The 57,671-nt window shown below is 66.6% G+C and carries 53 protein-coding genes and 1 pseudogene (2 of these 54 cut by a window edge); 25 read left to right on the forward strand and 29 right to left on the reverse strand.

What is annotated here, in order from left to right; all coding sequences use genetic code 11:
- Positions 1–504, forward strand: the 3' portion of a protein-coding gene (locus tag HNP02_RS09395) for a VTT domain-containing protein (protein ID WP_184437808.1). Its footprint begins 147 nt before the window's first position; 504 of the gene's 651 nt are visible here — the last part of the coding sequence; the start codon falls outside the window, past its left edge; the stop codon is at positions 502–504.
- A gap of 2 nt (positions 505–506) precedes the next feature.
- Here the strand turns inward: HNP02_RS09395 and nhaA are convergent, their stop codons facing one another.
- From nhaA to HNP02_RS09435, 8 genes are all read right to left on the reverse strand, one after another.
- Entirely contained in the window at positions 507–2,312 is a 1,806-nt protein-coding gene (nhaA, locus tag HNP02_RS09400) for a Na+/H+ antiporter NhaA (RefSeq protein WP_375373654.1), read from the reverse strand.
- Between the two features lie 50 nt (positions 2,313–2,362).
- Positions 2,363–4,303 (reverse strand): acetoacetate--CoA ligase, encoded by a 1,941-nt coding sequence (locus HNP02_RS09405; protein ID WP_184437407.1) that lies wholly within the window; start codon positions 4,301–4,303, stop codon positions 2,363–2,365.
- On the reverse strand, positions 4,300–5,445 hold the full coding sequence (locus HNP02_RS09410; protein WP_184437409.1) for a glycoside hydrolase family 76 protein: 1,146 nt from the start codon (positions 5,443–5,445) through the stop codon (positions 4,300–4,302). The genes HNP02_RS09405 and HNP02_RS09410 overlap by 4 nt, the downstream gene beginning before the upstream one ends.
- A 15-nt stretch (positions 5,446–5,460) precedes the next feature.
- Positions 5,461–6,105, reverse strand: coding sequence for an RNA methyltransferase (locus HNP02_RS09415; RefSeq protein WP_184437411.1), 645 nt, complete (start codon positions 6,103–6,105; stop codon positions 5,461–5,463).
- Positions 6,098–6,994: a hypothetical protein gene (locus HNP02_RS09420; RefSeq protein ID WP_184437413.1), complete on the reverse strand. Its 897-nt coding sequence runs from the start codon at positions 6,992–6,994 to the stop codon at positions 6,098–6,100. Before HNP02_RS09420 ends, HNP02_RS09415 begins: the two co-directional genes overlap by 8 nt.
- Positions 6,995–7,090: 96 nt before the next feature.
- Entirely contained in the window at positions 7,091–7,867 is a 777-nt protein-coding gene (locus HNP02_RS09425) for an SDR family oxidoreductase (protein ID WP_184437415.1), read from the reverse strand.
- 45 nt (positions 7,868–7,912) lie between these two features.
- Entirely contained in the window at positions 7,913–8,716 is an 804-nt protein-coding gene (gene ttfA, locus HNP02_RS09430; protein WP_184437416.1) for a trehalose monomycolate transport factor TtfA, read from the reverse strand.
- A 201-nt stretch (positions 8,717–8,917) separates the two neighbouring features.
- Positions 8,918–10,102, reverse strand: a complete 1,185-nt coding sequence (locus HNP02_RS09435; RefSeq protein WP_184437418.1) for an acyl-CoA dehydrogenase family protein — start codon at positions 10,100–10,102, stop codon at positions 8,918–8,920.
- A gap of 53 nt (positions 10,103–10,155) precedes the next feature.
- On the opposite strand from HNP02_RS09435, the gene HNP02_RS09440 reads away from it, so the two are divergent.
- The gene (locus tag HNP02_RS09440; RefSeq protein WP_184437420.1) at positions 10,156–10,812 is read left to right on the forward strand and encodes a TetR/AcrR family transcriptional regulator; all 657 of its coding nucleotides are present in this window, start codon (positions 10,156–10,158) and stop codon (positions 10,810–10,812) included.
- Here the strand turns inward: HNP02_RS09440 and clpB are convergent.
- The gene (gene clpB, locus HNP02_RS09445; RefSeq protein ID WP_184437422.1) at positions 10,809–13,361 is read right to left on the reverse strand and encodes an ATP-dependent chaperone ClpB; all 2,553 of its coding nucleotides are present in this window, start codon (positions 13,359–13,361) and stop codon (positions 10,809–10,811) included. The genes HNP02_RS09440 and clpB overlap by 4 nt on opposite strands.
- 167 nt (positions 13,362–13,528) lie before the next feature.
- Here clpB and HNP02_RS09450 point away from each other — a divergent pair, with 167 nt between their 5' ends.
- The 3 genes and pseudogenes from HNP02_RS09450 to HNP02_RS42585 all read left to right on the forward strand — a co-directional run.
- Complete coding sequence (locus HNP02_RS09450) at positions 13,529–14,200, forward strand: VC0807 family protein (RefSeq protein WP_184437424.1); 672 nt, start codon at positions 13,529–13,531, stop codon at positions 14,198–14,200.
- A 40-nt stretch (positions 14,201–14,240) separates the two neighbouring features.
- Positions 14,241–14,810 (forward strand): hypothetical protein, encoded by a 570-nt coding sequence (locus HNP02_RS09455; protein ID WP_184437838.1) that lies wholly within the window; start codon positions 14,241–14,243, stop codon positions 14,808–14,810.
- 540 nt (positions 14,811–15,350) lie between these two features.
- Positions 15,351–15,746, forward strand: a pseudogene (locus HNP02_RS42585) (nucleotide disphospho-sugar-binding domain-containing protein); the annotation flags it as partial.
- A gap of 117 nt (positions 15,747–15,863) precedes the next feature.
- On the opposite strand, the gene HNP02_RS09465 reads toward HNP02_RS42585, so the two are convergent.
- On the reverse strand, positions 15,864–16,805 hold the full coding sequence (locus HNP02_RS09465; RefSeq protein ID WP_184437425.1) for an antibiotic biosynthesis monooxygenase: 942 nt from the start codon (positions 16,803–16,805) through the stop codon (positions 15,864–15,866).
- A gap of 10 nt (positions 16,806–16,815) precedes the next feature.
- Entirely contained in the window at positions 16,816–18,222 is a 1,407-nt protein-coding gene (locus HNP02_RS09470) for an amidohydrolase family protein (RefSeq protein WP_184437427.1), read from the reverse strand.
- Between the two features lie 227 nt (positions 18,223–18,449).
- Here HNP02_RS09470 and HNP02_RS09475 point away from each other — a divergent pair, with 227 nt between their 5' ends.
- The 6 genes from HNP02_RS09475 (at position 18,450) to HNP02_RS09500 (ending at position 25,535) form a co-directional block, all read left to right on the forward strand.
- Positions 18,450–19,277, forward strand: coding sequence for an FAD binding domain-containing protein (locus HNP02_RS09475; protein WP_184437429.1), 828 nt, complete (start codon positions 18,450–18,452; stop codon positions 19,275–19,277).
- Complete coding sequence (locus HNP02_RS09480; RefSeq protein WP_184437431.1) at positions 19,274–21,991, forward strand: molybdopterin-dependent oxidoreductase; 2,718 nt, start codon at positions 19,274–19,276, stop codon at positions 21,989–21,991. The genes HNP02_RS09475 and HNP02_RS09480 overlap by 4 nt, the downstream gene beginning before the upstream one ends.
- Positions 21,992–21,999: 8 nt before the next feature.
- A complete protein-coding gene (locus tag HNP02_RS09485; protein ID WP_221317449.1) occupies positions 22,000–22,959 on the forward strand; it encodes an antibiotic biosynthesis monooxygenase in 960 nt (319 codons plus the stop codon).
- Positions 22,960–23,112: 153 nt separating this feature from the next.
- Entirely contained in the window at positions 23,113–23,970 is an 858-nt protein-coding gene (locus HNP02_RS09490; RefSeq protein ID WP_184437435.1) for an endonuclease domain-containing protein, read from the forward strand.
- Positions 23,971–24,159: 189 nt separating this feature from the next.
- Complete coding sequence (locus HNP02_RS09495) at positions 24,160–24,609, forward strand: cupredoxin family copper-binding protein (RefSeq protein ID WP_184437437.1); 450 nt, start codon at positions 24,160–24,162, stop codon at positions 24,607–24,609.
- Positions 24,606–25,535, forward strand: coding sequence for a metallophosphoesterase (locus HNP02_RS09500; RefSeq protein WP_184437439.1), 930 nt, complete (start codon positions 24,606–24,608; stop codon positions 25,533–25,535). The genes HNP02_RS09495 and HNP02_RS09500 overlap by 4 nt, the downstream gene beginning before the upstream one ends.
- Positions 25,536–25,555: 20 nt before the next feature.
- On the opposite strand, the gene HNP02_RS09505 is transcribed toward HNP02_RS09500, so the two are convergent.
- Together HNP02_RS09505 and HNP02_RS09510 are read right to left on the reverse strand one after the other, a co-directional pair.
- The gene (locus HNP02_RS09505; protein WP_184437441.1) at positions 25,556–28,735 is read right to left on the reverse strand and encodes a multicopper oxidase domain-containing protein; all 3,180 of its coding nucleotides are present in this window, start codon (positions 28,733–28,735) and stop codon (positions 25,556–25,558) included.
- Positions 28,736–28,847: 112 nt separating this feature from the next.
- The gene (locus HNP02_RS09510; RefSeq protein WP_184437443.1) at positions 28,848–29,336 is read right to left on the reverse strand and encodes a nuclear transport factor 2 family protein; all 489 of its coding nucleotides are present in this window, start codon (positions 29,334–29,336) and stop codon (positions 28,848–28,850) included.
- 104 nt (positions 29,337–29,440) lie between these two features.
- Between HNP02_RS09510 and HNP02_RS09515 the strand changes: the two genes are divergently transcribed.
- Positions 29,441–30,097 carry a GAP family protein gene (locus HNP02_RS09515; RefSeq protein WP_184437445.1) on the forward strand — a complete coding sequence of 219 codons (657 nt, stop codon included), beginning with the start codon at positions 29,441–29,443 and terminating at the stop codon, positions 30,095–30,097.
- Here HNP02_RS09515 and HNP02_RS09520 read toward each other — a convergent pair.
- Positions 30,094–30,573: a TetR/AcrR family transcriptional regulator gene (locus tag HNP02_RS09520; RefSeq protein WP_184437447.1), complete on the reverse strand. Its 480-nt coding sequence runs from the start codon at positions 30,571–30,573 to the stop codon at positions 30,094–30,096. The genes HNP02_RS09515 and HNP02_RS09520 overlap by 4 nt on opposite strands.
- Positions 30,574–30,751: 178 nt before the next feature.
- Here HNP02_RS09520 and HNP02_RS09525 point away from each other — a divergent pair, with 178 nt between their 5' ends.
- Both HNP02_RS09525 and HNP02_RS09530 read left to right on the forward strand, forming a co-directional pair.
- The gene (locus tag HNP02_RS09525; RefSeq protein ID WP_184437449.1) at positions 30,752–31,918 is read left to right on the forward strand and encodes an FAD-binding oxidoreductase; all 1,167 of its coding nucleotides are present in this window, start codon (positions 30,752–30,754) and stop codon (positions 31,916–31,918) included.
- Positions 31,919–31,936: 18 nt separating this feature from the next.
- Positions 31,937–32,839, forward strand: coding sequence for an aldose 1-epimerase (locus HNP02_RS09530; RefSeq protein ID WP_184437451.1), 903 nt, complete (start codon positions 31,937–31,939; stop codon positions 32,837–32,839).
- 3 nt (positions 32,840–32,842) lie between these two features.
- Here HNP02_RS09530 and HNP02_RS09535 read toward each other — a convergent pair whose 3' ends face one another.
- The 9 genes from HNP02_RS09535 to HNP02_RS09575 all read right to left on the reverse strand — a co-directional run bounded on the left by HNP02_RS09535 (position 32,843) and on the right by HNP02_RS09575 (position 43,103).
- The gene (locus HNP02_RS09535) at positions 32,843–33,238 is read right to left on the reverse strand and encodes a heat shock protein transcriptional repressor HspR (protein WP_184437453.1); all 396 of its coding nucleotides are present in this window, start codon (positions 33,236–33,238) and stop codon (positions 32,843–32,845) included.
- Entirely contained in the window at positions 33,238–34,413 is a 1,176-nt protein-coding gene (gene dnaJ / locus HNP02_RS09540) for a molecular chaperone DnaJ (protein ID WP_184437454.1), read from the reverse strand. Before dnaJ ends, HNP02_RS09535 begins: the two co-directional genes overlap by 1 nt.
- 35 nt (positions 34,414–34,448) lie before the next feature.
- Positions 34,449–35,072, reverse strand: a complete 624-nt coding sequence (gene grpE, locus HNP02_RS09545; protein ID WP_184437456.1) for a nucleotide exchange factor GrpE — start codon at positions 35,070–35,072, stop codon at positions 34,449–34,451.
- Positions 35,069–36,922, reverse strand: coding sequence for a molecular chaperone DnaK (dnaK, locus tag HNP02_RS09550; protein WP_184437458.1), 1,854 nt, complete (start codon positions 36,920–36,922; stop codon positions 35,069–35,071). Before dnaK ends, grpE begins: the two co-directional genes overlap by 4 nt.
- Positions 36,923–37,182: 260 nt before the next feature.
- Positions 37,183–37,983 carry a GntR family transcriptional regulator gene (locus HNP02_RS09555; RefSeq protein WP_184437460.1) on the reverse strand — a complete coding sequence of 267 codons (801 nt, stop codon included), beginning with the start codon at positions 37,981–37,983 and terminating at the stop codon, positions 37,183–37,185.
- Positions 37,984–37,993: 10 nt separating this feature from the next.
- Complete coding sequence (locus HNP02_RS09560; protein WP_184437462.1) at positions 37,994–38,689, reverse strand: 1-(5-phosphoribosyl)-5-((5-phosphoribosylamino)methylideneamino)imidazole-4-carboxamide isomerase; 696 nt, start codon at positions 38,687–38,689, stop codon at positions 37,994–37,996.
- A gap of 10 nt (positions 38,690–38,699) precedes the next feature.
- On the reverse strand, positions 38,700–40,040 hold the full coding sequence (locus tag HNP02_RS09565) for an iron-containing alcohol dehydrogenase (protein WP_184437464.1): 1,341 nt from the start codon (positions 40,038–40,040) through the stop codon (positions 38,700–38,702).
- A gap of 5 nt (positions 40,041–40,045) precedes the next feature.
- Complete coding sequence (locus HNP02_RS09570; protein WP_184437466.1) at positions 40,046–41,515, reverse strand: FGGY-family carbohydrate kinase; 1,470 nt, start codon at positions 41,513–41,515, stop codon at positions 40,046–40,048.
- 13 nt (positions 41,516–41,528) lie between these two features.
- Positions 41,529–43,103, reverse strand: coding sequence for an amino acid permease (locus tag HNP02_RS09575; protein WP_184437468.1), 1,575 nt, complete (start codon positions 43,101–43,103; stop codon positions 41,529–41,531).
- A gap of 221 nt (positions 43,104–43,324) precedes the next feature.
- On the opposite strand from HNP02_RS09575, the gene HNP02_RS09580 reads away from it, so the two are divergent.
- Together HNP02_RS09580 and HNP02_RS09585 are read left to right on the forward strand one after the other, a co-directional pair.
- Entirely contained in the window at positions 43,325–43,810 is a 486-nt protein-coding gene (locus HNP02_RS09580; protein ID WP_184437470.1) for a hypothetical protein, read from the forward strand.
- 484 nt (positions 43,811–44,294) lie between these two features.
- Complete coding sequence (locus tag HNP02_RS09585) at positions 44,295–44,519, forward strand: hypothetical protein (protein WP_184437472.1); 225 nt, start codon at positions 44,295–44,297, stop codon at positions 44,517–44,519.
- Positions 44,520–44,573: 54 nt separating this feature from the next.
- On the opposite strand, the gene HNP02_RS42595 is transcribed toward HNP02_RS09585, so the two are convergent.
- The 4 genes from HNP02_RS42595 to HNP02_RS09600 are packed head-to-tail and all read right to left on the reverse strand — an operon-like array spanning position 44,574 to position 47,492.
- Positions 44,574–44,696 (reverse strand): hypothetical protein, encoded by a 123-nt coding sequence (locus HNP02_RS42595; protein WP_255506341.1) that lies wholly within the window; start codon positions 44,694–44,696, stop codon positions 44,574–44,576.
- Positions 44,697–44,751: 55 nt separating this feature from the next.
- Positions 44,752–45,171: a hypothetical protein gene (locus HNP02_RS09590; RefSeq protein WP_184437473.1), complete on the reverse strand. Its 420-nt coding sequence runs from the start codon at positions 45,169–45,171 to the stop codon at positions 44,752–44,754.
- 51 nt (positions 45,172–45,222) lie between these two features.
- Positions 45,223–46,584 (reverse strand): LLM class flavin-dependent oxidoreductase, encoded by a 1,362-nt coding sequence (locus tag HNP02_RS09595; protein ID WP_309241486.1) that lies wholly within the window; start codon positions 46,582–46,584, stop codon positions 45,223–45,225.
- A complete protein-coding gene (locus HNP02_RS09600; RefSeq protein WP_184437474.1) occupies positions 46,581–47,492 on the reverse strand; it encodes a MetQ/NlpA family ABC transporter substrate-binding protein in 912 nt (303 codons plus the stop codon). Before HNP02_RS09600 ends, HNP02_RS09595 begins: the two co-directional genes overlap by 4 nt.
- Before the next feature lie 155 nt (positions 47,493–47,647).
- On the opposite strand from HNP02_RS09600, the gene HNP02_RS09605 reads away from it, so the two are divergent.
- Genes HNP02_RS09605 through HNP02_RS09615 form a run of 3 tightly spaced genes read left to right on the forward strand, consistent with a single transcriptional unit; the run spans position 47,648 to position 50,367 of the window.
- Positions 47,648–48,676 carry a methionine ABC transporter ATP-binding protein gene (locus HNP02_RS09605; RefSeq protein ID WP_184437812.1) on the forward strand — a complete coding sequence of 343 codons (1,029 nt, stop codon included), beginning with the start codon at positions 47,648–47,650 and terminating at the stop codon, positions 48,674–48,676.
- A complete protein-coding gene (locus HNP02_RS09610; RefSeq protein WP_184437475.1) occupies positions 48,673–49,443 on the forward strand; it encodes a methionine ABC transporter permease in 771 nt (256 codons plus the stop codon). The genes HNP02_RS09605 and HNP02_RS09610 overlap by 4 nt, the downstream gene beginning before the upstream one ends.
- A gap of 15 nt (positions 49,444–49,458) precedes the next feature.
- Positions 49,459–50,367, forward strand: a complete 909-nt coding sequence (locus tag HNP02_RS09615) for a MetQ/NlpA family ABC transporter substrate-binding protein (protein WP_184437476.1) — start codon at positions 49,459–49,461, stop codon at positions 50,365–50,367.
- Between the two features lie 104 nt (positions 50,368–50,471).
- On the opposite strand, the gene HNP02_RS09620 is transcribed toward HNP02_RS09615, so the two are convergent.
- Positions 50,472–51,923 (reverse strand): LLM class flavin-dependent oxidoreductase, encoded by a 1,452-nt coding sequence (locus tag HNP02_RS09620; RefSeq protein ID WP_184437477.1) that lies wholly within the window; start codon positions 51,921–51,923, stop codon positions 50,472–50,474.
- Between the two features lie 124 nt (positions 51,924–52,047).
- Between HNP02_RS09620 and HNP02_RS09625 the strand changes: the two genes are divergently transcribed.
- From HNP02_RS09625 to HNP02_RS09650, 6 genes are read left to right on the forward strand one after another with little or no spacing between them, the layout of a single operon-like run.
- Entirely contained in the window at positions 52,048–52,848 is an 801-nt protein-coding gene (locus HNP02_RS09625; protein ID WP_184437478.1) for a class II aldolase/adducin family protein, read from the forward strand.
- A 2-nt stretch (positions 52,849–52,850) separates the two neighbouring features.
- The gene (locus HNP02_RS09630; RefSeq protein ID WP_184437480.1) at positions 52,851–53,594 is read left to right on the forward strand and encodes an MBL fold metallo-hydrolase; all 744 of its coding nucleotides are present in this window, start codon (positions 52,851–52,853) and stop codon (positions 53,592–53,594) included.
- Positions 53,595–53,625: 31 nt separating this feature from the next.
- Complete coding sequence (locus HNP02_RS09635) at positions 53,626–54,171, forward strand: hypothetical protein (protein ID WP_184437482.1); 546 nt, start codon at positions 53,626–53,628, stop codon at positions 54,169–54,171.
- A gap of 27 nt (positions 54,172–54,198) precedes the next feature.
- The gene (locus HNP02_RS09640) at positions 54,199–54,822 is read left to right on the forward strand and encodes a TIGR03085 family metal-binding protein (RefSeq protein WP_184437484.1); all 624 of its coding nucleotides are present in this window, start codon (positions 54,199–54,201) and stop codon (positions 54,820–54,822) included.
- A gap of 24 nt (positions 54,823–54,846) precedes the next feature.
- Entirely contained in the window at positions 54,847–55,776 is a 930-nt protein-coding gene (locus HNP02_RS09645) for an LLM class F420-dependent oxidoreductase (protein ID WP_184437486.1), read from the forward strand.
- A 40-nt stretch (positions 55,777–55,816) separates the two neighbouring features.
- The gene (locus HNP02_RS09650; protein ID WP_184437488.1) at positions 55,817–56,230 is read left to right on the forward strand and encodes a hypothetical protein; all 414 of its coding nucleotides are present in this window, start codon (positions 55,817–55,819) and stop codon (positions 56,228–56,230) included.
- Positions 56,231–56,252: 22 nt separating this feature from the next.
- Here HNP02_RS09650 and HNP02_RS09655 read toward each other — a convergent pair whose 3' ends face one another.
- Positions 56,253–57,671, reverse strand: partial view of an Hsp70 family protein gene (locus tag HNP02_RS09655; RefSeq protein WP_184437490.1) — the 3' portion only. 303 nt of this gene lie beyond the right edge of the window; only the last 1,419 of its 1,722 coding nucleotides appear in the window; its start codon lies off the right edge, out of view — the gene reads right to left on this strand; its stop codon occupies positions 56,253–56,255.

The raw sequence follows: 57,671 nt of genomic DNA on the forward strand, positions 1-57,671 counted from the left end.
GCCGCAGGCCACGAGACCATCGAGAACGTCAACCCCAGTGACTTCGCGCTGTGGAAGCTGCTGGTCTTCATCCCCGTGGCCGCGATCCTCGGCGGACAGGTCGGCTACTTCATCGGCCGAGTGCTCGGCACGTCGATGTTCAAACCGGACGCCCGCATCCTCAAGCAGCGCTACCTCGACGAGGCCCACGCATTCTTCGAGCAGCGCGGCCCGTTCGCGATCGTGCTTGGCCGTTTCGTTCCGATCGTGCGCACGCTGGTGCCGCTGACCGCGGGCGCGGCCAAGATGAGCTACGGCGTGTTCACGCTGTTCAACGTCATCGGCGCCGTGGTGTGGGGCGTCGGCCTGACGCTGCTCGGGTACGGCCTCGGCCAGTTCGCGATCATCCAGAAGCTCCTTGAGCCGATCTTCATCCTGATCGCCGTCGCGTCGATCATGCCGATGGTGTGGGAGTGGTACAAGCGCCGCAAGGCCAAGCGTGAAGCACCCGCAGCAGGCGAGTAGAGCTACCCGCTTTCCAGCGCCCGAATCAGACTGGCCGCGTCCCACGGCCCCTGGTGCCCCCTGCCGTTGACGAAGAACGTCGGCGTCGAGTTGAGATCCATCAGCTCGGCATCCTGCGCGTCGTCCAGCACCCGGTGCATCACCTTCGACGAACGCAGGTCCTCGTCGAACTTCTTGATGTCGATCCCGATCGCATCCGCATACCGGTAGATGTGCTCCCATTCCAGATAGTCGGGGAACGCGAACATCTTGGCGCCCATCTCGAAGTACCGGCCCTGCAATCCGGCGGCTTCCGCCGCCCGCGCGGCGTCCATCGCGTGCGGGTGAACGCGCTCCAGTGGCAAATGCCGCCACACGTAACGCAATTCGTCGCCGAAGTAGGCGCGCACCTCATCGATGGAACCCGTGGCCCTACTGCAGAACGGGCACTCGTAGTCGCCGTACTCGACGAGCGTGAGGCGGCCATTGGGGTTGCCACGGATGTGGTCGCGGTCCGGGTCGATGTCGCGAATCAGTTTCGCGCCCACCGCAACCGGGGGGCTCAGCCAGTCGGTGAGCCGGAAGATCGCCCAGCCAAGGACCAGCGCGAGCACGGACGCCGCCAGCACGCCGACGCGGGCCTGATCCTGTTTGACGGGATCTTCGATGGCCAGATCGATGATGAACAGCGAGATGGTGAACCCGATTCCGGACAGGGCGGCGCCGCCTGCGACTCGCCGCAACGTCAAACCCGGTGCGAGCTGCCCCATCCCGGTCGCGCGCACCAGGGCGGTGGCGCCGGTGATGCCGATGAACTTGCCGACGATCAGGCCGGCGATCACACCCCAGGTCAGCGGTGAACGCAGCGCCGCGGTCATCGTGTCGCCGTCGAGATGGACACCCGCGTTGGCAAGGGCGAACAACGGCAGCACGGCGAAGGACACGTACGGGCCGAAGCTGGTCTGCAGCCGCTCGTTGATCGAGATCGATTCGCGCAGTGTGCGACTGGCGGCGCGTGCGTACTCCGAGTTCGGGGACTGCCGGAAGGCCTTGATCACCTCGACGGCCTCTTCGACCTGCTTGCGCTCCGGCGTGAACACCGGAATGAGCAGCGCCACCGCCACGCCGGCCAGCGTCGGATGCACACCACCGAGGAACAGCGCCAGCCACAAGGCGAACGCCAGCACCGAGTACGCGGGCCCTCGACCCATCGGCAACAGCCGGACCGCCGCGATGCCGGCGACGAGCACCAGCGCGACCAGCAGCGGCAGGTACCGCACGTGCTCGGAGTAGAACAGCGCGATCGCCAGCAAGGCTCCGACGTCGTCGACGACGGCGAGGGTGAGCAGGAAGGTCCGCAATCGGGCCGGGTACTTAGGGCCGATGATCGCCAGTGCGCCGACCAAGAAGGCCGTGTCCGTGGAGATCACGACGCCCCACGCACGCGCATCGTCGCCCGACCGATTGAACAGCAGGAAGATGACCGCGGGCACGATCAGCCCGGCGAGCGCGGCGACGACGGGTACCGCGGCACGGGCCCGGTCGGTGAGCTCCCCGATGGTGAACTGGCTCTTGACCTCGAGCCCGACGATGAAGAAGAAGAACGTCATCAGGCCGTCGTTGACAAGGTGCTTGACGGTCAACTCGACGTGCAGGTCTCCGAAGCTGAGCCCGACGGGAGTGTTCCAGAAGTCCGAATAGCTCTGCGCCCACGGCGAATTCGCCCAGACGATGGCGACGACGGTGAAGGCCAGCAGCAGTGCCGCCGCGATATTCTCACCGCTGCGGGCCGCCGTTGGATCGCGGCCGAACCTGCTTGGCGGCGACACGGCCGCGGCGGGAGCATCGTCCGCGGTCGTGTGATCGACCGCGGGGCCGGTCACGCTCGGGCGTGCTCGGTGAACGCTCCGAGCAGGTCGGGTCGGTCGATGGCGCTTGGCGTCAGCACGTCGGACGGATTGGCGCCCATCAGGATCCGCTTCATCGGGATCTCCAGCCGTTTGCCGGTCATGGTCCGCGGGATGCCGGGGACGACGATGATGTCGTCGGGCACGTGCCGCGGCGATGCCGCCGTCCGGATCGCGTCGACGATCCTGGCGCGCAACGCGTCGTCGAACTCGACGCCGTCGGCCAGCGCCACGAACAACGGCATCCAGTATCCGCCATCGCCCTGCTCGACGCCGACCACCAGACAGTCGAGCACGTCGGGCAGGCCCTCGACCGCGTTGTAGATCTCCGCACTACCCATCCGGACGCCCATCCGGTTCAGCGTGGCATCGGAGCGCCCATGCACCACAACGGATTTCCGGTCGGTGATGGTGATCCAGTCGCCGTGGCACCACACACCGTCGTACTTGTCGAAGTAGGCGTTGTGATACTTGGCGCCGTCCTGGTCGTTCCAGAAGAACACCGGCATCGACGGCATGGGCTTGGTCACCACCAGCTCACCGGCCTCCTCGGTCACCGCGTGGCCGCCGTCGCCCCAGGCCTCCGCGGCGACGCCGAGGGCGATCACGTTCAGCTCGCCCGCCCTGATGGGAACCAGCGGGCTGGCGCCGATGAACGCGGTCACCACGTCGGTGCCGCCGCTCATCGAGATGACGGGGATGGGTCGGCCGACGCCCTCCTGGATCCAGCGAAATCCCGAGGCGGGCAACGGCGAACCGGTGGAACCGACCGCCCGCAGCGCCTCCAGCGGGTAGTCCTTCCCGGGGTGCAGTTCCTCCTTCGCGCAGGCCAGCCAGTATCCGGCCCCCGCACCGAACACCGTGACGCCCTGTTCGGCGGCCACCTGCCACAGGTGGTCGGTGTGCCTATAGGTGGGGCTGCCGTCGTACAGCACGATCGTCGAGCCGACGAGAAGCCCCGAGACCTGCAGGTTCCACATCATCCAGCTGGTGCTGGACTGCCAGAAGAACCGGTCTTCTGGCTTGAGGTCGAGTTGCAGGCTGAGGTACTTGATGTGCTCAAGTGCGACGCCACCGTGTCCGTGCACGATGCCCTTCGGCGTGCCGGTGGTACCCGACGAGAACAGCACCCATAGCGGGTGCGCGAACGGGACCGGGGTGATCTCCAGCTCGGCCGTTCGCGCGATGACCTCCGACCACGGCGTGACATCGCTCGGCGGCTCCCCTCCCAAGCGTGGCACCAGCACGGTGGCCGTCAGCGTCGGCAGCTGAGCACGGATCTCGCTGAGCTCGGCGCTGCGGTCGATCCGCTTGCCGTTGTAGAGGGATCCGTCGCTGGCCACCAGCACCTTGGGTTCGAGCTGCGCGAGGCGGGCGACGACGCCGCTGACGGCCAGATCCTGGTTGCACACGGCCCACGTGGCGCCGACCGCGGCCGTGCCGAGGAAGGCGACGACGGCCTCGCCGATGTTCGGGATGTAGCCGACCACCCGATCGCCTGTCACGACGCCAAGACTGCGGAGGTAGTCGGCGAACGCGGCAGTCTCCCGGGTCAGGCGGTCCCAGGACCAATCGGTCGCCCCGTCCTCCCCCGCAACCACCATCGCAGCGCGCTCGGTGGTGGCGTGCCGGAAGATCTCGGTGGCATAGTTCAGTGTCGCACCCGGAAACCATTGGGCGCCAGGCATGTCCGCGCTGGCAAGCACGGTGTCGGCAGGGGTTGCGGCGCGGACGTCGTAGAAGTTCCAGACCGCGCCCCAGAACCACGCGACGTCGGCCACCGACGCCGACCACAACTCCTGGTAATCGGCGAAGTCACCGCGACCCGTGTCGGCCAGCCACGCGATGAACCGCGTGAGGTTGGCGTCGTCGATGGTGTCCTGGTCCGGCGTCCAGCCTCCCGGCTCGGTCATTCAGCCTCTTCCTCCTGGATGGGCTCGCGTGGTTGCTCACCGTCGTCGCTGAGCGTATGGGCTGCCTCCATCAGCATCCACCCCGACAGCTGAACGGACAGATCGCGCTCGGGGATCTCGGATGCATTGACGGCGCCAGCGACGAACTGCGCGTCCTTGCCGCCGACCTTGGGCAGTTCGGCCTCGCGATCCCAGAACGCCGCGAACAGCGGCAACCCGTCGACCGTCTGCCGCAGGTCCCACACCGATTTCGCCGAGGTCAGCACCAACTCCTTGGCAGCGGCGCGCGCCGCGGTGTCCGCCGGGGTGTTCTCCGGCAGCGTGGTGGCGACGAGTGCGAGGTAACGCGCCAGGATGCCGTTGAACAGACCGCCGTCACCCCCACCGGCGCCCTGGATGACGCCGCCGGGCGCCATGTTGTCGCGCACCGCGGCGACCAGTCGGTGAACGCGCTCGGCGTGATCGGGGTCCTTGGTCCTTGCGGCCAGTTCGACCTCCAGGCCGAGGACCACCCCCTGGCAGTAGCTGTACTGCGCACGGACCAGCGAGCCGCCCTTGATCCCGTCGAACACCAAATGGGTTTCCGGATCGATCAGGGTTTCGTCGATCCAGTCGGCCATCTGCTGCGCCCGACGGAGCCGGTCGTCATAGCGGGCGAGGAAGATGCCTGCGGGCCCGTTGGCCGGGGCGTTGAAGAACTGGTCCTGCTTGCGCCACGGGATGCCACCGCCGTCCTCCGGCACCCATGCGTTGACGAACTCCTCGGACAGCTTTTCCAGCGCCTTCGGCCGCTCCACCCCGGCGAGCCGGCCGGCCCGCTCCAGCGCGAGTGCCAGCCAGGCCATGTCGTCGTAGTAGTTGTTGGTCCAGGAACCGATGTTGCGCAACCGATGTGAGCGGATCTGCCGCTCGATCCGCTGTTGCCGATCAGGCTGGGGGTCGCGCACCTGCGCGTCCACCAGACAGTCGAGCAGATGAGCCTGCCACCAGTAGTGCCACGTCCCGAACAGCAGACGCTTGCTGGTGGCCGGCCAGGCGACGACGCCGAGTTGGGTTCCCGGCAACTGCCACAGCCGCCGCAGGTGTCGCGTTGCGACGGCGGCCTCGGCGCTTGCCGCGCGGTTGCCCCATACCTGATCCATGCCGTTGATCCTGCCCTACCAGGCCACGTCAAGGTCGGCATGTTGCACGATCCACGTGTGCATCGCGATGCCCGCGGCAACCGCGGCGTTGATGCTGCGCGTGGAACCGAACTGGGCGATCGACACGGTCCGGACAGCGCCTGCGCGGGCGTCGTCCGTGATGCCTGGGCCCTCCTGCCCGAAGATCAGCAGGCAGTTCCGCGGCAGCGCAGCCCGTTCGAGACGCACCGAGCCGGGCACGTTGTCGACGGCGATCACCTCGAGGCTCGCGTCGGCGGCGAACACGAGCAACTCGGCGATGGTGTCGTGGTGGCGCAGCCGCTGGTAGCGGTCGGTGACCATGGCGCCGCGCCGGTTCCAGCGGCGACGCCCGACGATGTGCACGGTGTCGACGGCAAACGCGTTCGCGGCCCTGACGACGCCGCCGATGTTGGCGTCGTTGCCGAAGTTCTCGATGGCGACGTGCAGCGGGTGGCGGCGCCGGTCGATGTCGGCGACGATCGCCTCCCGCGTCATGTACCGGTACGCGTCGACGACGTTGCGGGTGTCCCCGTCGCGGAGCAGGTCCTGGTCGTAGCGGGGGTCATCCGGCAGCGGGCCCGACCAGGGGCCGACGCCAGTGGTCGTGGGCCACTCGGTGGGGCCCGGGACGTCAGTCACTCTTCGTCCAGACCGCCGCATGCGTCCCGATCACCGACACGGTCGCGTACAGCAGCGCGGCGTTGATCTCGCCCTGCGTGCACAACGACGCCCGCACCGCGATCGCCTCCAGCGAGGAGTCGGGAAGGATCAGCAACGACGCCCCGTACACCGAGCACGCGTAGGACAGCCCAGCCCCGGGCAGCGACGGCGCCACCACCACCATCAACGGGCCGCCGCGCCGTACCGAGTCGTCGCGGTATCGCGCTGCCTGACCGTCGATCTGGAGTCCGAGCAGCATGTAGCCGCTGCCGTTGAAGGCGGCCGGGTCGCCGAGAGCGGTGGAATCGAGTTGGGCACCGTCACCGCGGAAGGCGTCCACGCTGCTGGTCTGCAGCACCATGCCGGTGTCATTGTCGTTGGTGGGCATCAGCCCGACCGGAAACGCCGCGGGATACGCCACCGTGGTTCCCGCGATCTTGTCCTGCGGCGAATAGGCATACACGCCACGCACCTGACTCTGATCGCGCAGTGGCCCCAGACACACTGTGCCAGTGAGCTTGTCGGGGTTCGGCGCGGACGCCGGCTGCAGGTTGAGGCTGGTCACTCCCGAGCAGCCGCCCAATGCGTTGGACTCGATCGGATGGGCCAGCGCGCCGTAGAGACCGAACCGGATGGCCTCCGGCTTGGCGTGCGGTCCGCCCGGCGTCGAAGGGGCGGCGTCGACGTCGACCATGACGTAGTCGCCGTCGAACCGCAGGTTGGACACCGACATGTTCCAGCCAAGCGCCGCAAGGGATTCGCCGATCTTCGCTGACTCCGCGCCGTACGGCCCGACGTCGGCGGTGCTACTGGAGCAGGCCGCGAGCAGGACCGCCGCGAGCAGCCCCGCGACTAGCGCGCGGAGCACGAGCACACGGATCCAGATTCCGCCCCATGTCCGGCCACGGCTCCGGTCCCATGTCCGGCCACGGCTCCGGTCCTATGTCCGTCCACGGCTTCCGCCCTATGTCCGTCCACGGCCACGACCCACCACTTTCGTCATGGCGCGCACCAGGTTTCGCGGCACCATGCGACCGCCGGTGGTGAGCACCTTGTACTGCAGGCCCGGCACGATGACGACCTGACCCTTCGCGACATCCGCTAGACAATCCCGGACCACGTCGGCCACGTCGAGCCACATGAACGACGGCGTGCCCGCCATGTCGATGCCGGCACGCTCGTGAAACTCGGTGCGGACGAAGCCAGGGCACAGCGCGTGCACACCGACGCCGGTGCCGCCCAACCCGTTCGCCAGGCCCTCGGAGAACGCGATCACCCAGGCCTTCGACGCCGAGTACGTCGACCCGCGCCCTGGCAGTAGGCCCGCCACGCTGGCTACGTTGATGACGGTGCCCGTCCCAGCCTCCAGCATCGGGGGAAGCGCGGCATGGGTCAGCTGCATCACGGCCGTCACGTTGACGTCGAGCTGGGACTGAAGCGACTGGTAGTCGGCGGTCCAGAATTCGCCAGATGTGCCGAATCCCGCGTTGTTGACCAGGATTCGGACGCCTGCGGCGAGCCGGTCGGCCACCTTGGCGCGGTCGGCCGCGACGGCCAGGTCGGCGGGCAGTACCTCGACCGATGCACCGGCTTCGTCGTGGAGTTCGGCGGCAAGGCGTTCGAGGCGCTCGACGTCGCGGGCGACCAGGACCAGGTCATGACCGTCGATGGCGTAGCGGCGGGCGAATCCCGTGCCCAGACCGGATGTCGGTCCGGTGATCATTGCGACGGGGCGTGACATGCCGACAGGTTACTTGCCCTGTCGGAGGCGCCAACGAGGCGTCAGTCAGCGCTGATAATGCGGCGACTGACGGCCGTTTCGCGCGGGCGGGCGCTGCTGCGTGTAGCGGCCGACATCGGCGCGGCCGGGAGGCTGGTCGGTGCGGCCTGCCGGCAGCTCGCGCGGTGGGGCCACCGGACGGCCAGGCGATCCGCCGCGCCGGGCGACGGCCTGGCCGGCAATGCCGGTCTGGCCGGGCTGCGGGATCGGCGGCAACACGCGCAAGAGGTCGTTGAACTGCCGGACGGTGAGCAGGCCCTCGTCCCACTGAGCCCTGGTGCTGGTTACCGGCATGCTGATCAACGTCCAGTTCGGCTCGTTCCACATGATCTCGGCACAGTCGGGCGCTGCGTGCGCGAACGTCACCATGCGGCGGTCGCAGGCGCGGCGGGCGGCGTCGAGGTTGGTCGAATACACCATCCGTGGGCCGATGGCGCCGAGCAACCAGATGTCGCTCTCGCGAGGCTCCTTGATGTCCTTGAGGCGAACGTCGACGACGACGTTGGTGCCGACCTTGCGATGCAGCGCGATGACCGTCGCCACGTCCTCGAGATCGAAGATGAACACGGCCTCGCCGCGGATCTGGCCGAGCACGACATTCTTGGCAGGCACGTCGCCGACCGTGGACATCACGCCACGCTTCCAGCGCTTCACGATGTCGGTCGACTCGTGCTCGTAGTCGAACCCGTGAGACTTTGCCCAGGACTTACGGCGGCGCCCCAGACCACGTCGACGGTCGACGTCGACGTACAACAACACCACCGCACCCACGAAACAGAGTGCAGACAGCGTGAACCAGAGCGGGACCATTGCCCCTAGCCTATCTGCTATAGGCGACGGGTTCCGAACTCGAACAGATCACAACCGGATCACGTCCTCGACAATTCCCGCACAGCTAATTCGAGAAGTGCGGAACGGAACCCCGCGAATGCGCCGTGAGGGCGGGTTTCAGGGCAATTTTTCGCCCTACGCGCACATTGGGCGTAGTGAGGAATGGATCGCCCGCGAACCTCAGAACCAGAAGGTCTCCTGCTCGATGCCCAGCCGAGCCTTGGCATAACGCTTCGTCGCAGCCTGGGAGAAGTAGATGTGCTGGCTGGCGGCGTGGATATCGCGAAGGCAACGCTGCAACGGATGATCGGGTTGCAGTGCCGCCATGCCGCCGAAACCGATCGCCGTAGTGATCGCGTCGACCGCGACCCGCATTGCGTGCTGATTGGCCAGCAGGAATCTCGCTCGCCGATCGTCCGACGGCACGTCATCCGATAGTGCGGCGTTCCACATCGCGTCCAGCGCCTCGAAGACGAATGCGCGCGCGGCCTGCAGCGCGCCCTCCGAGTGTGCGATCGCAACCTGGACGTCGCCGTCCCGAGCGATCGGGTCCGGCCCTGGCGGACGGACCTTGGTCGTCGCGATGGCGACCATCTCGTCGAGCGCCCGTCGAGCGACACCAAGCGCGAAGCCGGCGATGGTCACCCCGATCAGGGTGAAGAACGGGAGCCGGAACAACGGCCCGTCGTGGCGGGCGGCCTCGAAGAACGGCGACAGGGTGTGCGCGACGGGCACCGACAACCCGTCCACGGTGACGTCGTGGCTTCCCGTGCCGCGCAGTCCAATCGAGTCCCAGGTGTCGTGCACCGTCACGTCGGAGGCCGCGGTCACGGCGAGACGCCAGTCCGGCCCGCGACCGGGAACCATCCGCGGTGCCGAGGCGTCCATCACCAGCCCACCGCCGAAGAAGAGGTCGGCGTGCGCCGACCCGCTGCTGTACGACCATCGGCCGGTGAGCCGAAACCCGCAGTCCCCTGCCTGGGTCAGATGCCCGGTCGGGGCGAACACCGCCGCACTGACGGGGGCCCGGCGATCGTCGAGCAGGCTTGCGGCCACCGACGGGTCGAGCCAGGCGAGAAATGCGGTCGAGTTGCCGATCAGGACCGTCCAGCCCGCGGAGCCGTCGGCCCGGCACATCTCCTCGACGACGCGGACGATCGTCGCGGCAGGCAGCTCGGAGCCGCCGAGCGACCTTGGTGTGGCAAGACCGAACATGCCTGCATCGCGCAGCTGGTCGACGAGGTCGGACGGCATGGTGCGAAGCCGCTCACCCTCGCGGGCGCGGGCCTCGAGCTGCCCGGCCAGCGCCCTGGCCGTGGCGATCGCCGACCGATCGGTGTCGATGGTTGCTGAACCGATGGGCATGATGACACCCATCACTGAGATGACCCATTATTTAATATAGGAACATATACTAAATGTCTGATGCCGTCAAACCCCCACGACGCTACGACGCTTCCCGGCGCCGCGAACAGGCCGGCGAGACGCGCAGCCGCATCCTGGCGTGCGCCTTGCGGCTGTTCCTGGCCAACGGATATGCCGACACCGCGATTCCCGAAATCGCCCGTGGCGCAGGGGTATCGGTGCCGACTGTCTACAAGGCGTTCCCGAACAAGGCGACCCTGCTCAAGTCGGTGTTCGACGTGTCGGTGGCCGGCGACGACGACGCCACGCCCGTGGCGGAACGCGCCGTCATCGACGCGGTCCGCGCCGAGCCGGACGCGGCTCGAAAGATCCGGATGTACACCGCGCACCTGGCCGACATCGCGTCACGCACCGTTCCCCTGCAGCTGGTCGCCCGCGCGGCGGCAGGAGCCGACAGCGCAGCGGCCGCCGTCTGGGCGCAGATGCGCGCAGAGATGCTCACCGCGATGACGTTTTTCACCGCAGACCTACAGGCCACCGGACAACTACGCACCGACGCCTCGACCGACGAGGTACGCGACGTCCTCTGGACCTACCACTCCCCCGAGATCTACGAACTGCTCGTCGTCGAACGCGGCTGGTCGGCCGGGCAGTACGGCACCTTCATCGGCCAGGCGATGATCGATGCCGTACTGGCCCAAGACCGTTAGCCGCTCCCCAACACGAGGGACTCGCCGTCCTCACTGAGGTCGACCGTCACCACGTCGCCGTCGTGCACGTCGCCCGCCAGCAACAACTTCGCGAGTTGGTCGCCGATCGCCTGCTGCACCAGCCTGCGCAGCGGACGCGCGCCGTAGACCGGGTCGAAGCCGCGGTCGGCCAGCCACTTCTTCGCAGGCAGCGAGACTTCGAGCACCAGCCGCCGCTGCGCAAGGCGCCTCTGCAGCTGAGCCAACTGGATGTCGACGATCTGAACCAGCTCGTCGGGCTTCAGGCCTTCGAAGATCAGCACGTCATCGAGACGGTTGATGAACTCCGGCTTGAACGCCGCGCGCACCGCCGCCATCACCTGCTCCTCGTTACCACCCGAGCCCAGGTTGGACGTCAGGATGAGGATGGTGTTGCGGAAGTCGACGGTGCGGCCCTGACCGTCGGTCAGCCTGCCCTCGTCGAGCACCGCAAGCAGCACGTCGAACACGTCCGGGTGCGCCTTCTCCACCTCGTCGAACAGCACGACGGTGTAGGGCCTGCGGCGAACCGCCTCGGTGAGCTGGCCGCCCTGGTCGTAACCGATGTACCCGGGAGGCGCACCGACCAGACGCGCCACGGAGTGCTTCTCCCCGTACTCGCTCATGTCGATCCGGACCATCGCCCGCTCGTCGTCGAACAGGAAGTCCGCCAACGCCTTTGCCAGTTCGGTCTTGCCGACACCGGTCGGGCCGAGGAACAGGAACGAGCCGGTCGGACGGTTCGGGTCGGCGACGCCTGCGCGAGAGCGGCGGACGGCGTCGGAGACGGCTTGCACCGCCTTCTTCTGCCCGACGACGCGCTTGCCCAGCTCGTCCTCCATGCGCAGTAGCTTGGCGGTCTCGCCTTCCAACAGCCGCCCGGCCGGGATGCCGGTCCACGCGGCCACCACCTCGGCGATGTCGTCGGGTCCGACCTCCTCCTTGAGCATCACGTTCTCGCGAGCCTCGGCCACGGGCAGTGCGGCGTCGAGTTTCTTCTCGATCGCGGGGATGCGCCCGTAGCGCAGTTCAGAAGCCTTGGCCAGGTCGCCGTCGCGCTCGGCCCGGTCGGCCTCGCCGCGCAGCGTATCCAGCTGCTCCTTGTAGTCGCGGACGATGTCGATGGCGCTCTTCTCGTTCTGCCATCGGGTGGTCAGCTCGGCCAGCTTCTCCTTGTAATCCGCCAACTCGGCACGCAGCTTCACCAGCCGGTCCTTGGACGCGTCGTCCTCCTCCTTGGCCAGCGCCATCTCCTCGATCTCGAGGCGACGAACCAGGCGCTCGACCTCGTCGATCTCGACGGGACGGGAGTCGATCTCCATGCGCAGCCGCGACCCGGCCTCGTCGACCAGGTCGATGGCCTTGTCCGGCAGGAACCGCGACGTGATGTAGCGATCGGACAACGTGGCCGCGGCCACCAGCGCGGAGTCGGTGATCCGCACGCCGTGGTGCACCTCGTAGCGGTCCTTGAGGCCGCGCAGGATGCCGACGGTGTCCTCCACCGACGGCTCGCCGACCAGAACCTGCTGGAAGCGACGTTCCAGCGCGGCGTCCTTCTCGATGTACTTGCGGTACTCGTCGAGCGTGGTGGCGCCCACCATCCGAAGCTCGCCGCGGGCCAGCATGGGCTTGATCATGTTGCCCGCATCCATCGCGCCCTCACCGCTCGCGCCGGCACCCACGATGGTGTGCAGCTCGTCGATGAACGTGATGACTTGGCCCGCCGAATTCTTGATGTCGTCGAGGACGGCCTTGAGCCGTTCCTCGAACTCACCGCGATACTTCGCGCCCGCCACCATGGACCCGAGGTCGAGCGAGACGACGGTCTTGTCGCGCAGGCTCTCCGGCACGTCGCCTTCGATGATCCGTTGGGCTAGGCCCTCGACGATCGCGGTCTTTCCGACGCCGGGCTCGCCGATGAGCACCGGGTTGTTCTTGGTGCGACGGCTCAGCACCTGGATGACGCGACGAATCTCGTTGTCGCGCCCGATGACTGGGTCCAGCTTGCCTTCACGCGCGGCCGCGGTCAGGTCGGTGGAGTACTTCTCCAACGCCTGATAGGTGGCCTCGGGGTCCGCGCTGGTGACGCGGGCACTGCCACGCACCTTCACGAACGCGTCGCGCAGCGCCTGCGGCGACGCGCCATGGCCGCTCAGCAGCTTGGCCACTTCGCTGTCTCCGGTGGCGAGGCCGACCAGAAGGTGTTCGGTGGAGACGTACTCGTCGTCCATCTCCGTGGCCAGGTTCTGGGCGGCGGTGATCGCGGCCAGCGACTGTGGGGCCAGCTGCGGCTGCGATGCCGCGCCGCTGGCGCTGGGCAGCCGGTCGAGGATCCGCTGGGTCTCGGCGCGGATCGTCGCGGGTTCGACGCCGACGGCCTCCAGCAGCGGAGCGGCAATGCCGTCGTTCTGCGTGAGCAGCGCGAGCAATAGGTGGGCAGGGGTGATCTGCGGGTTGCCTGCGGCGGTCGCCGCCTGCAGCGACGCCGTCAGCGCCGCCTGGGTCTTCGTGGTCGGGTTGAACGAGTCCACGAACTCCTCCATTTCGTCTCGAGGTGGCCAGCAAGAATGGCCGGGGAAAATGCTTGTCGCCTAGACCAACGCCGTCAAGGTTGAGTCTGTTCCGCTCAACTCTACACAATCTTGTAGATATAGATTCCACAGGTGACATGTCAGCATTGATATGTCACTATAGGAACGTGAGCCCAAACAGCCAGTCCTTCAAGAGTTCGGTACGCCCCCTGCTGGGGCTGCTGTGGGACGCGGGCATCCCCGTCCTCGGTTTCTACACGCTGCAGATTCTCGGAGCATCGGATTGGGCGGCCTTGTTGGCAGCGACGCTGTTCGCCGGCGCCAGGGTCTTCTGGGTTGCCCTGCGAACGCGTCGCATCACCTGGTTCGCCGCAATGATGATGCTCGTGTTCGGCGTGGGTCTCGCGCTGGCATTCGTCGTCGGCGATCCGCGACTCATGCTGGCGAAGAACTCCGTGGGTGGGGCACTGATCGGCGTCTCGTTCCTCGCAAGCCTTGCCACCAAACGCCCGCTGACGCTCATCGCGTTCCAAACCTGGCGCCCCCGTGAGGCGGACGCGCTGGCTGAGGCCTACCAGAACGACACTGCCGTTCGACGGGTGTTCAGACGATCCGCTTGGGTGTGGGGCATCGGAATGATCCTTGAAGCGGCGCTACGCATTCCACTGATCTACCTAGTGCCGCTCAGCGTTTCGGTCGGCGCCTCCGCGGCACTCAGCGCCGTGGCGATCGGGGGTCTCGCGATATGGACGGCGGCCGGGACGGCGCGACTTCCACGGTGGGACCCGGACGCTGCCCGGCCCGACGCAGAACAATTCGCCAGCACCTCCGGCTCCTAACCGTCCAACAAACGACGGACCGATCGACCAGACTGCGGGGATGCGCTTCAACCCGCCGCCGAACTGGCCGCCCGCGCCACCCGGTTGGACTCCCCCGCCGGATTGGCGGCCCGACCCGTCCTGGCCGCCCATGCCGCCCGGTTGGCCGCTCTGGGTGCCCGACGCTCCGCGCAGCAAGACCGGACTCATCATCGGCGCCATCGCGGTGACGCTGCTCATCGGCGTCGGGGTGGTCGTCGCCGTCGTGGTCTCGTCGAGTGATTCGACCGACATCACGGTGGCGCGTTCGACGACCTCGTCGGTGGCCAAGCCCGAGCCCACCGACGAGGATCTGGTGCGCGACGTCGTCGACCAGTTCGAGCAGGCATGGAACGACGAGGACTTCGCCGCCTTGACCGCGCTGTTCTGCGAGGACATGCGCAACGATCCCGACTTCAGCCGGAGCGCCCTGCGTGAAGTACGGGACACCGGAGGCGAATTGCTGCTGAAGATCACCTCGCTCGACGTCGACGGCAAGTCGGCGACGGCCACCATCCTGAATCACGGCGAGGAGCCCGACGACATCGCATTCGTCCGCGAGGACGGCGATTGGAAGTGGTGCGAATCGTGACCGGACCCCGCGAAATCGACTGGACGGCACTGAAAGACTGATCGGGTGCACGTCGCAATCGTCGCCGCGTCGGCGCCCAGCCATATGCATCCGCACCTCGCGGTGGTACGCGAATTGGTCCGGCGCGGCCACCGGGTGAGCTACCTCGTCGGACATCACCTGGCCGACCTCGCTGCAGACACCGGGGCGGACGTCGTCGGCTGCACGTCGGTGTTGCCTGGCGCGCCAGGGGTGACAGGCTGGCCGGAGGATGGCGGCGCTGGATCACCAGCGCCCGGCCGTCGTCCTGTACGACATCGGCGGCATGGCCGGACCGGTCGCGGCGGAGCGCTGGGGCGTCCCCGCGGCGCAACTCTCGCCGAGTATCGTCGCTTGGGACGGCTATCACGATGACATGGCCGCGGCGCTCGCACCGATGTTGTCGACCCCCTCTACCTCGCATACCGCGAGGCATTCGACGACTGGCTGGCCGACTCGGAGTTGTCGTTCGACGACGTAACGGGTGCGCCCGCCCGCTGCCTGGTGCTCATTCCCCGTGTGATGCAACCGAATTCCGACCGGGTCGGCGACCGGTATCGGTTCGTGGGCCCGTGCCTCGACCCGGCTCGCGCGGATCCAGGGGACTGGCGCGAGCCGGCAGGTGACGGCCCGTTGACCCTGGTGGCGTTCGGCACCTCCTACACGCGACGGCCCGACGTCTTTCGTAACGTCATCGCCGCGCTGGACGGCATGGGGTGGCGCATGGTGTTGGCCACCGGCGGGCGGGTACCGATCGAGGACCTCGGCGCCGTTCCCGACTGGGTTCAGGTCGAGGACGTCGTACCCCAGGTCGCGGTCCTGCACCGCGCCGACGCCTTTGTCACACACGCCGGGATGGGGTCCTGCACGGAGGCGTTGTGGTGCGGGGTGCCCACCGTTGCCGTTCCACAGGCCGTCGACCAATTCGGCAACGCTCAACAACTGGTGGCCATCGGCGTCGGCGTGCATCGCACGATGGGCCGGACCACGCTGCCGACGCGGTCGAGGGCGTGGCTGCGGGGACATGGTGCGTCCTCAGTTCGCGAAGTCCCAGAACTGAAGCCACTTGACCGACGCGAACAGCGCCAGCGTGAGGCCGTACCCCACGATCACCACTGCAGCACCGATCGCGCTGATCCGCAGGCCTGCTCCATCGACCGGATCCAGCCAGGTGCGAAACGGCCGCGTCACGTTGGGCATCAACCACCACTGCAACGCCGAGACACTGGCGATCTGGCTGACCCATAGCGCCAGCCAGGGTCCTGTGCCTGTGTGTTCGAGCACCGGAATGAAGAAGCGGGACAGCAGCATCACCGTGGGATAGAGGACGAGCAGAACCAGCATGGCCGACTTCCAGTTCGGCGTCATCAACGTGCGGCCATTCTGCACGCGCACGGTGGTGGCGAACGGCGTGGTGCTCGACACGGCCGAGAAACCCTTGGTCAGGCTTGACCGCAGACCCGGGAGCGACGTGTCGCGCTCGGTCGACTGCAACCATGCCGACAGCTGTGCCGTCGTCCGGAATCGAAGGATCGTCAACCAGCCGTCGCCGGTGTCGTCGGGCAGCAGAATCGTGCCTTCGTAGCCGGGGAACCGAGAGCTCGCGGCGACCAGTCGGGACTGGACGGCACGGAAGTCGGATTGCTTGCCTGCGGCCAGGCTGTGCCGGAATGCACTGACTCCGTTGGGTGCATCCCCACCCTCGGTCAGGATCAGATCAGTTGTCCGACAATAGAATCCCCGCGCCTGTCCCGCTTCCATCACGGACCTGCGACCGGCGCTGTCGAGCCACTCGTGCGCGAGGTCTTCGGAGGCAAACGTCACCGCCAGCGCCCAGTCGAGGCCCACCTCGTCGCGCACCGACACACTGGTCGAGACGGCGCCGTGGGCGGAGGCCCGCAGTTCGGAAAGCCAGGCGTCGAACTCCTCCGCGTCCTGCACCGGATGAAAGATGGTGACTGCAGTCGTCGAAGCCACGATCGCCGCCCTAGCCCGCCGCCAGCTTGCGGCCCCGTACGTACACCTCGGCGATGGACGACTCCCGTATGCCCATCAACAACGCGAACAGGCTCTGCTCCCGCGCGAGGCCCGGGTCGTCGGCGCGGACGGCGTTGGTGAGCGTCGCGTGCAACGCAGGGGTGCCTGACGGGTCGACGACGACGAAGTCGGCTTCCTTGCCGACGTCGAAGTTGCCGAAGCGGTTCTCCATGTCTAGCGCCCTCGCGCCGGCCAGGGTGCCGATGAACAACATCTCCGCGGGGTGCAGGGAAACCCCGGCCACGCCGTCCTCACTGATGTGCACCTTGAATGCATCGCCGAGCACCCGCGGGATCAGCCACTCGTCACCTCCGCCGAAATCGGTTCCCGCCGAGATGTTCACGCCAGAGGCCACCGTCCTCTTCCAGGGCATCGTGCCCGAACCGAGGAACAGTTGGGAGATCGGGCAGTGCGAGATGGACGTGCCCGTCTCGGCCATCCTGGCCAGTTCGACGTCCTGGCAGTGCACGCTGTGCGCCATGATGGTGCGCCTGCCAAGCAGGCTCTTGCCGCCGACTTGCGAGCCGGGAAGGAACTTCCCGTCGTAGGTGTCGAGGTAGGAGTTCACCTGGTAGGCCTGCTTGGTCGAGTCGACCTCGCCGGTGCCGGGGCGGTCGTTCTCGTTGAGGTGGCTGTGTACGTAGACACCGCGGCTCTTGACCGAATCATAGAGTTCACCAAGGTTTTTCAGTGTCGTCGGGGTCACCGACAAGGAGAACCGCGGCACGATCGCCACGTGCAGCAGGGCGGTTTCGGGGTTTCCGGTGTCGGCGCCGTGCCACTTGTCGATCTCCTCGACGGCGAGCCTGATCGCATCCTCCTCCGAGGTGAGCAGGGGCGCCGCGGTCTCGCCGCCGACGGTCTGGATTCCGCGGCCGCTGACCACCCGCAGCCCGCGCCGCTGCGTCTCGGAGAACAGCGAATCCTGGGCGTGCGGAAAGGCCGAGCCGAACACCATCGCCGCGGTGGTGCCCGCAGCAATGCGGCGCCGGCAGAACTCCGCGGCCGCTTCTCGCGCGAATTCCGGATCGGCGAAACGCGATTCGGACGGGAAGATGCACAGGTTGAGCCACTCGAGGAGCTGGCCGCCGCCATAGGAGTCGCCGGCGTAGGTCTGCGGGAAGTGGATGTGGGTGTCGACGAACCCCGGCAACAGGAAACCGGGGCGATGATCGACGACGGTGGCCGGCTGTGCGTCGTCCGGAAGGGACTCGCGCTCACCGCAGAACGTGATCACGCCGGCGTCGTCGACGACCAGTGCGCCGTCCGGAATCGAGACGAGTGCGGCGGCCGCTTCGGTGACCTTCGGACTGCCTGCGATGTGATAGACGTGACCCAGGTGGACCTGACCGGCCATCGACTGCTCCTTCTTGACGTGGGCTTGACGACCATTCATTCACGAGTTGGCCATTCGCCGCAGATCGACTGCGGAACAAGATCATTCAGATCATACGCACAGAATTAACGGTATCGTCATATCAGTTCGGGGAATTAGCGCCGGTGAAGGACTCCGGTGACTAGAGTCGGGCTGCCGACGCGCGCTCGCTGTGCCGGATGAAGAGGCACTCGAGAAGGACCGGCGACGTGGACATCAACACCATCACCGACGTCATCCGCACCCCCGCCGATCCGCCTGGCCCACAGTGGCGACCCGGTGACGCCTGGCTCGCGGGCGGCACGTGGCTCTTCTCCGACAAGCAGCCCGACCTGCGCCGACTCGTCGACCTGATGCCACTCGGCTGGAACGCCCTGACCACCGGCGAGGACGGCGTCGACATCGGCGCGATGTGCACCATCCGTGAACTGTACGAGTTCGCGGCGACCTCCGACTGGCGAGCGGCCCCACTGATCCGGATCAGTTGCGAGGCCTTCCTGGCGTCGTTCAAGGTGTGGAACTCCGCCACCGTCGGCGGCAACGTCTGCATGGCGTTGCCCGCCGGTCCGATGGTCACGTTGACCGTGGCACTCGAGTCCACGTATGTACTACAGGCCGCGGACGAATCCGAGCGCACGCTCGATGCAGCTGATTTCGTCACGGGGAACCACCACAACTCGTTGTACCCGGGTGAGGTGCTGCGCCGGATCCACGTGCCCGCCGGCAGCCTCCGCAAGCGCTACACCCACCGCCGCTTCACCCTGACTCACCTTGGGCGCTCGACGATCTTCATGATCGGTACCCAGACGCCGGGCACGACCGACCTGCTGCTGACCATCACCGCGGGCACCACGCACCCTGTCCAGCTGGCGTTCGACACCGCGCCCACCCCCGCGACAGTGCAGGACGCCGTCGACGCCATCGGCGACGACGTCTGGTTCGACGATCCCAACGGCACACCGGACCATCGCCGCCATCTTGCGAAGTACTACGCCGAACAGATCAGGGCCGAGCTGGCCGAGGAGGTCGGACTATGACCTACACCGTGAACGGCGAGACCTACGGCGACGAGCCCAACCCCGGACAGTGCCTGCGCACGTTCGTCCGCTCGCTGGGCTGGCACGGCGTCAAGAAGGGTTGCGACGCAGGCGATTGCGGCGCCTGTACGGTGTGGCTGGACGGCGAACCGGTGCATAGCTGCATCACCCCGGCGTTCCGCGCCGACGGGCACGACGTCACGACGATCGAGGGCCTCGGCACTCCGGAGGACCTGCATCCGATGCAGCGGCAGTTCCGCGACGCCCCCGGCTTTCAGTGCGGGTTCTGCACCGCGGGCATGATCATGACGTCGGCGACGTTCACCGACGAGCAGAAGCAGGATCTGCCGCGGGCACTCAAGGGAAACCTTTGCCGCTGCACGGGTTACCGCGCCATCGAGGATGCGGTCAACGGTGTCGCCGCGATCGAAGAGGCCAAACCGGGTCGGGCCGTCGGCACCAGCGTCGGCGCACCGGCGGCCACCGGCGTGGTGACCGGAACCGTCGAGTTCACCATGGACACCGAGATGGACGGCATGCTGCACCTCAAGGTGCTGCACTCGCCGCACGCCCACGCCCGCATCGTCTCGATCGACAAGTCGGCCGCACTCGCCGTGCCTGGCGTGCATCGGGTGTACACCTGGGAGGACGTCCCGCGGAAGCGCTACAGCACCGCGATCCACACCGATCACCTCGTCGACCCCGACGACACCTACATGCTCGACAACGTCGTGCGTTTCGCGGGGCAGCGGGTGGTGGCCGTACTTGCCGATTCGGTCCGTGCCGCCGACGAGGGCGCCCGCTTGGTCGTCGTGGAGTACGAACTGCTGCCCGCGGTCTTCGACCCCATCGAAGCGATGGCCGACGGCGCGCCGCAGCTGCACAGCTACGACGACCCGTTCGCACACGACAAGGTGCACAACATCCTGCTCGAACTGCACGGCGAAATCGGCAATGCCGAAGCAGGATTCGCGCAGGCCGACGTGATCCACGAGGCCACCTATCACTCGCCGCGGGTGCAGCACGCACACCTCGAGACGCACGGGACGATCGCCTGGATGGAGGACGGTCGACTGAACGTGCGCACCAGCTCGCAGTCACCGTCGATCGCCAAGATCAAACTGTCCCACCTGTTCGACCTGCGACCCGATCAACTGCGGGTGTTCTGTGTGCGGGTCGGCGGCGGTTTCGGCGGCAAGCAGGAACTGATCTCCGAGGATCTGCCCGTACTGGCCACGCTCGACACCGGGCGCCCGGTGAGCTGGGAGTACACCCGCGAGGAGGAGTTCACCACCGCATCACCGCGGCATCCGATGAAGTGCACGGTCAAGCTCGGCGCCAAGGCTGACGGCACCCTGACGGCGTTCGGCTTCCACAACGTCTCCAACACCGGCGCCTACGGCAATCACGGCGGCGAGACGCTCTTCGCGGCGGGTGCCGCGATAGCGCTCTACCGTTGTGCCAACAAGAAGTTCGACGCCTGGTCGGTGTACACGAACACCGTGCCGAGTGGTGCACTGCGTGGCTATGGCATGACCCAGCCCGCGTTCGCGGTCGAGTCCGCGATCAACGAGCTCGCCGTCAAGCTCGGCATGGATCCGGCGGAACTGCGGCGCCGCAACGTCGTCCGCCCCGGCGACGGGCTGCAGGCGGTGGCCGACCATCCCGACGACGTCGAGTTCACCGAGGACGGCATCATGCAATGCATCGACCTCGTCGACGAGGCGTTGCGTCTCGATGACAGCGGCCGAGACCTCGGCGATGACTGGTTGGTCGGTGCAGGCATCGCCACCTCGCTGCACGAAACCGCGCCACCCACCGACCACATCTCCGACGCGTGGGCGACGCTACGCGACGACGGCGTTTACGAGATCGCGGTCGGCACCGTGGAATTCGGAGAAGGCACCTCAACCGCACACGTACAGATCGCAGCCACCCAGCTCGGGACAACCCCGTCGCGGATACACCTCGTGCAGTCCGACACCGATCGGACCGGCTTCGACACCGGCGCGTTCGCCAGCGCGGGACTCTTCGTGGCAGGCAACGCGGTACTCAAGGCGTCCACCGCTCTGCGCGACCGCATTCTCGGCTTCGCCGCCGCGCACGCAGGGGTCGGCGTCGACTCCTGCGCGATGGACGACGACGGGGTGGTGTGCGGAGACACCCGACTGTCGTTGACCGAACTCCTCGTGGCAGCCGGTGAGCGCGGCATCCGGTTCACCGAGGCCCGCAAGGCATACGGCTCACCGCGCAGCGTCACGTCCAACACGCACGGCTTCCGCATCGCCGTGCACCGGGTGACCGGCGAGATCCGAATCCTCTACAGCGTGCAGGCCGCCGACCCCGGGGTGGTGATCAATCCCGCTCAGGTACGCGGTCAGATCGAGGGCGGCGTCGCCATGGGCATCGGCTTCGCATTGACGGAGAACTTTCACGTCGACGAAAAGGGCGTCATGGTCAACCCGAACCTGCGCAACTATCGGATCCCTACCTATGCCGACATCCCCAGAACCGAGGTACTGCTGGTGAAGTCGACCGATTCGGTCGGACCCATGCGCTCGAAGGGCATGGCGGAATGCTGCATCAACCCGGTGGCACCGGCGCTGGCCAACGCCCTCGAGGACGCCACCGGGGTGCGCTTCCGCGAGCTGCCCTTCAGCCCAGAACGCATCTACGGCCGGCTGGGGTCCGACTTGCTGCTACCGGCGAAGTGAGTGCGCCTGTGACCGCCGACAACGCCGCAACGGTCATCATCGGCCAGAAGGTGCGACCTGGATCCGAGCTGAAATTCGAAGCCTGGCAACAGGATATGAACCGGGAGGCCTCCAAGTACCCCGGATTCATCGGCGCCGAAGTGAACGGGCCGACGTCCGTGCAACCCGATTGGATCGTGGTCTACCGCTTCGACTCGGTCGCCCACGTGCAGGCCTGGATCAACAGCGCCACCCGCCAGGAGCGACTCGCCGGTGGTCAGCAGTACTTCGACGGTCCCGGCACCCAGCAGGTCGTCGGTGGCGGCGCGAGGCAGGCCGACGCCCTGGTTACCGTCGTCGTCACGCACCGGGTGAGCCGCGAGCAGGTCGAGGACTTCCTGGCCTGGCAGGAGCGACTGCGCTTGGCGGAGAGCGCGTTCGAGGGTTTCCGGGGGACCGAACTGTTCCGCCCCGTCGAGGGCGTGCAGGACGAATGGACCACGCTGTACCGCTACGACAATGCCGAGAACCTCGACAAGTGGCTGATCTCCACGGAGCGTCGGGAACTGCTTGCCGAGGGCGCGACGTTCTCCGACTTCCACTCAAGGACCATCGACAACTCGTTCGGCAGCTGGTTCGCCTTCGACGAGCGCGGCAACGAGGCGCCGCCTCCATCGGACGTGAAGACGTCGATCGCGGTCTGGGTGGGCCTCTACCCCACCGTCGTACTGCTCACGCTCGCGCTGTCACCCCTGCACATGCCGCTGTGGCTGGGGCTGCTCATCGGGAACCTGTTCTCGAGCATGTTGATGACGTTCCTGACGATGCCGTACTACGTCAATCCGCTGCTGAAGCGCTGGCTGCGACCGCCGCCGAATGTGCCGGCGGCGAAAACCAATTGGCGAGGCATCGGCATCGCAGTGGCGGCGCTAGCGTTCTGGACGGTGGTCTTCTATCTCGTCACCAGGGTGTTCTGGCACCTTCCCTAACGTTTGAGTGCGCCCACTGTGTGGGTTGTGTGCGACGTTCGGCCGATTCCTCGACCACAACCCCCACAGTCGACAGGTTGAGGCTGTGGACAACTCGATTCCGCGCTCAACGAACCCCGGTGGCGTGTCGGCGCTGACACTCAGCATGCTGGCATGGACGACGAGCCGTTTCGGGGCAGACGAGCAGTGCGCGACGGCGCACTGACGAACTACCGGTTGCGCACTCGCTACCGCGCGATCTATCACGACGTGTACGTCCCGAACGACCTCGAAGTGACGGCCATGGTCCGGGCTCGGGCGGCGTGGCTATGGGCTGGGCCTGATTGCGTGCTCACTGGCCTGTCGGCGGCAGCGGCGCTTGGCACGAAATGGCTCGACGGCGACCGTCCCGCAGAACTCATCCGAGGTGATCGCCACAGCCCGAGGGGTGTCCTGGTGCGCTCGTACAGCCTCGCACCCAATGACGTGTGCTTCGCTCGCGGAATGCGCGTGACTACGCCTGCCAGAACGGGATTCGATCTCGGTAGGACGCTCGGACAGGACCGCGCCGTACCGATCATCGACGCGCTGATGGCAGCCACGCGTGTGAAACCCGCCGACTTGATCGCAATCGCGGATGCGCGGCCCGGGCTCCGAGGCGTTCGGAGACTTCGCGCCACCGCTGAACTGTGCGACGGCGGTGCTGAGTCGCCACAGGAGACCCGGGTGCGCCTGCTACTGGTGAAGGCCGGCTTACCCATGCCGGAGACGCAGATCGAGTTCCGTGATGAGTACGGCCACGTGCTCATCCGCGTCGACATGGGCTGGCGGGAGTGGAAGGTCGCGGTCGAGTACGACGGCTTCCAACACTGGTCGGACCGCAAGCAACGGTCGTGGGACATCGACCGGATCGCGATGCTCGAAGACATGCGTTGGACTGTCGTCCGAGTGAGTGCTGACCTCCTTGCGCGGCCCGAAGTCGTGATCGAGCGAGTGCGCGCCAAGCTGCGTGCGGCCGGCTACCCGACGTGAACACCCACTGTGTGGGTTGTGTGCGACGTTCGGCCGATTCCTCGACCACAACCCACACACTCGGTGGGCTTGTAACCCGACTAGCTATCTCTAGCTGAATCGTCCCCAATCACGGAGGTGTTCGCCTTGCCCTGCAACACTGCGCCCAAACGACGTCGACGCACTCCCATTTTCGCCACTGCCGCTGCAATGACGCCAGTTGCACTCGTGCTCGTCGTGGGTTGCTCTTCGTCGAGCACACCGGCGGCGGGCCCTGCCTCGATCACCTTCAGCGCAGACGGCACACCGGGAATGGTTGGCGCCACCACGTCGGGCTCCATGCCGATGCCGATGCCCGGCGATTCCGGCTCGGCGGCCGCCCCGGCGGCGTCGGACGCCCCGCATGGCTCGAACGCGGTCAACATCAGCAACTTCACGTTCGCGCCTGCCAGCCTCACGATCCCGGCAGGCAGCACGGTCACCTGGACCAACAAGGACGAAGAGCCCCACACCGTGGTCTCGAGCGACGGATCGACATTCCACTCGCCAGGGATGGACACCGGCGGAACGTACTCGTTCACCTTCAAGAACACCGGGACGTTCGAGTACATCTGCTCGATCCACCCGATGATGCACGGCACCGTGGTGGTGACCAAATGACCGAGAAGCAGGATCCCAACGGCATGTCCCGCCGCCAACTCCTCCGGCACTCGGCATGGTTCGGGACGGCAGTCGCGCTGACCGTGGCCGGTGGCGAGGTGCTCTCCAGCGTGGCGGGGTGCGCTTCGCAGCCGCAATCACAGCCCCAGTCCACGCTGCGGTTCGCCCAAGTCAGCGACAGTCACATCGGTTTCACCGGGACGGCCAACGCAAGCGTGACCGACACGTTCACCGAGGCGATCAACCAGGTGAACGGTCTCGGCTACACCCCGGACTTCGTCATCCACACGGGCGATCTGACCCATCTCGCCACCGCAGATCAGTTCGATCAGGTCAAGCAGATGATGACCAGCCTGAAGACGCCGCACGTCTTCACCGTCCCCGGTGAACACGACACGATCGACTTCCAGAAGTACCAACAGGCCTTCGGAGCCGGCACCCGTGGCGACGGGTGGTACAGCTTCGACACCGCAGGGGTTCACGTCATCGCTCTGGTGAACACGCTGAATCTGAAGAAGCTGGGCCACCTTGGTCCCGACCAACTCGACTTCGTTCAGAAGGACGTCGCATCGTTGTCGAGCGACACCCCGATCGTCGTGTTCAGCCACATCCCGCTGTTCGCGATGTACCCGGACTGGGGTTGGGGCACCGACGACGCCGCCCAAGCACTCGGTTACCTGAAGCGGTTCTCTTCAGTGACCTGTCTCAACGGCCATGTGCACCAACTGTTCAGCAAGACCGAGGGCAACGTCACCTTCCACAGTGGCACCACGACCGCCTACCCACTGCCGCACCCAGGCGATGGGCCTGCACCCAAACCGGTCACCCTGCCCGCCGGGAAACTGCGTGACGCCCTCGGCATTCGGGAAGTCAGCTACGTCAAGGGCCAGCAGGCCCTCGCGCTGAAGGAGCAGACCCTGCAATGAGAACCCCGCGCTCGGCGGGGCTAGCGACCGCCTAGCGGCGCAGGGCTGCCCACCCCGGGAATCACCGGCAGCGTCCCCACCAGCTTCGGATCGAGGGTCGTCGCGTCCGGCCCGGACCGTCCCAAGGTGTACTTGCGGACCTCCTGACCGTGCGGTGTCGACCCCGCCACCAATAGGTCGGCACCGTAGGTGGTGCTCGTCGTCGCCACCGTCACACCGGGTTTCGCGCCGGTGAACGGCTCGAACGACGCGATCTGCTTGTACTCGATGTTCTCCTCGTGATGGTTGGGGTTGTCCAGGTAGATTGCCGGCTGACCGTCGACCAGCGACCCGTTCGACCACACGCGCACGGTGCCCACGCCGCCGAGTTGGCTGGTGACGATACTCTTGGCACCGCCGAGTGCGCCGGCCACCCAGCCCGTGGACAACGCAACACCGTCCTGGTAGCGCTCGTCGTACGCCAGGAACTGGGCCGTCATCCGGGGGTCACTCGGCTTTCCCGAATGCTGTTGCGACGTAGTGCCATTGGCCTGTGACCTTGCGGTCGGGGTGTAGAGGTCCCACCGGAACGTCTTGACCAGCGGCGGCTCACCGGGGCCCGGCGCCGTCACCACGGACTCCCGGCCCGACCCGAGCTCGATCATGCCGGTAGCCAGGGTGACACCGGACTGAGATCCGGGGTAGGGCGTGAAGGTGGAGAAGACATCCGGCGCCTTGCCCGACTCGCTCGGCAGCGTCGTGGAGAACACCTTCACCTGCGACTCCATGCCGGGGCCCGACCCGACGATGATGTTGTCGGTCATCGCATTTCCGTCGATGTCGGAGGCCGCGACGTTGACCCCACCCTTGAAGTCGGCGTCGAACGGGGCGAAGCGGGTGAGCTCGGTCTTGAAGAGCCCTTCTTTGGTGTTGTTGCCGTCGTAGGCGACCACCTCGGGCGAGGTGCCCTTGCCGGTACCCGCCACCAGGTCCAGGATGCCGTCGCCGTTGACGTCCGCCATGGCCACCGAAGGCGTGCCCTCGAAAGCAGGGAACGGATACACGTTCTGTAAAACCTTGTCGCCGTCGGCATCACGAATCTGAACCGATGCCGGCTTACCATTTCCACCGGGTATCGCCACGGCATACGTCGACACTTCGGGGATGACGTTGATGGTCGCCATCAACCCGTTGTCCTCGTGGTTCAGCCGGTGGCAGTGGATAACATATGTCCCGACGAACTCCAGGAACTCCTGGCGCAGGGTCAGCGTGGCAGGCGTGCTCACGACGTGCATGTCGTTGAATATCGGCGCAGGAACGTTGACGTTGTCCAGGCCCCACGGTTGCACCCCCGTCTTGCCGCTGTGCGGGTCGTCGATCTCCATCACTTGAAAGTCGTTGACGTGGATGTGCATCGGATGCGCATCGTTGTTCTGGTTGGTGATCTTCCACTCCTCCACCGAGTTGAGGCGAGGCTGGATCAGTGGGACGTTCGGGAACCCCGCGGGTTCGAAGAAGTAGATGACGGCCTTGGGGTCGCTGTTGCTGGCCTTGTCGCCCCCGATCGTGTCGGTGATCGTCATCTCCCGTTTGACGGCGGGCGTCATCACCGACGTGTCCACGAACGACGTGTAGGCGTTCAGATTCTGGCCCTGCTCGAACGCAGTGGTCTGCCCCGGCCCGCTGGTGTCCGGCGTGGCGCGGATCAGCGTCTGGGTCGGGAACACGAAGAAACCGTCGGCGTAGCTGATGTACTTCGGATCCACGCCCAGGTTGCCGAGCACCGCCGGCGTGTTCTTGGTGCCGTTGTTCGTATACAGCACAGCAGGATCGGTGATCTCCGTGGCCTTGGGATCCGGCGGGAACTCCAGGACCAGGTCACCCTGCTTGGGCATGGTCACCGCGATCGCGTACCGCGAGCCGGGCGGGATGTCGAGTGTGGTGCCGTCCCCGTAGACGGGCCGTCCGACCTGGGTGTAGGGGTTGCCGTCCTGCCCGACGATGGCGAACTTGGGGTGGTTACCCGTCGCGGTGTCGGTCAACCGGAGCGTCATGTAGGAGATGTCACTGATGTTGGCGATCGCCCAGACCTCCGTCTGGCCCGGCTTGATCTTCAGCTCGGGCTGGAACTGACCGTTCACGGTGTACTGCACGTCGCGCTGGTTCTCCGGCAGCGCCGGGTTCTCGGCGATCTTCTGGTCCGGGCTGTCGAAGGCGATCAGGTTCGACGGCATGAACTGGGTCTGGCCGCGGTTGTTCTTCGGCGACAGCGGACCAGCCCACCACGGCGTGACGTACCGGGCACCCTGCGTCGTGTCGGCGATGTTCACCGGCGCGAGGCTCGGCTGGTACGTGCCGTCGGCCAGCTGGGAACCCTCGGGCGGCTTGAGCGTACTGACGAACTGCGGCCAGCTGTAGTTGTTCAGCTGATGCCCCTTGCCATTGCGGTCGAACACGAAGTTGTACTGAATCGCCATGTCGCGCACCGGAATCTTGTTCTGCGTGACGAGCGGCAGATTGCCGTCGGGGCGGCCGATCTCGAGAAGCCCGGCCAGGCCGGCATAGGTCTGCTGGGTGGTCATCGTGTGCCGGTGGCTGTGATACCAGTACAGCCCGTTGGGCATGTTGTTCGGCACGTCGTAGGTGTAGGTGTTGCCCATCCCGGCGGGGATGGACAGCAGCACGTTGTCGGCATTGCCGGACGGGCTGACATGCAGGCCGTGGGTGTGCAGATTGAGCGGCGCCTCCGCGAGCGTCGGCGGGTAGATGGGAACCTCGCCGCCCTTGGGGGTCATTGCCGGGTCGTAGAAGTCCTTGATCGTCAGGCCCTGAAGGTCATTGTCGTAGTGCACGATCAGTTTCTCGCCGGGGTCTACGCGCAACGTCGGACCTGGATAGAGGTTGTCCCCCTTGGTCGAGCCGTCCGATGCCGTTCCCTTGATCAGGTCGTAGCCGAACACCAGGAAGTTGGTCACCGGCTCCTTGACGGTGTCGAGGTTGACGGTGCCCTGGTGGGCCGACAGCCGCACCTCGAGAACGCCGTCCTTGCTCGAGAGGCGCACCTGCTCCCGAAACGGCGCCGGTTTGCCGTCGGGTCCGGCGTTCACGCCGGGCGGCGCAACGGCCGCTTCCTTTGGCTGCGAAGTGCAACTGGTCAGCATCGCGGCCATCGCGACGGCGACCAGAAGGGCCAGAATGGATTTCATCGAACGAAGCGGCATGACGTTCCCTCTTGGCCACGGCCAGCACCAGCACTGGGCCCCGAGGAACGTTACACAGCAAACTCCGCGAAATTTGCGTTTCCGAAAATAACGCGCCGCGCGCAGCCGTCGCCTACAGCTTGGTCTCCTGCGCCGACAGTGCCATCCAGACGCCGTTCTGCAGAACGAACACGTCGGTGAATCGCTCTCGCTCGAGCACCTTGCCGTCCTGCACCACGGTATTGATCCCGTGGATGACCGCGGTATCGCCTGCGACGTCGACGAACTGATCGGAGGCCTGGAACGTGAACGGCAACGGTTCCATGGCCGCGATCTCCTGCCCGCGGTCGAACATCTGCCCGTCGGCGTTCACGTGGCGGAAGGTGGGGCTGAGGATCGCCTCGATGGTCTCCCGGTCACCGGACACGATGGCGGTGAGCCACCGCGCCTCCTGAGTGAGAACGTCCGAACATGGCGGTGCATCGATGGGCAACGGCAAACCGGCACCGGCCTCGGCGCAAACATCCGCCAGGCTGGTGGCTGGCGTGGCGATCGTTACGACGGTCGCGGGTATCGCGGCGATGGCAATCACCCTCGCGAACGCCCTCAGCAGTCTTCTCATGCGAGGCTCCTCGGCCGTTGAGGGTCTGGAGTATATGCACGGCCATCTTGCTTTCACGGCGAGTTTGCCGAGAAACGCTGCCGGGCTTGCTAGGTTTGCGATCGATGCTGACCGAACTCATCCCGCTCGCCCTCGTGATCGCGCTGTCACCGCTGTCGATCATCCCGGCGGTGCTGGTGCTGCACACACCGCGGCCCAAGCCGACGGGATGGGCCTTCCTGGCCGGGTGGCTTCTGTCCCTCACCGCGCTGACCGGGATCTTCGTCGAGGTGTCCAATCTGCTTGGCGGGCTTAGGGGAAAACCGCCGAGCTGGGCGTCGTGGCTGCGGATCGCGATCGGCGCCGCCCTCATCGCGTTCGGCATCTATCGGTGGCTGACCCGCAAGCGCGCGGCGCACACGCCGAAGTGGATGAGCAACCTCACCACCATCGCGCCAGGCAAGGCCGCCGTCACGGCCGTCGTGCTCGCCCTGGTCAATCCGAAGGTGCTGTTCATCTGCGCCGCAGCGGGTTTGGCGATCGGCAGCGAAGGCGTCAGACGGCCCGAGGCCTGGCTGGCGGTCGCCTACTTCGTGGCCGTGGCCGGCTCGACCGTCGCGCTGCCCGTTCTCGCGTACACGGTCTCGGGCGAACGGCTCGCTGAGCCGTTGCACAGGCTGAAGGATTGGATGGAGCGCCAGCATGCGGTGCTCATCGCGGCGATTCTGGTCGTGATCGGTTTCATGGTGCTGTACAAGGGAATTCACGGCCTCGGCGGCTAAAGCTCGGGCAGCCCCAGCTCGTCGGCGTCAGCGGTGAGATACCTCGTCAACGTCGGTGCGATCATCCGGACCACGTCTTCGGCGGGCAACGTCGCCAGCGGCGGCACCTTCATGACGTAGCGCAGTAGGGCTGTGCCCACCAGATTGGTCGCCGCGAGCATGGCCCGCAGCCGCGCCTGCTCGTCACCGCCGGACGTCGCGGAGTGCAGCATGGCGGCCATGCTGTTGGCGATCTCGGGCACGTCGGGGTCGATGATCAGCCGCAGCGCAGCGCGGAACAGATCGGCCTTCGAGCCGAACAGGTAGAGCACCATCGACGGATCGACGTGGGCGTCGTCCGCGATGGCTCGCAGCGTCGTCTTCTCGTAGCCGTCCTCGGCGAACCGCTTCTTGGCCGCCGCAAGCACCGCGTCCCGCGACACCGATTCACCCTGGCGCCGACCCCGTCGCTTGGTAGTCTTCGCTGGTGAGGCCAATTGTTGCCACAGGGCGCCAACGGAACGCTGCTGCGGTCCACGGCGTACTTCTCCGGGGTAGGTGCGACGACGGCGCTCATGGTGCTGACCTGCTGGGCGTTGGCCGGCTTTGGTGCTGATCTTCGTCGCAGGGTTCCGCCGCGGTTCGCGCGCGCCGGCGTAACTACACTCGGGCGGCGTGGGACTCGACGATCGCGACGCGCTGACGATTCTGCGCGCTGCCGTCGACCCGGACCGCGGCTCGGATGACCTGATTCACCGCTTCTACACGCGCTGGTTCGTCACCGACGTCTCCGCCCGCGACCTCTTCCCGCCCGACATGGTCCACCAGCGCGCCGCCTTCGGTCGCGCGTTGACGTGGCTGTTCGGCGAGCTGATCGAGCAGAGGGCGGAGGAGCCCGTCGCGTTCTTGGCACAACTGGGCCGTGATCATCGCAAGTACGGTGTCACCCAACGTCATTACGACACCATGCAAGACGCACTGCTACGCACCCTGCGAGAGCTGCTGACCGATCAGTGGGATGACCGGTTGGCCGCAGCCGCCCAGGACGCCGTGGCGCTGCTCATCGGGATCATGCGCGGTTCGGCCGATGCGGAGAAGGGCCCGCCGTACCGCGACGCGACCGTCGTCGACCACATCCGCGCCACCCGCGACGTGTCGATCGTCCGGCTCCAACTCAACCGCCCGCTGTACTACCACCCCGGCCAGTACGTCACCGTCGAGATACCGCAGTGGCCGCGACGGTGGCGCCATCTCACCCCGTCGATACCCGCCGACCGCGACGGCGCCATCGAATTTCACATCCGATCGGTCAGGGGCGGCATGGTCAGCACCGCCATCGTCGGCGAGACCAAGCCGGGCGATCACTGGCGAGTGTCCAACCCACACGGCGCCCTGCAGGTCGACCGCGACGGCGGCGACGTGCTGATGGTCGCGGGCAGCACCGGCCTCGCGCCGCTGCGCACGCTGATCATGGATCTCACCCGGTTCGGGGAGAATCCGCGAGTTCACCTGTTCTTCGGCGGCAGGTATCCGTGCGATCTCTACGACCTACCTACGCTGTGGCAGATCGCGTCAACCAACCCATGGCTGTCGGTCACGCCGGTGACGGAGTACTCCACCAACCCGCCGTGGGCCAGCGACTATCCCGACGCCGAGCCGCCCCGCGGTCTGCACGTCCGCCAGACAGGGCTGTTACCGGACGTGGTGACCCGGTACGGCAGCTGGGGTGACCGTCAGATCCTGGTCTGCGGCGGCCCGCACATGGTCGAGGCAACCAAGGCCGCGTTGATCGCCAAGGGCGCGCAAGCCCAACGCATACAACACGATCCACTCGCCAACTGACCGTGGGAGAATCCAACGATGCCTGAGTTCGAAGCCGTCACGCTCACCGACCCGTCGTCGCCGCTGACCGCCACCTTCGTACCCGTGGCGGGCATGATCGGCACGTCGCTCCGTGACGGCGACGACGAGTACCTCGGCCAGCGCCGCGGCCTGGACGCCTACGTGACGTCGGGCAAGACGATGGGCATCCCGATACTCTATCCGTGGGCAAATCGGTTGAGCGCCAGCAAGTATGGGATCAACGGCGCGGTCGTCACCTTGACCGCGGGCACCGGCGGGGTGCGCACCGACGAGCACGGCGTGCCGATCCACGGCGTGTTGAGCGCCTATCCCGGCTGGCTGGTCATCCACCGGTCGGAGAACAAGTTGACGGCAGTCCTCGACTACGGCGGCAAACCGCGCCTGCTGGCGTCGTTCCCCTTCCCGCACGTGCTCACCCAGGACATCACCCTCGCCGACCGCACACTGACCATCGAGACCACGGTGATGCCGATCACCGCGGCGTCGGTGCCGTTGTGCTTCGGCTACCACCCGTATCTCACGCTCCCCGGCGTGCCGCGCGAGGAGTGGCAGCTCACCACGCCGGACATGCGGCATCTTCCCGTGGACAACTGGGGCCTCCCCACCGGTGTGCAGGACGAGTGGGCGGGACGCACCGAGCCGCTGGGGACTTCGACCTATGACGACGGCTTCGACAAGGTGGCCGCCGGATCGACGTTCGCGCTCACGGGCGGCGACAAGCGCCTCGAAGTCACGTTCGAGAAGGGCTATCCGGCGGCACAGATCTTCGCGCCGAGCAGTGACGCCGTCGTCTGCTTCGAACCGATGGCGGCGCCCACCGATGCGCTGCGCCGGGGAAACTACCGCTTCGCGATTGCGGGCAAGCCGGAGTCGGCCCGCTTCTCGATCAGGGTGAAGTAGCCGTCAGTCGGCTTCGCGCCTGCGCCTGCCCGCCCCGGGCTGCCAGACCACCAGCGCGGTGCTCTTCGGCACCACCGCCACGTCGCGGCGCTGGTTGGCCCGTAACCGGTCCAACTCGGCGGCCATCTCGACCAGCCGCGACTGCAAGGCGTCGACCTGATTGGTCAATTCGATGATGCGTTTGATCCCAGCGAGATTCACGCCCTCGTCCTGGGACAGCCGCTGCACCTCGCGCAGCAGATCGACGTCGTGCTGGGAGTAGCGGCGACCGCCGCCCGAACTGCGTTCCGGGCTGACCAGGCCGAGCCGGTCGTATGTGCGCAGCGTCTGCGCGTGCATACCGGCCAGCTCGGCGGCCACCGAGATCAGGAACGTGCGGGCATCGTCCTTCCGACCCATCACGCCCCCGACCAGTTCGCTCTCGGATCGAATCCGCTCGCGCGTTCCGCCTTGGCGTAAGCCTCCAGCGCCTCCGCCGCTTCACCTTCGAGGTTCGGCGGGACCGCGACCTTGACGGTGACCAGCAGATCGCCGTGACCACCCGCGCGCTTCGGCACACCGCGGCCACGCACCCGAAGGATGCGACCGTCCGACGTGCCCTTGGGCACCCGCACCCCGACCTTGCCCTCCAGAGTAGGAACGGAAAGCGTTGTGCCCAAGGCGAGTTCGTGGAAGCTCACCGGCACGGTGACGGTGAGATCATCGCCGTCACGGCCGAACACCTTGTCCGGTCGCACGTGCACGGTGACGTACAGGTCGCCCGAGGGGGCGCCCCGCAGACCGGCCTCGCCCTGGCCGGCCAGCCTGATCCGCTGACCGTCCTCGACGCCCGGTGGGATCCGCACGTTGATGGTGCGAGTCCGGGTCGTCGCGCCCTTGCCGCCGCACTCCTCGCACGGTTCCTCGATGATCGAGCCCGTGCCCCGGCATTCGGTGCACGGTTCGGAGAAGCCGAACGCGCCCTGATTGCGGCTGATGACGCCGGAGCCGTTGCAGTTCGGGCACACCTTCGGGCTGGTACCCGGGCGCGCACCGCTGCCATGGCAGTTGGTACACGGGGCCGGGCTGGTGAGCCGCAACGGCATCGCCACGCCCTTGGTGGCCTCGAGGAAGGACAGCGCGGTCTCGGTCTCGAGATCGTTGCCGCGACGGGGACGGCTGGGCCGCGGCTGTTGAGCACCGCGTCCGAACAGTCCGCCGAACAGGTCACCGATGTTGGCGCCACCGGTCTGGCCGGCCGCTCCGAACAGGTCACCGAGGTTGACCTCGCTGCCGTCGCCACCGAAGCCGCCGAAGTTTCCTTCGCCCGAGTTGAAGCGACGCCCGAATCCACCGTTGGCGAAGAGCCTTCGGGTTTCGTCGTACTCCTTCTTCTTGGCCGGATCCGACAGCACGCTGTTGGCCTCGGATACGGCCTTGAACCGCTTCTCCGATGCGGCGTCGCCAGGATTCCGGTCGGGGTGCAGCTGCGAGGCCAACTTGCGGTAGGCCTTCTTGATCTCCGCTTCGGTGGCGTCAGAGGAGACGCCGAGCTCCTTGTAGAAGTCCTTCTCGACCCATTCGCGTTGGGCCATGTCGCGTCACCTCCTCACCTGTGCTCATCGATGGACTATTCGTTTGATTCTGCGTTCGCCTGGACGTTCTCGCCGTCACTACCGCCGGTTTCGTCGACCGTGTCGGATTCCGGCACGGTGTCGATCACGCCGACCATGGCGTGCCGCAGGATGTGATCGCCGAGTTTGTAGCCCTGGCGCATGACCGTGCCGATCACCGGATTGGACCCGTCACCCTCGTGCTGCACGGCCTCGTGCAGGGACGGATCGAAGGCGTCACCCTCGGCGCCGAACGCCACCAACCCGATGTTTTCGAGCGCGGTGTTCAGCTTGTCGGCCACCGACTTCAACGGCCCCGACTCGAGGTCGCCGTGGTTGCGCGCTCGGTCGAGATCGTCGAGCACGGGCACCAGTTGGGCGGCGACGCCTGCCTTGGCCCGTTCGGCCGCGGCCTGTTCCTGGCGGACGGACCGCTTGCGGTAGTTGTCGTACTCGGCCTTGACGCGTTGCAGCGTGGCCTTCAGCTCGACGGCTTCATCGGACTCGGCGGCCGGCTCGGAGACCTCCGGCGCCGGCCCACTGGGGGCCGGCCCGGCTGTCTCACGTACCTCACCGGTGACCGGATCGACGCGCCGTTTGTCGGTGAAGGTCACCGGCTCGTGCGAATCTTCCTGTGTCACTTGTTCTCCTGCTCGTCGTCGACGACCTCTGCATCCACAACGTTGTCGTCGGCCTGCCCGGCTCCTGCGCCTGCGTCCGCCGACTGCTCGGCCTGGGTGGCCTCGTAGATGGCCTGGCCCAGCGCCTGGGACTCGACGCCCAGCTTCTCCATCGCGGACTTGATCGCACTGATGTCGTTGCCCTCGAGCGCCTGCTTGGCCTCGGCGACGGCGGCGTCGACCTTGGTCAGCGTCTCCTCCGGGACCTTCGAGCCACCCTCGGCTTCGCGCTGCTCGGAGACGAACTTCTCCGTCTGGTAGACCAGCGACTCCGCCTGGTTGCGGACGTCGGCCTCCTCGCGACGCTTGCGGTCCTCCTCGGCGTGCGCCTCGGCGTCCTTGATCATCCGGTCGATCTCCTCCTGGGAAAGGCCGGAGCCCTCCTGGATCTTGATCGTGTTCTCCTTGCCGGTGCCCTTGTCCTTGGCGGTGACGTGCACGATGCCGTTGACGTCGATGTCGAAGGTGACCTCGACCTGCGGCACGCCGCGCGGGGCCGGTGGAAGACCGGTCAGCTCGAAGGAGCCGAGCAGCTTGTTGTGCGCCGCGATCTCGCGCTCACCCTGATAGACCTGGATCTGCACCGACGGTTGGTTGTCGTCGGCCGTGGTGAAGGTTTCCGACCGGTTCGTCGGGATGGTGGTGTTGCGTTCGATGAGCTTGGTCATCACGCCACCCTTGGTCTCGATGCCAAGCGACAGCGGCGTGACGTCGAGCAGCAGCACGTCCTTGACCTCGCCCTTGAGGACACCGGCCTGCAGTGCTGCGCCGACGGCGACGACCTCATCGGGGTTGACGCCCTTGTTGGGCTCCTGGCCACCGGTCATCTCCTTGACCAGCTCGGACACCGCGGGCATGCGGGTGGAACCACCCACCAGCACCACGTGGTCGATCTCGCCAACCGAGATGCCTGCGTCCTTGATCACCGACTGGAACGGCTTGCGGGTGCGGTCCAGCAGATCCTGAGTGATCTTCTGGAACTCCGCGCGGGTCAGCTGCTCGTCGAGGAACAGCGGGTTCTTGTCGGCGTCAACGGTGATGTAGGGCAAGTTGATCGAGGTGCTCTGCGACGAGCTGAGTTCGATCTTCGCCTTCTCGGCCGCTTCACGCAGCCGCTGCATCGCCATCTTGTCCTTGGTCAGGTCGATGCCTGCCGTGGCCTTGAACTTGTCGACGAGCCAGGTGACGATCCGGTCGTCCCAGTCGTCGCCACCGAGGTGGTTGTCACCCGAGGTGGCCTTGACCTCGACGACGCCCTCGCCGATCTCCAGCAGTGAGACGTCGAACGTGCCGCCACCCAGGTCGAACACCAGGATGGTCTGTTCCTTCTCGCCCTTGTCAAGGCCGTAGGCCAGGGCGGCCGCGGTGGGCTCGTTGACGATGCGCAGCACGTTGAGGCCGGCGATCTGGCCGGCTTCCTTGGTGGACTGACGCTGGGCGTCGTTGAAGTACGCGGGCACGGTGATGACCGCGTCGGCGATGTCCTCGCCCAGGTAGGCCTCGGCGTCGCGCTTGAGCTTCATCAAGACGCGCGCACTGATCTCCTGCGCGGTGTAGTTCTTGCCGTCGATCTCGACGGACCAGTCGGTGCCGATTTCACGCTTGACCGAACGGATGGTCCGGTCGACGTTGGTGACGGCCTGGTTCTTGGCGGGCTGACCGACGAGCACCTCGCCGTTGCGCGCAAACGCTACGACCGACGGGGTGGTGCGTGAGCCCTCCGAGTTCGCGACGACGACGGGGTCGCCGCCCTCGAGCACTGCGACGACCGAGTTGGTGGTCCCGAGGTCGATTCCGACCGCACGAGCCATAGTTACTGCCTCCTGATTAGAAATGTTTGCGGGTCTGAGTGGACCACGCTCAAGCTTGCTCTCGCCGACACTAGCGTGTCAACCAGAGTTGAGCCTAATTCACTCAAGTTGTCGAACGGGTCAACGGGGCGGGTTTCGGATTTGTTCCCAGGCCCCTCGGTCTCGGTGTAGGAATTCCCATAAGTTGTCGGGGTGGGCTTTGACCGAGTCAATGCCGCCCGGGTGTTTCTGGCCCTCCGACCCAGGTCAGCGCGACTGGACTACGCCGTCGTCGACGGCGGAGACGTGATCGGTCGCCCGGCCAGCGAGGGATTTGCGGGGATCGCGTACTTGTACTCGTGGCGTGCGTCGGCCTTCCGGTTGACCCGGACATCGAAGGCTTCGGAAACGTGCCATTCCCGGGACAGCATGACGGGAGTTCCGTCCCGGTCGTAGTCGATCTCCTCGATGTACAACAGCGGCTTCCCCCGCCGGATACCGAGCACTCTCGCGGAATGGCTGGTGCTGGCGACCGCGCGCAATGTCGCCGTCGCATGGTCTGCCGCGTGTCCTGAGGAATTCAGTAGGGCGAACAGAGAGGGGTCGAGATTCCGCAGATCGAGGTCGGTGCTGAGCAGGCGCGCGGGGATGCGATCGTGTGAGTAGATCACCGGTCGATCGTCGGCCGTCCGGACCCGCTCGACCGCCAAGACCGTGTCGCGGGGGCCGAGTTGCAAAGGGGAGTCATCCTTCGAGCATTCCTCGAACGCCGCTTCGAGGACGTGCATCCCGGCACGGACACCCGCACTCTCGATCATCGCAAGGTAACTCAGCGTCGAATCGAGTCCGTGGGGCATCCGTCGACGTTCGGCGACATAACTCCCCGAACCACGACGGCGGGTGACGTACCCGGCCTCGATCAGCGCACCGACCGCGTCCCGTACCGTCGCGCGAGATACGTTGAAACGCTTGGCGAGTTGGCCCTCCGTCGGCAATTTCGTCCCCGGCTGCAAGTGCGAACTGGTTATCTCCTCCAACAGCTCGTCGCGCAACCGGTTGGCGAGCAGAGTTCGGCCAGACACTCTCTAGACCCTACGTGCGGCTTTCGCGTGACGCATCCGCGTTGGCTGTGTCCACGAGGACGCGACGGACCTGCGCCGAGATGGATGGGGCACCGGGTAGCAGGCCGTCGAAAATGGCGCTGCCGATGGTGTATCCCCACGCGCCCGCCTCGCTGACGGCGACGGCCCGGTCGATGCTCGCGATCGACCCTGCGACGATCACTGGGCCGCTCGAACGCCGGACCACCTCGCGGATGAGCGCAAGGACATCAGCCGCCGGGTGGCGATACGCCAGAAGGTCAAGGCCGGTGACGTGTTCGAGTTCGGTGAGTCGTTCGGCATCGTCAGCAATCTCCGCGATTGTTCCGAGCAGAACACTCGGATGGTCGACGACCCGGCCGGGAAACGGGCAATAGCGGACCCGATCCGGCAGGATGCCCGCTGCACCCGCAGCGTGAGTGCCGCCCAGTACCCAGTCGACCCCGGCCGCCGCCGCCGCACGCAGTGACGACAGCTCGTCCTCAGTGCTGGTCGAGACGACTTCCAACATGACCTCGAAGCCGGCGTCATGAGCCAGCGACGTCAGCTCACGCTGTCGCGAGGGTTCTGCTCCGACGTCCTTGAATCCGATGTAGCGCAGACCGGTGTCGGCCAGGGTCGGCACGATCTCGGCCGCGTTGTCGACGGTTCGATCACCGTGGGTGAGCATGAACACGAAGTGAGCCATTAGTCCTCCTTCATCCCTTCTCCCCGTCGGCCACGATCGACCGCGCCGTCTCGTCCGACCAGACACCGAGCAGGTCGGCAAGATCGACGATCGAGATCCGCTCCCGCAGGAGGTGCGAATTTCTCAGAGCCCAGAACAGCATGTCGCCGTCGTAGCCGACGCCGAGATCCTTCGCCCGGGTCGGGAGACCGCTCGCCTGGCCTAGCTCGTCGAATTCTTCCGGCGACGGCACCGTGAGCGACGCAGCGAACGTCTCCCAGTCCGAAACCAGTGTCTCGACCGCGGATTGGTGTGCGAGCAGCCACTTCCGTTTTGCGGAGTAGGCCGTCCAGCACTCCTCGGCGGTCTGCGGGTCGAACCCGGCGAATGCGCGTGCCACGGCGTCGCGGCCTGTCTTTTCGTCGGGCACCCGGACCTTCGCATCCGTCGACCGGATCGTCCGGTCCACGAGCTGCCAAACCCGCACGGCCAGCCGCGTCGCTACCGTGACCTGCATGCCGTGGGCAGCGGCCGGCCTTCGCTGACGGCTGCGGGTCATCTCCAGCAAGTGGGAGACCGCATGCTCGGTGCCCGATGCCGGTGCCGTCGAGCCCACGATCCCCATCGACAGGCCACTGGCCGCCAGCAGCCGGGCGAGATCGGCAAGGCCTGCCGGCTCGGCGTCGCGGGCGGCTCGGGCGAGGGTCGGAAGGGCTGGAATCGCGGCAAGGACACCCTCGACGACCGCGGGGTCGTAGCGGGGACCGTGGTCGAGTCGGGCCGCGAGTTGCCACTCCGCGACCGCGTTGGGCACCGTCGACAGGTCACCGACCCCGGCGAGATTCAACTGCCACGGTGCCGAGGTGAGGATATCGGTGTCGGCGACGAGGACGTCGGGCCATCTGGATTGGACGGTGCGTTTCGCGCCTGCCACTACCAGGACGCTGCGGTCGGCGATGAAACCGTTGATGCTGCAGGCGGTTTGGACCGCCACGTGACGGCTACCGGTGCGCTGTGCGGTGACCTTCGCGACGTCCGTTAGCGTCCCGGATCCTACGGAAATGAGCAGCCGGTTAGCGCCGACCTCGGCGATCGCGCGCTCGACAGTCTCCTCGTTGGCGCGAACCGTCCCGGTGCCGAGTTGGACGACCGGGCACTGCCCGAGCTGCGCGGCGAGCCGCTCCACGACCGGCCCTGCCGGCGTGCAATACGGGCAGCCGTCGCTGAGTATCACCGGTTTCCCCGCCAGTCGCACGCAACTGTCGGTGAGCGCGCGGTCGAGGACCGAGGCCCCGATGCGGACGTCCACCTCGGGTAGGTCGGCGTAGCCTCCCGCGCGCAGGGCCCCGAGGAGCGCGCTTGGTTCGGGCACGGTGATCATCGGGCCAGCGCGGTCTCGACCGCATCGAACGCGGCGAGATAGCGTCCGTAGGCGTCGGCGTACTTCTTGGTCGCCTCGGGGTCGGGGTCGATGGCGGCCGGAGCGAGCCGGACGGCAACCGAAGCCGCAGTGAAGTCCGCGAAGAACCCAGTGCCCACCCCGGCGACCATCGCGGCGCCGACCGCGGTGGCCTCCTCGGTCAGCACGCGCCGCACTGGCCTGCCGAGCACACTGGCCTTGATCGCCGCCCACAAGTTGTCGCGCGCGCCACCGCCGACGATCCGTATCTCGCCGCGACCCAGGCCGAGCGCGTCGAGTCGTTCGACGATGTCGCGCAACGCATATGCACATCCTTCGAGCACGGCCCGTGCGACGTGCGACGGCGTGTGGTTCATCGCGAGGCCGAGCAGGCCCCCACGCATCTGGTCGTTCCACCGCGGTGCCGTCGACCCCGACAACGCGGGCAGGAACAGCACGCCCTCGCTAGCCGGTGGCGCCGCCAACGCCAGGGTGAATACCTCGGCCTGCGTGACACCGAGCAGGGCGGCGAGCCAGAGCGTGCTGCCGCCACTGACGAATCCGGGATTCTCGATCAGCCACGAACCTGGCACCGCATGACCGTGTGTCTCGACGAGACAGCGGGGGTCGCGCACGGGCGCGGCGGACACCGTCGTCACCGGTTCGGCGGTACCGGTGACGTCGACGACGACACCCGCCTCGATCGCACCGGCCCCGACCGACGCGGCGTGTTCATCTCCCGTCCCGACGACAACCGCGCAATTCGTCGTCAGGCCGAGCTCAGCGGCGATATCGGGCAGGAGGGTGCCGACCACCTCGGTTGACGGCCGGAGCGGCGCGAACATGGCCGGGTCCAGGTCGGCCGCGGAACACAGCGCAGCGTCGAAGTCACCGCGGGTGACGTCGTAGACCATCGTCGACGATGCGTTCGCGGCGTCCTGGGCGTGCGAGCCCGTGAGGTGGTGCAGCACATACGATCCGACGGGCGCCAGCGTCGCCGCACGGTGCCAGACAGTAGGTTCGTGGTCGCGGATCCACATCATCTTCGGTGCGCTATGCGACGCATCGGCCACCAGACCGGTCCGCTCGGCGAGAAGATCCTGACCCGCTGCCGCGACCAGTCGATCGCATTGCTCGGTGGCCCGCTTGTCCAGCCAGATGATCGCCCGTCGCAGCGGCTCACCGCCGGCATCGCAGGCGACGACGCCATCTACCTGACTGCCCAGGCCCATCGCCAAGATCCGCGACTTTTCGACGCCTGCCGTCGCCATCCGGACGGCGTCACGAAGTGCGGTGCAGTAGGTGTGCGGGTCCTGCTCCGCCCAGCCGTCGTGCTCGTGGATCATGGCGAGCGCAGCCGAACCGGTGGCCACGACGTCACCACCCTCGTCGACGAGAACAACCTTGACGCTCTGCGAGCCGACGTCGGCTCCTAGGGCCAGAGACACGCCTTCCCTCAGATCACGGTGAGCGAGTTGACGTATCGTCGGCCGCGATCTCGGTGACGGAGACCGTGCCGTAGCCCTCCTGTTCCAGGTTCGCTCCGTGCTGCCCGTGCGACATCGCGAACTCCTCTTCCGGAGACAGCACCAACTTGTGCCGCCCTGCGACCGCGAAGTAGAGCACTCCGATCAGGAAGTAGATGAGCGTGCCGACGACACCGGGCCGGTAGTCCGCATTGAAGAAGAGAGAGATGAGCGCAACCAATGCGATCGCGCCCGCCACCGCGGCACCCCAGACCCCCACCGGGCTGCGGTACGGCCGGACGATGTTCGGCAGCTTGCGCCGCAGCAGGATGAACGCCAGGCACTGCATGAAGTAGGAGATCACCGCGCCGAATACGGCCATGTACAGCAGCGCACCGACGATCTTGCCCGCCAGTGCGTTCTCGCTCTGACCGAGGAAGTAGATCAGCAGCGCCAGTACGTACCCCACCACCGCACCGGCGATGAGCGCGACGTACGGCGTATTTCTGGTTGGGTGGGTGATCGACAGACTCTTCGGGAAGTATCCCGCGCGAGACAGCGAGTACGTGTTGCGACCATAGGCATAGATGATCGTGAAGAAACTGGCGATCAGCCCGATCAGCCCGATAAGCGCGAGCACGGAGGCCGCCGTGCCCTCCCCGAAGACCGCCTTGAAACCATCGAACAACGGGGTCGCCGACGTTCCGATGCTCGCCGCTCCGCCGCCGACGCCCGTGTTCAGGAACAGGGTGAGAACCGCGAAGAGGACCAGCGTATTGAGCCCCCAGATCGTCGCACGGGGAATGTCCCGCTTCGGATCGTGAGACTCCTCCGCGGCCAGCGGCAGTTCCTCGATCGCCAGGTAGAACCAGATCGCGAACGGCAGGGCGGGGAAGATTCCGGCGATGCCCTTGGGCAGGAAACTGCTGCCGCCTTCGTCCGGTGGGATATTGGTGAGCAGGCTGGCATCGAAGGACCCCGTGAAGAGCACGGCAAGGAAGAAGAACCCAAGGATGCCGAGCGCTGCCACCGTGATCACCACGGTGAACCGCATGGTGATCTCGATGCCGAGGATGTTGATCCCGACGAAGATGATGTAGTAGAGCGCCCACCAGAGCACTGGGCTGTTCCACCACCCGTCGGCTCCGGTCAGGTCGAAAACGATGTCGTGCGAAAGGAATCCCATCGCGCCCACGACGACCGCGGGGGTGATGACGTATTCCATGTTCTCGGCCAACCCGGTGACGAATCCGCCCCACGGGCCCATCGCCGAGCGCGAGAACGAGTAAGCACCGCCCGTGTGGGGAAGTGCGGGCGACATCTCGGCGATGCTGTAACAGAGGCCGTAGTACATGATCGTGATGACGACGCCGGCGATCAGGAGACCACCAAAGCCACCAGCGTCAAGGCCGAGGTTCCAGCCGTAGAAATCCCCTGAGATGACCGCGCCGACTCCGAGTGCCCACAGCGACCAGAAGGCGGCGTGACGACGCAATTTGCGCCGTTCGAAATAGCCGTGCTCCGCGTCGTGATACGTGACCGAGCCTACTGCCCGCGTGTTCTCCGCCATGGCCCCTCCTCGGGATTGAGGCGCAAAGTTGTCAGACAACTTTCTAGAATAATGACTGTTAGATCCGGCCGTCAAGGATCAAGGCGGCATCTGATACGGCCTCGGATCCGACCATCGAGTTCGGTCAGCTCCGGCGGGCGTTCGGTTGGCGATGTCATCACCGCACCCAACGAAACTGGGGCACAATTGACCGTGACGGCGATCGTCAAGGAGCACTGGCGATGCATGAGCTGAAACGCGGGATAGGCACTTTTGGACATCACCATGTCGACGACTCGCTGCGGAGCACCTTCGCCGAGGCGTCCGTCATCACGCGCGTGATCGCGGAGCTGTCCGCGACCCGGCTCGACAAGCAGCTCGTGGCCGGCCTGGCACCACGTCCCGCCAGCGCCCTCGCGGCTCACGTGGCACGATTGGCGTCACCTGGCGAGCGAAACAAGCTCGCGCAGGCGCTGAAAAACAGTGTGTCCGAGGCGCACTCACGCCGGAACCCGATGTCGCCAGGAGTCCCCGTCAACCGGGCAGGCGTCGCAGCCGCGTTGGATGTCATCGACCAAGTTACGCTGCGCCTGCTTGGTCCGGGCCCGGTGAGCGCGCGTGGTGTCGCGCGGCTACGCCTGCTGCTGTCCGACGGTGCCGGGCCGATGTACTGGTCCGGCAGTGGCGACCTGGGCGCCGAACTGCGCGTCGTGCTCGCCGGGCTGTGACCAAATCTGCCGGCGATGGGACCCAGTTGCTCGAGGAAGTTCGCTGATCAGCCGGCCAAGGCTTAAAACATTGCGAAGACGCTTCGGCGTCGTACGGCCCCGCGTCGGGGGTACGAACTGAGGATTCCGACAACTTAGTGACGATCCACGACCGACACGTAGCTGAGAACTCCATGGTCGGAAGCCCTGAGCACCGACAGATTCGGTGAGTTCCTACACCAGGCCAGGTCCACGAGGCCGGGGAACGCCTGTCCTCGTCGATTTCTGCACGAAGGTCGTTCCGACGGCGGCGGTTTCACGACCCTGACGCGGAAGTCGGCGCGTGCTGCGTCGGCGTGTCCCCTGATCGGTGGACACGACATTCATCCGGTCTCTCCACCGGTCACCCGACATACAGCCGTCTGGATTCGCGACATAGTTATCTCATCGCCGGAACACACCGGCAGAGAAACCAAAGAGCAACCCAGACAAAAGGATTGAAGAAATGACCACCATCGCCCGCAACTTCACCCGCTACTGCGCAGTCCCCGGAATGATCGGCGCCGCCGCCCTCGGCCTGGCCGGCATGGCCAACGCCACCACACAGGCACCGACCGGCCCCGGCTACTCCTACAGCCCCGACACCTACGCCAAGCCAGCACCCAGCGCCATCCCCGGCTGGCACAACAACCACGGCCCCGCCCGCATCGCCCACCTGCTCGGCAGCTAGACCCCCGAACCCTTCAGGCCCTCCCGTATATCCCCGGGGAGGGCCTGAAGTTCGTCATGGCTGTACAAACGGCTTGATGAAGGCGACCAGATCATCCTTGGATGGCGGCTCGTAATAGATCTTGGCCTGCGTGTCATTGTCGAAGGACACGATCGTCTCGGTCGCGGCAATCTCCAATGCGTGGTCCGTTCCTTGGGTACCCAGGTCTCGGCCAGAAGAATAGGAGGACGGGTTACACGAGGATCGGTTCGGTCAACTGACCCGCGTCTTGCTTCCGCACTGCGAAGGTCGCAATCGTGTCGGCGAACTGCTTCACACTCTGCTGGTGCAAGAACAGCACGTCCTCCCCTTCGGCGCACCAACTCGGCTGCCCCTCAGCATCGTGCGATCGCCTGAACCGCAACTCGCGCACCGGTTCACAGAAGACTCTCGTCGTGGTCGTGCACGTCTGATCAGTGGTGATGTCTACCTGGATGGGCTTGCCGTCGACCCGGATCACGGTGACCGTTTCCCGCCCCTTGGCCACCCGGATCCTGCCGATCTCGGTATCGCCACCGCCTCGGGCGGCCACCTGAATGACGCCATCGCGCAATGGCACGCTGAGTTCGATCGTCCCGCAGCGAATCCGGTCAAGGCCATCAGACACGAACACCAGCACCACCGTACTGATAATGAATGTCGTTTGCAATAACCGGTCTGCCCACTAGCCTGCCCGCGACGCCAGCCGCGAGCGCCGGTCCGGCACCCGTTCCAGACCCAGATGCCCACGCAAGGTGGTGTGGGTGTACTCGCGACGGAACAGTCCGCGGTCACGCAGGATCGGGATCACGTGGTCGACGAAGAGTTCCAGACCGGACGGGAACACGTCGGGCATCAAGTTGAAGCCGTCTACCGCCCCAGCCAGGAACCACTCCTCGATGGCGTCGGCGATCCGCTCGGGCGAGCCCACCACCAGCCGGTGCCAGGTGATCACCCGGTCCAGGATCTGCCGGACGGTCAGGTTGTCCCTCCGGGCCAGGTTGACCACGATGTCGCGCGCGCCCTGCGAACCGCCCGTGGCCTCGGCGCCGTCGAGCAGCCAGTTCGGCAACGGCTTGTCCCACTCGAGTTCCGAGGCGTCCACGCTGATCTGACCGGCCAGGTGTGCAAGCCTGCGCTCACCCGCCAGGTCATTGAGCTCGCGGTTGCGCCGCTGCGCCTCTTCCTCCGTGCTGCCCAGCACGAACGACAGGCCGGGCATGATCCGAATGGCGTTGCGCGGCCTGCCGTATGCCACCGTCCTGGCCCGCAGATCGTCGGCGTTGCGCAACGCGTCGGGCAGCGACGCCTGCGCGGCGAACACCCCGTCCGCGTAGCGTGCCGCCAGGTCGAGACCGCCCGCCGAGCCGCCTGCCTGGAACAGCACGGGATGGCCTTGCGGTGAGCGCGGCAGTGTCAGCGGTCCATCGACGCGGAAGTACTCGCCGCGGTGGTCGATGGTGCCGATCGCACCCACCTTGCTGAACGCGCCGGTGGACTTGTCCGCCAGCACGGCGTCGTCGTCCCACGAATCCCACAGCGCCCGCACCACGTCGATGAATTCGGCTGCGCGGCTGTACCGTTCCCGCCGGTTCGGCTGTTCGGACGGGCGACCGTTCTGGCCGAAGTTGTTCCACGCGAACGGGTCGCTACTGGTCACCACGTTCCACGCCACGCGGCCGCGGCTGAGGTGGTCCAGCGACGCGAACCGGCGGGCCACGTTGTAGGGCTCCTCGAACGACGTCGACACCGTCCCGATCAATCCGAGGTGCGTGGTCACCGACGCCAGCGTGGACAGCAGCACGATCGGGTCGAGTGCCAGCGGCGGTGCGACCAGCGGCTGGCCGGGCTCCTGGAACAGCGACGGGCTGTCCGCGAGGAAGAGCGCATCCAAGGTGCCGCGTTCCGCGGTGCGGGCCACGTCGATCCAGTACGCCGGGTCGGTGAACCAGTGCGGGTCGGCGCTCGGGTGCTGCCACGCCGCCGGGTGCATGCCGTCGGACAGGACGTTGACCCCGAGGTGCAGCTGCCGCGCCGACGGCGTCACGTCGGCCGCCCAGGCAACGCGAGTTTGCGCACCTCGGGATCCTGAGCGATGAACGTCTGCACCCGCGGGTCGTTGAACGCCTTGATGAGATTCTTCACGTTGGGGGCGTCGACGTAGTTGCTGCCGACGGTCAGTACGGAGGCGAACTCGTCAGGCGACTTCGGCGCGTAGATCAGCTTGTCCTCGGAAACACCTGCCGCAAAGAAGGATTCGGCATAGCCGACGATCGCGTCGAGGTCCGGCAGTGCTCTGGGCTGGGCCCCGAAGTCGAGCAAGGTGAACTTCAGGTTCTTCGGGTTGGACGCAATGTCGCTCTGGGTGAGGGCGGTGACGTCGGCGTCGGGCTTCAGCGTGATCAGCCCGGCTTGCGCGAGATACCAGATCCCCTGGGCGTTGTTGGCGGGGTCGGCGAGCAGGGACACGCTGGCGCCGTCCGGGATCTCCTGCGGCGTCTTGTACTTGTCGGACCAGATGCCGAACACCCAGTGGAAGAACGGGCCGGTCGCTGCCTGCTCCTTGAAGCCGGGGTTCGCGTCGAGTACCTGCTGCAACCAGTGCCGATGCTGGAAGATCGTGCCTGCATACCGGCCGTCGCTGATGGCGCTGTTGATCTGGGTGCTGTCGCCGAGGCCGACGGACGCGACCTTCACGTCGTAGTCCGAGGCGATGTTCTCCCCGATGTAGTCGATGATTCGCTTCTCGGCCGGGTTGGAGTCGAGGTAGACCACCTGCAGCGTGGCGCCCGCCGTCTCGTTGGCCGACTTCGTGCCACCGCCTCGGAAGAACACGAAATAGGCTGCGAGCGCGCCGATTACGACCAAGGCTACGACGAGGTAGGGCCACCAGCGCCGCTTGGCGATGGTGAAGCCGTGCGTGCCGGTGTCTGGCGCTGCTTCATCGATGCTCATCTGAGAATGCCTTCGGTTGGGGATTGTGCCGAAGTGTGGGTCACGACCGATCTGCCGGACAGGTTTTCGATCAGCCTGGCGTCAACCCGCCTGACCCTGTACTCGTGATGATCGCAAAGGTGTTTCCCCGCAACCCGTTCTGGGAGCATTCGCCGGTGATCGAACTGACGAACCTCACCAAGGCCTATGGTCACGGCGACCAGCGCACCGTGGTCCTCGACAAGGTCACGTTCAGCGTCGACGCCGGCGAGATCCTCGCCGTCGTCGGTCCGAGCGGGGCAGGCAAGAGCACGCTCGCGCAGTGCATCAACCTGCTGACGCCACCGACGTCGGGATCGGTCGTGGTGAACGGCGAAGACCTCACCACCTTGTCGGCACGCAAACTGCGCGTCGCGCGCAGGCGCATCGGCACCGTCTTCCAGTCCGCCGGGCTGCTGGAACGGCGCACGGCCGCCGAGAACGTCGCTCTGCCCCTCGAATACCTCGGAGTGACCGCGGCCGAGGCCCGCAAGCGCGTCGCCGAACTCCTGGATCGGGTCGGCCTGGCCCAACATGCCGGGCACTATCCCTTCCAGCTCTCCGGTGGCCAACGCCAGCGGGTCGGCATCGCCCGTGCCCTGGCGCTGCGACCATCGGTGCTGCTGTCCGACGAGGCGACGGCGGGACTGGATCCCACGACCACCGACTCGGTGGTCGACCTGCTGCGGGAACTGCGTGACGACCTCAACCTGTCCATCGTGTTCATCACCCACGAGATGGACACCGTGCTCAAGATCGCCGACTCGGTCGCCCGGCTCGACCATGGCAGCCTCGCCGAATCCGGCCGCCTCGTCGACCTGCTCACCGACCCCCATTCGTCGCTCGGCTCGGAGCTGCGACCTCAACGGGTCGACGCCAAACCTGCTGCCGGACAACAGATCTGGCGGGTCGTTTACGACGCTCCCGACGTGCCGGCGGACTGGGTGGGCCGGGCTTCGCAGGAGCTGGGCGTCCCGCTGTCGGTGCTCGGTGCGTCGGTTCAGATGGTCGCTGGTGTCAGCGTCGGCGGTTTCACGTTGGGCGTCCCAGCCCAGCTGGGCGATCGCGTGCGCGACGTCCTCGGCAGGTACGGCCTGGCTGCCAGCACTGAAGAAAACAACGTGCTAGCCGCGGAATTGAACTCCGAATTGGAGGGCGTGGCATGACCGAGACGTTGCTCGCGAACGCGAAGGTCCCGGCCAACGAACTGCCCGGCCTGCTGTTCCCGGCGCTGCTGGACACCCTCATCATGGTCGGCATCGTCATGGCCATCGTGGTGGCCGTCGGCGTCCCACTGGGCGCCCTGGTACACAATCTGGCGCCGGGCGGCCTATTCGAGAACCCGGCCCTGCACACGACGTTGAGCTGGATCATCAGCATCGGACGGTCCCTGCCGTTCCTCATCCTGATGGCATCGATCATGCCGTTCACCCGGTTCATCACCGGCACCAACATCGGCATCGCCGCAGCGGTGGTGCCGATGTCACTCGCCGGCATCGCGTTCTTCACCCGGATCGTGGAGAACTCGCTGCGCTCGGTGCCGCCCGCCGTCGTACAGGTGGCCCGCGCATCGGGCGGGTCGCGGCTGCAGATCATCCGCACCGCCCAACTGAGCGAGGCCGTCCCGTCGATCATCGGCGGCTTGACCATCAACATCATCGCGATGATCGAGTACTCGGCCATCGCGGGCACCATCGGTGCGGGCGGAATCGGCTACGTCGCCGTCACTTACGGCTACCAGCGATTCGACCAGGGCGTGATGCTGGCCACCATCGTGATCCTGGTGGTCACGGTCGCGGCCGTTCAGCTCACCGGCGATGCCCTTGTCCGTCTGACCACCCCACACCGCAGGCTCCGTTCCGGCGCCGTCCGTCCATTGCGCCGCCGCAATTCCCCCGTCGCTTCGCTCGCCCCCGGCGCGGCCGCCGTCTAACCCGAAAGGTTCAACATGACAACCACTCCCACCACCCCGGTCGACGAGACCAACGACCACGGTTTCGAACTCAAACGCAGGCCCAAGTGGATCTGGCTCGTCGTCGGACTCGTCGTGGTCATCGCCGCAGTGGTCGGCGTCCGATTCTTCTTCTTCGGTGATACCAAGTCCCCCAACGAAATAGCGGGAGCGACGCTGGTAGTCGCCACCAACGAGGGCAACAGTGCCGAACAGTCACTGATCGAGTACATCGCCCGCGAGGTTGCCCCCCGGCACGGCATCAAGGTCGCCTTCCGGGGCCTCGCCGACAGCAACACCATCAACCGCGCCGTCAGCGACGGCGAGGTGGCTGGGACGGTGTACCAGCACAAGCTGTGGCTTGGCCAGGTACTCGAAGCCAATCCCGACTTCCGCGAGACGGCGGCAACCCCGGTCTTCCGTTGGGGTTTCGGCATCTGGTCGGACAAGTACAGTGACCCGTCCCAGCTGCCCGACGGCGCGAACGTCTCGCTATACTCCGACCCGGCGAACGAGGCTCAGGGGCTGTGGCTGCTCGAGCGCGCGGGGTTGATCACGCTGAACCCCGCCGCCGACAAGTGGCAGGCAACGCAGAAGGACATCGTCGGCAACCCGAAGCACCTGAAGTTCACGCTGCTCGACTTCGCCGCCCAGTCCCGCTCGCTGCCCGATCTCGACGCCGCGGTGGGATATACCGAGTACTACCTGGCCGCGAAGGTCCCGCTGAGCCAGCAGATCTTCGCACCGCCCGCGCCCGACGAGTTCGCAGGCCAGCTCACCATCGGCAGCAAGTGGGCGGACACCGACAACATCAAGCGACTCGTCGAGACGTTCAAGGATCCGGCGGTCCAGCAGTATCTGGCCACCGATCCGAGCGTGAAGGACATCCTGCTGCCGATCCAGTAGGCCGCCCCCTGCCGAGCAGTCCGCGCAAGCGCGGCTCCAGCAAACTGCCCTGAATCAGGCCGATTCAGGGCAGTTTGTGCTGCTCGCGCAAGGGACGAGGGAGGCTACCGGCCGCGGGCGGGCTGCGATGCCACCGACGCCGACGACGAGGGCAGCGTGGACGGACGATCGATGATCGTCGAGTCGGGACCACCCACCCGGTACCGCGCGCCGCGGTGCTCGTCGGGCAACCGGTCGCCGTTGCCGAGAAGCTTGTTGCGCAATGAACCCGGCGCGTACGACTCCTGGTAGGCCCCGCGCTCGGTCAGCACGGGCACCACGTACTCGACGACGTCGGAGAACGATCCCGGCGTGATCGCGTACGCGAGGTTGAAGCCGTCGACGTCGGTCTCCTCGACCCACTCCTGCAGCGTGTCGGCCACACTGGCACCGGAGCCGACGATCCGCGGACCCATGCCACCGATCTCGCCCCACTCGGCGATGTCGCGCACGGCCCACTCGCGCCCGTCGGGGTCGGCCGACTGAAATGCCTTGACGGCGGACAGGATTGCGTTCGAGTCGACGTTGCCGATCGGCTCGTCGAGACCGTACTGAGCGAGGTCGACGCCCATCCACCCCGACATGAACACCAACGCGCCCTCCGGGTCGCCGTAGGACAGCAGTTCGGCGTGCTTGGCGTACGCCTCTTCGTCGGTCGCCGCGGTGACGACCGTCGACAGGTTGAAGATCTTCGCCGAGTACGGGTCGCGACCTGCCAGCTCGAGTTCGCGCCGGATCGTCGAAACCGTCTCGCGCAGAATCGCCTTCGTCGGCGCGGCGGTGAAGATGGCCTCCGCGTTCTCGGCGGCGAAGCGGACGCCGCGCGGTGACGAACCCGCCTGATAGATCACCGGGGTGCGCTGCAGCGACGGCTCGGCCAGGTGCACGCCGGGCACGCTGAAGTGCTTCCCGCTGTGTCCGATGTGGTGCACCTTGTCGGGATCGGTGAAGATGCCGCGCTCGCGGTCGCGCACCACCGCGTCGTCCTCCCACGACCCTTCCCACAACTTGTAGAGCACCTCGAGGTACTCGTCGGCGTGGTCGTAGCGTGCGTCGTGGGCGGGCTGGTCGGTTTGACCCATGTTGCGGGCGGCGGCCGGCAGATAGCCGGTCACGACGTTCCAGCCGATGCGGCCGTTGGTCAGGTGATCCAACGTCGAGATCCGGCGCGCGAACGGATAGGGATGCTCGAAACCCGTTCCGGTCGTGATGCCGAACCCGAGGTCGCTGGTCACCAGCGCCATCGCCGACACCAGCAGCAACGGGTCGCCCACCGGGATCTGCGCGGCCTGCCGGATGGCGGCTTCGTCGCTGGCGCCGTACACGTCGTAGGTGCCGAGCACGTCGGCGATGAACAGGCCGTCGAACCGCCCGCGTTCCAGCAGCTTGGCGAGCTCGGTCCAGTACGTCAGGTCCTTGTAGCGCCAGGACTGGTCGTCCGGGTGCTTCCAGAGCCCTGGGGACTGGTGGGCAACGCAGTTCATGTCGAAGGCATTGAAGCGAATCACACGGGTCACCTGGCCAAGCTGCCGTATGTGCGCGGAACCGTCACCGGTTGTGTTCAGCCGGATTGAATTGTCGTGCCAGGCGGCGGACGTATGCTCGAACCATCGGCGAAGCTGCCGGGCTAGGAGCACATCCATGGCGGACGACCACGCCGAACAGGCCCAACGACTCGCAGGTGGAAACACCGCGGCATTGCTCCCGCGCGAGGACCGCACCATCGAAGAGGAACGCCTGCACCGTAAACAGAACCTGGCGGCCGCGTTCCGCCTGTTCAGTCGGTTCGGCTTCGACGAGGGCGTCGCCGGGCACATCACCGCGCGCGACCCCGAACTGCTCGACCACTTCTGGGTCAACCCGTTCGGCATGCACTTCGGGCACATCCGGGTCAGCGATCTGCTGCTGGTGCGCCACGACGGCACGATCGTGCACGGCGACCGGCCGCTCAACCAGGCAGCCTTCGCGATCCACTCGCAGGTGCACGCGGCGCGACCCGACGTCATCGGTGCCGCGCATTCCCACTCGGTGTACGGCAAGACCTGGTCGACGCTGGCCCGGCTGCTCGACCCGATCACGCAGGACGCCTGCGCCTTCTACGACGACCATTCGTTGTTCGACGCGTACTCCGGCGTCGTCCTCGACCTCGAGGAGGGCAAGCGCATCGCGCACTCCCTCGGCGACCACAAGGCGGCGATCCTGCGCAACCACGGTCTGCTCACCGTCGGCCATTCGGTCGAAGAGGCGGCGTGGTGGTTCATCACCATGGAGCGGTCCTGCCACGCGCAGCTCATGGCCGAAGCCGCAGGCACACCCGTCCTGATCGAGCCCGAGATGGCCAAGCACACCGCCGGGCAGGTCGGCACGCACTTCGCCGGCTGGTTCAGTTTCCAACCGCTGTTCGACCGCATCACCCGCGAGCAGCCGGACCTCTTCGAGTAAACATGACGGGACCGGAAGCTGGATTCGACACAAAAGTCGACGAGATCGCCGACGGCGTCTACCGGTTCTCCACCTGGATCCCCGACATCACCGAGAACGGCTTCACGTTCAACCAGTTCCTGCTGACCGGCGAGGAACCGTTCCTCTTCCACTGCGGCCAGCGCTTCCTCTTCCCACAGGTCTCCGCTGCCATTGCGCGAGTCATTCCGATGGAGACGCTGCGCTGGATCTCCTTCGGGCACGTGGAGGCCGACGAATGCGGCGCGATGAATCTACTGCTCGACGCCGCGCCCGACGCTCAGGTAGTACACGGTCCGCTGGCCTGCATGCTGTCGCTGAACGACATGTGCGACCGGCCGCCCGTCGCCGCAGGGGACGACCCCCTCGACACCGGTGGGCACCGGCTCCGCTTCATCGCCACCCCGCACGTCCCGCACAACTGGGAGGCCGGACTGTGGTTCGACCAGACCACGTCGACCCTTCTGGCCGGGGACCTGTTCACCCACGTCGGTCGGTGCCCTGCGATCACCGACACCGACGTCGTCGGACCGGCTCTTGCGGCCGAACGGTTCTTCCACGCCACCGGGCTGACCGAGAACCTGGCGCCGACGCTCGAGCAGCTGGCGGCCTTGAACCCGACCACGCTGGCGATCATGCACGGCGCGTCCTACTCCGGCGACGGTGCTGCACAACTGCGGGCGCTGTCGGACGGATACTCCGCGATGCAAGGTGCGCCATTGCCGTAACTCGGTGCCCGGCTGCGTAGCCTTGGACGCGATGAGGGCACGACGGATCGCCGCATGCGCGCTGGCAGCGGGCGCACTCCTGGTGGGCTGCCAGTCCACGGTCGAGGGCAACCCGAAGGCCAGCACCGGATCTCCGACCGAACCCAACTTCCCCACGTCGCGGCCCAGCCGGTCGTCCACCCCGCCACCGACCACCAGCGCCCGGCCATCGGCGACGCCGACCGCCGCCCCCGGTCCCGGCGACGTGCTGGCGCCGCAGAACGGTTACGTGTTCATCGAGACGAAGTCGGGCAAGACCCGCTGCCAGATCAACACCGAGGAAGTCGACTGCGAGTCCGCGTTCACGAATGCACCGGAAGTCAACGGCTTTCCTGCCAATGGGATTCGGCTGACCGCGGCCGGCAAGGTCGAGTGGATCAGCGGCAACCTCGGCGACATCCCCGTCGAGACCCTCGACTACCGCACCTACTCCGCGCAGGGCTGGACGATCGTCGCTGGCGAGGACGGCACACGTTTCACCGACGACGGCACCGGGCATGGCATGTTCCTCAGCACCAGCGGCGTCGAAGTCTTTTGAGCGTCACACGAAGACAGGAATGACTCCATGAGCGTTGCCCAGCAGGAACGCGCCCTACTCGTCACCACCATGCGCGAGGTGGGACCCGAACATCCCACCTTGTGCGGCGACTGGACGACCCGCGATCTGGCCGCCCACTTGGTGGTACGGGAGGGCCGACTCGACACCGCGCCGGGCATCCTGATCCCCGCGCTCGCCGACTACACCGCCAGAGTGCAGAACCAGGTCGCCTCGGAGACCGACTGGGACGCGCTGCTCGACAAGATCGCGTCGGGACCGCCGACCCTGTCCCCCTTCAAACTCCTCGACGCGGTGGTGAACGTCGCCGAGATGTTCATCCACCACGAGGACGTACGCCGCGCCGTCAGCGGATGGGAGCCGCGCGAACTCGTCGCAGGCACCACCGCGGCGCTGGCGCGACAGGTGCCGTTGATGGCGCGGATGGCGCTGTCGAAGGTGCCTGCCCATCTGTCGTTGCGCACCCCCGAGGGCAAGACGCTGGCCACCGTCGGACGCGGGCCCACCGTGGTGGTCACCGGCGAGCCGGGGGAACTCCTGATGTTCGTGTCCGGGCGCGACGAGGCGCGGGTGACGTTCACCGGCGACGACGACGCCGTACGTGCGGTACACGACGGCCGCAGCGGACTGTAAGACTCCACATCTAGGCTGTCGGGCATGGACTTCCGCGTATTCGTCGAACCCCAACAAGGCGCCACCTACGGCGATCAACTGGCCGTCGCCCGAGCAGCGGAGTCGCTGGGCTACTCAGCGTTCTTCCGGTCCGATCACTTCGTGGCGATGAGTGGCGACGGGCTGCCAGGACCGACCGACTCCTGGGTGACGCTCGGTGGCATCGCCCGTGAGACGTCGACGATCCGGCTCGGCACCATGGTCACCTCGGCCACCTTCCGCTACCCTGGGCCGCTGGCGATCTCGGTCGCCCAGGTCGACGAAATGAGCGGCGGCCGTGTCGAATTGGGACTTGGCGCCGGTTGGTTCGAAAGCGAACACAAGGCGTACGCGATTCCGTTCCCCCCGCTTGGCGAACGCTTCGACAGGCTGTCCGAGCAGCTCGACATCATCACGGGCCTGTGGACCACGGCCATCGGCGAGACGTTCGATTACTTCGGCACCCACTACTCCATCGTGGATTCGCCAGCGCTGCCCAAGCCGGTCCAGACCCCACTGCCGCCGATCGTCATCGGTGGCAGCGGCGCCAAGCGCACGCCTGCGCTGACCGCGAAGTTCGCCTCCGAGTTCAACATGCCGTTCGCGTCGCTCGACGAGCTGAAGACGCAGTACGGCCGGGTGGCGGCGGCGTTGGCCGATGCTGGCCGGGCCGCGGACTCGCTTACCTATTCGGCGGCGTTCGTGGTGTGTGCAGGGCGCGACGAGTCCGAGATCGCGCGCCGCGCGGCCGCCATCGGGCGCGAGGTGGACGAACTGCGCAGCAACTCGCCGTTGGTCGGCACGCCCGACGAGATCGTCGACCGGTTGACCCCGTTCGCGGACGCAGGCGTGCAGCGGGTGTACCTGCAGGTGCTCGACATGTCGGATCTGGACCACCTGGAGCTGTTCGCCGAGGTAGTCGGCCAGTTCAGCTGATCAGTCCAGGGAGCGGGGCCCGCGGCTACTATCAGTCCCCGTGACCGATGACCGCGACGACGACCCTCAGGGCCCGCCGTGGCACCAGCGCACGTCCACCGTGGTCGGCGCGAGCATCGTCGGCCTGCTCGTCATCGGCATCGTCTACCTCCTGGGTTCCTACATCGCGAGTGAATTCAACACACCCGATCAGGCGCCCCAGTACTACATCGACGAGCCGACCTTCTCGAGCAGAACGAGCTCCACGTCGCCAACCACCACGACCGAGACCGTCACCAGCACCAGCCCGCCGGTGACCACCGACATCAACGGCGACGAGACGACCACCTCGAGCACGGACACGTCCACGACCCGTGGCATACCTCCGCGGACCCGAGATACCGACAACGGCTCGACCACCAGTCGGAGCCGGCCACGACTGAACGAGACGCGCACGCTGTATCCGCAACCGTAGGTGTCACGGGCGAAACATCGGCCTAGGGGATGACCGGCGGCGCTGTTGATGACGGCGGTCCCACCGGCAGCGGCAATGGCAACTCCAGTGGCGGTAGGGGTGGCGGCTCCACGGGTGGCGGCGGCGGACTGGTCGATGTTGAGGTGGTCGTCGACGTCGACGTCGAAGTGGATGTCGAAGTCGAGGTCGGCGTCGAAGTAGGGGTCGAAGTAGGGGTCGACGTCGGCGTGGTCTCCGTGGTCGTGGGCGTCGTGGTCTCCGTGGTCGTGGTGGTGGGCGTCGTCGTCACCGGCGCGGGCGGCGGATCCTGCGGCGCCGGGGCCGGTGCCGGCGCCTGTCGTGGCGGTGGCGCCTGGGTGTAGCGGACGTTGGGCCTGCCGCCCTCGATGACCGTCTCCGTGACGACCGGCGGCGCGACGGCATCGGCGCCAGCCGCGGCCGCAGGAACCCGAGCGTCGGACATCGTCGGCGTCGCGCTGACGGTCGGCATAGGCGACGCGGCGTTCGCGGACTTGGTGTCCGTCGTGACCACCAGACCGACCGCGGCGACCACCGCAGCGCAGGCGGCCGCCGCGAAGAGCAGTGCGGGCCGTTGATACCAGCGCAGGGGTGGCAGCGATTCCGCCTCGTCGATGGCGTGATCGAACACCACCTCGGGCCGGGCATTGCCAGTGTCGTCGAACGAATCCCGCTCCAGGCCAACCTCAATGGGTGACTCTGACCACGCCAACGACGCGACGACGGGTTGCGCGACCTGCGGCACGACAGCGGCCGGCACCACCCCGATCCTCGGTGCCACTACGAGTCGGGTTGCGGTTTCGGGTTCGCGACCACCCAGCATCGCTGCGCCTATCGCCGCGACGGTTTGAGGGTGGGCCGTGGTGGTCACCGGCATCCGGAGCGCTTCGGAAAGGCGTTGCGTGACAAGGGGCATGCGTGCCCCACCGCCGACCGTCGCGATGGCGGCGAGGTCCGCGTGCCAGATGCCGTTGCGCCGCAGCGTGTCGTCGAGTGCGGCGAGCACGCCATCCAACGGTTCGCGCACCACCGACTCCAGCTCCGCGCGGGTGAGCCGCAGCGTCGTACCCGGCCGCGGCCCTCGCAATCCCACTGCGGTCTGAAACGACAACCGCTCCTTGGTGTTTCGAACGCCGTCCCGGAACGACGTGAGCGATGCGACCGCCGACGTGCTCGACGGGTCGACGTCCAGTCCGGCGAGCAGATGGGTCAACAATGCGCGGTCGACCAGGTCGCCGGAGAAGTCGTCGTAGCGGACGGCTTGGCCGATGGCGCGGAAGTCTTCCCCCGCGTCGGCGAGGGTGATCGTCGTCCCGGTGGCCCCGAAGTCGCACAGGGCGACGATGCCTCGGGCGGGCAATCCGGGGTGGGTGCGCAGCGCCGTCAGTGCGGCGACGGCGTCGGACGTCACCATCGCATCGGG

This window comes from Mycobacterium sp. AZCC_0083, assembly GCF_014202335.1.
In the GTDB taxonomy this organism is placed as follows: Bacteria; Actinomycetota; Actinomycetes; order Mycobacteriales; family Mycobacteriaceae; genus Mycobacterium.

What these genes read in the sequence shown, in the direction of transcription:
- HNP02_RS09495 (WP_184437437.1), top strand. Translation starts at nt 24,160, where the DNA reads ATGACGCCAGTTGCACTCGTGCTCGTCGTGGGTTGCTCTTCGTCGAGC.
- HNP02_RS09515 (WP_184437445.1), top strand. Translation starts at nt 29,441, where the DNA reads ATGCTGACCGAACTCATCCCGCTCGCCCTCGTGATCGCGCTGTCACCG.
- dnaK (WP_184437458.1), bottom strand. Translation starts at nt 36,922, where the DNA reads ATGGCTCGTGCGGTCGGAATCGACCTCGGGACCACCAACTCGGTCGTC.
- HNP02_RS09615 (WP_184437476.1), top strand. Translation starts at nt 49,459, where the DNA reads ATGACAACCACTCCCACCACCCCGGTCGACGAGACCAACGACCACGGT.
- dnaJ (WP_184437454.1), bottom strand. Translation starts at nt 34,413, where the DNA reads ATGGCCCAACGCGAATGGGTCGAGAAGGACTTCTACAAGGAGCTCGGC.
- HNP02_RS09580 (WP_184437470.1), top strand. Translation starts at nt 43,325, where the DNA reads ATGCATGAGCTGAAACGCGGGATAGGCACTTTTGGACATCACCATGTC.
- HNP02_RS09610 (WP_184437475.1), top strand. Translation starts at nt 48,673, where the DNA reads ATGACCGAGACGTTGCTCGCGAACGCGAAGGTCCCGGCCAACGAACTG.
- HNP02_RS09535 (WP_184437453.1), bottom strand. Translation starts at nt 33,238, where the DNA reads ATGGGTCGGAAGGACGATGCCCGCACGTTCCTGATCTCGGTGGCCGCC.
- HNP02_RS09560 (WP_184437462.1), bottom strand. Translation starts at nt 38,689, where the DNA reads ATGGCTCACTTCGTGTTCATGCTCACCCACGGTGATCGAACCGTCGAC.
- HNP02_RS09500 (WP_184437439.1), top strand. Translation starts at nt 24,606, where the DNA reads ATGACCGAGAAGCAGGATCCCAACGGCATGTCCCGCCGCCAACTCCTC.
- HNP02_RS09585 (WP_184437472.1), top strand. Translation starts at nt 44,295, where the DNA reads ATGACCACCATCGCCCGCAACTTCACCCGCTACTGCGCAGTCCCCGGA.
- HNP02_RS09505 (WP_184437441.1), bottom strand. Translation starts at nt 28,735, where the DNA reads ATGCCGCTTCGTTCGATGAAATCCATTCTGGCCCTTCTGGTCGCCGTC.
- ttfA (WP_184437416.1), bottom strand. Translation starts at nt 8,716, where the DNA reads ATGGTCCCGCTCTGGTTCACGCTGTCTGCACTCTGTTTCGTGGGTGCG.
- HNP02_RS09640 (WP_184437484.1), top strand. Translation starts at nt 54,199, where the DNA reads ATGAGCGTTGCCCAGCAGGAACGCGCCCTACTCGTCACCACCATGCGC.
- HNP02_RS09630 (WP_184437480.1), top strand. Translation starts at nt 52,851, where the DNA reads ATGACGGGACCGGAAGCTGGATTCGACACAAAAGTCGACGAGATCGCC.
- HNP02_RS09435 (WP_184437418.1), bottom strand. Translation starts at nt 10,102, where the DNA reads ATGCCCATCGGTTCAGCAACCATCGACACCGATCGGTCGGCGATCGCC.
- HNP02_RS09425 (WP_184437415.1), bottom strand. Translation starts at nt 7,867, where the DNA reads ATGTCACGCCCCGTCGCAATGATCACCGGACCGACATCCGGTCTGGGC.
- HNP02_RS09410 (WP_184437409.1), bottom strand. Translation starts at nt 5,445, where the DNA reads ATGGATCAGGTATGGGGCAACCGCGCGGCAAGCGCCGAGGCCGCCGTC.
- HNP02_RS09470 (WP_184437427.1), bottom strand. Translation starts at nt 18,222, where the DNA reads ATGGCCGGTCAGGTCCACCTGGGTCACGTCTATCACATCGCAGGCAGT.
- HNP02_RS09440 (WP_184437420.1), top strand. Translation starts at nt 10,156, where the DNA reads ATGTCTGATGCCGTCAAACCCCCACGACGCTACGACGCTTCCCGGCGC.
- HNP02_RS09530 (WP_184437451.1), top strand. Translation starts at nt 31,937, where the DNA reads ATGCCTGAGTTCGAAGCCGTCACGCTCACCGACCCGTCGTCGCCGCTG.
- HNP02_RS09480 (WP_184437431.1), top strand. Translation starts at nt 19,274, where the DNA reads ATGACCTACACCGTGAACGGCGAGACCTACGGCGACGAGCCCAACCCC.
- HNP02_RS09625 (WP_184437478.1), top strand. Translation starts at nt 52,048, where the DNA reads ATGGCGGACGACCACGCCGAACAGGCCCAACGACTCGCAGGTGGAAAC.
- HNP02_RS09575 (WP_184437468.1), bottom strand. Translation starts at nt 43,103, where the DNA reads ATGGCGGAGAACACGCGGGCAGTAGGCTCGGTCACGTATCACGACGCG.
- HNP02_RS09645 (WP_184437486.1), top strand. Translation starts at nt 54,847, where the DNA reads ATGGACTTCCGCGTATTCGTCGAACCCCAACAAGGCGCCACCTACGGC.
- HNP02_RS09405 (WP_184437407.1), bottom strand. Translation starts at nt 4,303, where the DNA reads ATGACCGAGCCGGGAGGCTGGACGCCGGACCAGGACACCATCGACGAC.
- HNP02_RS09455 (WP_184437838.1), top strand. Translation starts at nt 14,241, where the DNA reads ATGCGCTTCAACCCGCCGCCGAACTGGCCGCCCGCGCCACCCGGTTGG.
- HNP02_RS09490 (WP_184437435.1), top strand. Translation starts at nt 23,113, where the DNA reads ATGGACGACGAGCCGTTTCGGGGCAGACGAGCAGTGCGCGACGGCGCA.
- HNP02_RS09510 (WP_184437443.1), bottom strand. Translation starts at nt 29,336, where the DNA reads ATGAGAAGACTGCTGAGGGCGTTCGCGAGGGTGATTGCCATCGCCGCG.
- HNP02_RS09635 (WP_184437482.1), top strand. Translation starts at nt 53,626, where the DNA reads ATGAGGGCACGACGGATCGCCGCATGCGCGCTGGCAGCGGGCGCACTC.
- HNP02_RS09600 (WP_184437474.1), bottom strand. Translation starts at nt 47,492, where the DNA reads ATGAGCATCGATGAAGCAGCGCCAGACACCGGCACGCACGGCTTCACC.